49 protein-coding genes (2 of these 49 only partly in view) are annotated in these 57,452 nt (G+C 71.6%); 22 read left to right on the top strand and 27 right to left on the bottom strand.

Translation table 11 applies throughout. The annotated features are described in order from the left end of the window. Positions 1-68, bottom strand: partial view of a YlbL family protein gene (locus E6A26_RS02400; RefSeq protein WP_234864920.1) — the start only. 1,096 nt of this gene lie to the left of the window's left edge; the window shows 68 of its 1,164 coding nt (coding positions 1-68); its start codon is at positions 66-68; its stop codon lies off the left edge, out of view. A gap of 193 nt (positions 69-261) precedes the next feature. Between E6A26_RS02400 and E6A26_RS02395 the strand changes: the two genes are divergently transcribed. Then, the gene (locus E6A26_RS02395; protein ID WP_211128906.1) at positions 262-1,773 is read left to right on the top strand and encodes a zinc-dependent metalloprotease; all 1,512 of its coding nucleotides are present in this window, start codon (positions 262-264) and stop codon (positions 1,771-1,773) included. Positions 1,774-1,854: 81 nt separating this feature from the next. Here E6A26_RS02395 and E6A26_RS02390 read toward each other — a convergent pair whose 3' ends face one another. From E6A26_RS02390 to nudC, 4 genes are all read right to left on the bottom strand, one after another. Next, a complete protein-coding gene (locus E6A26_RS02390; RefSeq protein ID WP_136609598.1) occupies positions 1,855-2,052 on the bottom strand; it encodes a hypothetical protein in 198 nt (65 codons plus the stop codon). 10 nt (positions 2,053-2,062) lie between these two features. Beyond that, positions 2,063-2,626, bottom strand: coding sequence for a M48 family metallopeptidase (locus tag E6A26_RS02385; protein WP_136609597.1), 564 nt, complete (start codon positions 2,624-2,626; stop codon positions 2,063-2,065). Between the two features lie 97 nt (positions 2,627-2,723). Further along, positions 2,724-4,835 (bottom strand): ATP-dependent DNA helicase UvrD2, encoded by a 2,112-nt coding sequence (locus E6A26_RS02380; RefSeq protein WP_136609596.1) that lies wholly within the window; start codon positions 4,833-4,835, stop codon positions 2,724-2,726. Continuing rightward, positions 4,832-5,953, bottom strand: a complete 1,122-nt coding sequence (gene nudC / locus E6A26_RS02375) for an NAD(+) diphosphatase (protein ID WP_136609595.1) — start codon at positions 5,951-5,953, stop codon at positions 4,832-4,834. Before nudC ends, E6A26_RS02380 begins: the two co-directional genes overlap by 4 nt. Before the next feature lie 125 nt (positions 5,954-6,078). Between nudC and E6A26_RS02370 the strand changes: the two genes are divergently transcribed. Then, positions 6,079-7,389, top strand: a complete 1,311-nt coding sequence (locus tag E6A26_RS02370) for a macrolide 2'-phosphotransferase (RefSeq protein ID WP_136609594.1) — start codon at positions 6,079-6,081, stop codon at positions 7,387-7,389. Between the two features lie 131 nt (positions 7,390-7,520). On the opposite strand, the gene E6A26_RS02365 is transcribed toward E6A26_RS02370, so the two are convergent. The 3 genes from E6A26_RS02365 to E6A26_RS02355 are packed head-to-tail and all read right to left on the bottom strand — an operon-like array spanning position 7,521 to position 14,793. Then, a complete protein-coding gene (locus E6A26_RS02365) occupies positions 7,521-11,132 on the bottom strand; it encodes an ATP-dependent helicase (RefSeq protein ID WP_136609593.1) in 3,612 nt (1,203 codons plus the stop codon). Then, entirely contained in the window at positions 11,129-14,386 is a 3,258-nt protein-coding gene (locus E6A26_RS02360) for an ATP-dependent helicase (protein WP_136609592.1), read from the bottom strand. The genes E6A26_RS02365 and E6A26_RS02360 overlap by 4 nt, the downstream gene beginning before the upstream one ends. Continuing rightward, a complete protein-coding gene (locus E6A26_RS02355) occupies positions 14,383-14,793 on the bottom strand; it encodes an MGMT family protein (protein ID WP_136609591.1) in 411 nt (136 codons plus the stop codon). Before E6A26_RS02355 ends, E6A26_RS02360 begins: the two co-directional genes overlap by 4 nt. A gap of 203 nt (positions 14,794-14,996) precedes the next feature. Here E6A26_RS02355 and E6A26_RS02350 point away from each other — a divergent pair, with 203 nt between their 5' ends. The 4 genes from E6A26_RS02350 (at position 14,997) to E6A26_RS02335 (ending at position 18,515) form a co-directional block, all read left to right on the top strand. Further along, positions 14,997-15,704, top strand: a complete 708-nt coding sequence (locus tag E6A26_RS02350) for a 3'-5' exonuclease (RefSeq protein ID WP_136609590.1) — start codon at positions 14,997-14,999, stop codon at positions 15,702-15,704. Between the two features lie 314 nt (positions 15,705-16,018). After that, the gene (locus tag E6A26_RS02345; protein WP_136609589.1) at positions 16,019-16,972 is read left to right on the top strand and encodes an ABC transporter substrate-binding protein; all 954 of its coding nucleotides are present in this window, start codon (positions 16,019-16,021) and stop codon (positions 16,970-16,972) included. Positions 16,973-17,004: 32 nt separating this feature from the next. Then, positions 17,005-17,781 carry an amino acid ABC transporter permease gene (locus E6A26_RS02340; RefSeq protein ID WP_136609588.1) on the top strand — a complete coding sequence of 259 codons (777 nt, stop codon included), beginning with the start codon at positions 17,005-17,007 and terminating at the stop codon, positions 17,779-17,781. Continuing rightward, positions 17,778-18,515 carry an amino acid ABC transporter ATP-binding protein gene (locus tag E6A26_RS02335; RefSeq protein WP_136609587.1) on the top strand — a complete coding sequence of 246 codons (738 nt, stop codon included), beginning with the start codon at positions 17,778-17,780 and terminating at the stop codon, positions 18,513-18,515. The genes E6A26_RS02340 and E6A26_RS02335 overlap by 4 nt, the downstream gene beginning before the upstream one ends. Before the next feature lie 148 nt (positions 18,516-18,663). Here E6A26_RS02335 and E6A26_RS02330 read toward each other — a convergent pair whose 3' ends face one another. Beyond that, positions 18,664-19,119: an Lrp/AsnC family transcriptional regulator gene (locus E6A26_RS02330; protein ID WP_136609586.1), complete on the bottom strand. Its 456-nt coding sequence runs from the start codon at positions 19,117-19,119 to the stop codon at positions 18,664-18,666. An 80-nt stretch (positions 19,120-19,199) separates the two neighbouring features. On the opposite strand from E6A26_RS02330, the gene E6A26_RS02325 reads away from it, so the two are divergent. Beyond that, positions 19,200-19,895 carry a LysE family translocator gene (locus E6A26_RS02325; RefSeq protein WP_136609585.1) on the top strand — a complete coding sequence of 232 codons (696 nt, stop codon included), beginning with the start codon at positions 19,200-19,202 and terminating at the stop codon, positions 19,893-19,895. A gap of 292 nt (positions 19,896-20,187) precedes the next feature. Here E6A26_RS02325 and hemL read toward each other — a convergent pair whose 3' ends face one another. Next, the gene (hemL, locus tag E6A26_RS02320) at positions 20,188-21,501 is read right to left on the bottom strand and encodes a glutamate-1-semialdehyde 2,1-aminomutase (RefSeq protein ID WP_136609584.1); all 1,314 of its coding nucleotides are present in this window, start codon (positions 21,499-21,501) and stop codon (positions 20,188-20,190) included. A 13-nt stretch (positions 21,502-21,514) separates the two neighbouring features. Beyond that, on the bottom strand, positions 21,515-22,948 hold the full coding sequence (gene pdxR / locus E6A26_RS02315; protein ID WP_136609583.1) for a MocR-like pyridoxine biosynthesis transcription factor PdxR: 1,434 nt from the start codon (positions 22,946-22,948) through the stop codon (positions 21,515-21,517). A gap of 71 nt (positions 22,949-23,019) precedes the next feature. Between pdxR and E6A26_RS02310 the strand changes: the two genes are divergently transcribed. Then, entirely contained in the window at positions 23,020-23,706 is a 687-nt protein-coding gene (locus E6A26_RS02310) for a pyridoxamine 5'-phosphate oxidase family protein (protein ID WP_136609582.1), read from the top strand. A gap of 3 nt (positions 23,707-23,709) precedes the next feature. Here the strand turns inward: E6A26_RS02310 and E6A26_RS02305 are convergent, their stop codons facing one another. From E6A26_RS02305 to hemE, 8 genes are all read right to left on the bottom strand, one after another. Continuing rightward, entirely contained in the window at positions 23,710-24,768 is a 1,059-nt protein-coding gene (locus E6A26_RS02305; RefSeq protein WP_136609581.1) for an LLM class flavin-dependent oxidoreductase, read from the bottom strand. Positions 24,769-24,827: 59 nt separating this feature from the next. Then, positions 24,828-25,808 (bottom strand): porphobilinogen synthase, encoded by a 981-nt coding sequence (gene hemB / locus E6A26_RS02300; RefSeq protein WP_136609580.1) that lies wholly within the window; start codon positions 25,806-25,808, stop codon positions 24,828-24,830. Next, positions 25,805-26,788, bottom strand: coding sequence for a uroporphyrinogen-III synthase (locus E6A26_RS02295; protein WP_234864918.1), 984 nt, complete (start codon positions 26,786-26,788; stop codon positions 25,805-25,807). Before E6A26_RS02295 ends, hemB begins: the two co-directional genes overlap by 4 nt. Further along, complete coding sequence (hemC, locus tag E6A26_RS02290) at positions 26,785-27,792, bottom strand: hydroxymethylbilane synthase (protein ID WP_136609579.1); 1,008 nt, start codon at positions 27,790-27,792, stop codon at positions 26,785-26,787. The genes E6A26_RS02295 and hemC overlap by 4 nt, the downstream gene beginning before the upstream one ends. Position 27,793: 1 nt before the next feature. Continuing rightward, on the bottom strand, positions 27,794-28,993 hold the full coding sequence (locus E6A26_RS02285; protein ID WP_136609783.1) for a ferrochelatase: 1,200 nt from the start codon (positions 28,991-28,993) through the stop codon (positions 27,794-27,796). 83 nt (positions 28,994-29,076) lie between these two features. Further along, positions 29,077-29,805 (bottom strand): hydrogen peroxide-dependent heme synthase, encoded by a 729-nt coding sequence (gene hemQ / locus E6A26_RS02280; RefSeq protein ID WP_136609578.1) that lies wholly within the window; start codon positions 29,803-29,805, stop codon positions 29,077-29,079. A gap of 72 nt (positions 29,806-29,877) precedes the next feature. Beyond that, entirely contained in the window at positions 29,878-31,350 is a 1,473-nt protein-coding gene (gene hemG / locus E6A26_RS02275) for a protoporphyrinogen oxidase (protein WP_136609577.1), read from the bottom strand. An 8-nt stretch (positions 31,351-31,358) separates the two neighbouring features. Continuing rightward, on the bottom strand, positions 31,359-32,414 hold the full coding sequence (hemE, locus tag E6A26_RS02270) for a uroporphyrinogen decarboxylase (protein ID WP_136609576.1): 1,056 nt from the start codon (positions 32,412-32,414) through the stop codon (positions 31,359-31,361). 120 nt (positions 32,415-32,534) lie between these two features. On the opposite strand from hemE, the gene E6A26_RS02265 reads away from it, so the two are divergent. Beyond that, positions 32,535-33,893 (top strand): glutamyl-tRNA reductase, encoded by a 1,359-nt coding sequence (locus tag E6A26_RS02265; protein WP_136609575.1) that lies wholly within the window; start codon positions 32,535-32,537, stop codon positions 33,891-33,893. Positions 33,894-34,007: 114 nt separating this feature from the next. On the opposite strand, the gene moeB is transcribed toward E6A26_RS02265, so the two are convergent. Continuing rightward, entirely contained in the window at positions 34,008-35,195 is a 1,188-nt protein-coding gene (gene moeB, locus E6A26_RS02260; protein WP_136609574.1) for a molybdopterin-synthase adenylyltransferase MoeB, read from the bottom strand. Positions 35,196-35,304: 109 nt separating this feature from the next. Between moeB and E6A26_RS02255 the strand changes: the two genes are divergently transcribed. The 3 genes from E6A26_RS02255 to E6A26_RS02245 all read left to right on the top strand — a co-directional run bounded on the left by E6A26_RS02255 (position 35,305) and on the right by E6A26_RS02245 (position 36,646). Then, positions 35,305-35,928 (top strand): TetR/AcrR family transcriptional regulator, encoded by a 624-nt coding sequence (locus E6A26_RS02255; RefSeq protein ID WP_234864917.1) that lies wholly within the window; start codon positions 35,305-35,307, stop codon positions 35,926-35,928. Positions 35,929-36,099: 171 nt separating this feature from the next. Further along, on the top strand, positions 36,100-36,324 hold the full coding sequence (locus E6A26_RS02250) for a DUF3107 domain-containing protein (protein ID WP_136609572.1): 225 nt from the start codon (positions 36,100-36,102) through the stop codon (positions 36,322-36,324). Positions 36,325-36,334: 10 nt separating this feature from the next. Further along, positions 36,335-36,646 (top strand): hypothetical protein, encoded by a 312-nt coding sequence (locus tag E6A26_RS02245; protein ID WP_136609571.1) that lies wholly within the window; start codon positions 36,335-36,337, stop codon positions 36,644-36,646. Between the two features lie 101 nt (positions 36,647-36,747). Here E6A26_RS02245 and E6A26_RS02240 read toward each other — a convergent pair whose 3' ends face one another. The 3 genes from E6A26_RS02240 to thiO are packed head-to-tail and all read right to left on the bottom strand — an operon-like array spanning position 36,748 to position 39,120. Further along, a complete protein-coding gene (locus tag E6A26_RS02240) occupies positions 36,748-37,575 on the bottom strand; it encodes a thiazole synthase (RefSeq protein ID WP_136609570.1) in 828 nt (275 codons plus the stop codon). 1 nt (position 37,576) lies between these two features. After that, a complete protein-coding gene (gene thiS, locus E6A26_RS02235) occupies positions 37,577-37,831 on the bottom strand; it encodes a sulfur carrier protein ThiS (RefSeq protein ID WP_136609569.1) in 255 nt (84 codons plus the stop codon). After that, positions 37,828-39,120, bottom strand: coding sequence for a glycine oxidase ThiO (gene thiO, locus E6A26_RS02230; RefSeq protein ID WP_136609568.1), 1,293 nt, complete (start codon positions 39,118-39,120; stop codon positions 37,828-37,830). The genes thiS and thiO overlap by 4 nt, the downstream gene beginning before the upstream one ends. 144 nt (positions 39,121-39,264) lie before the next feature. On the opposite strand from thiO, the gene thiE reads away from it, so the two are divergent. From thiE to E6A26_RS02200, 6 genes are all read left to right on the top strand, one after another. Then, a complete protein-coding gene (thiE, locus tag E6A26_RS02225; protein ID WP_136609567.1) occupies positions 39,265-39,981 on the top strand; it encodes a thiamine phosphate synthase in 717 nt (238 codons plus the stop codon). Next, on the top strand, positions 39,978-40,820 hold the full coding sequence (locus E6A26_RS02220) for a prephenate dehydratase (RefSeq protein ID WP_136609566.1): 843 nt from the start codon (positions 39,978-39,980) through the stop codon (positions 40,818-40,820). Before thiE ends, E6A26_RS02220 begins: the two co-directional genes overlap by 4 nt. Before the next feature lie 74 nt (positions 40,821-40,894). Beyond that, positions 40,895-42,448, top strand: coding sequence for an RNB domain-containing ribonuclease (locus tag E6A26_RS02215; RefSeq protein ID WP_407695351.1), 1,554 nt, complete (start codon positions 40,895-40,897; stop codon positions 42,446-42,448). Positions 42,449-42,752: 304 nt separating this feature from the next. After that, positions 42,753-46,607, top strand: a complete 3,855-nt coding sequence (locus E6A26_RS02210) for a beta-propeller fold lactonase family protein (RefSeq protein WP_168928651.1) — start codon at positions 42,753-42,755, stop codon at positions 46,605-46,607. Positions 46,608-46,988: 381 nt separating this feature from the next. Next, positions 46,989-48,806 carry a DEAD/DEAH box helicase gene (locus tag E6A26_RS02205; protein ID WP_136609563.1) on the top strand — a complete coding sequence of 606 codons (1,818 nt, stop codon included), beginning with the start codon at positions 46,989-46,991 and terminating at the stop codon, positions 48,804-48,806. 14 nt (positions 48,807-48,820) lie between these two features. Further along, positions 48,821-49,714, top strand: a complete 894-nt coding sequence (locus E6A26_RS02200; protein WP_136609562.1) for a DNA-methyltransferase — start codon at positions 48,821-48,823, stop codon at positions 49,712-49,714. A 52-nt stretch (positions 49,715-49,766) separates the two neighbouring features. Here E6A26_RS02200 and E6A26_RS02195 read toward each other — a convergent pair whose 3' ends face one another. After that, entirely contained in the window at positions 49,767-50,615 is an 849-nt protein-coding gene (locus tag E6A26_RS02195; RefSeq protein ID WP_136609561.1) for a PHP domain-containing protein, read from the bottom strand. A gap of 66 nt (positions 50,616-50,681) precedes the next feature. Here E6A26_RS02195 and E6A26_RS02190 point away from each other — a divergent pair, with 66 nt between their 5' ends. Continuing rightward, positions 50,682-52,277 carry an aminopeptidase P family protein gene (locus E6A26_RS02190; RefSeq protein WP_136609560.1) on the top strand — a complete coding sequence of 532 codons (1,596 nt, stop codon included), beginning with the start codon at positions 50,682-50,684 and terminating at the stop codon, positions 52,275-52,277. Positions 52,278-52,295: 18 nt separating this feature from the next. Here the strand turns inward: E6A26_RS02190 and E6A26_RS02185 are convergent, their stop codons facing one another. Next, entirely contained in the window at positions 52,296-53,261 is a 966-nt protein-coding gene (locus E6A26_RS02185; RefSeq protein WP_234864915.1) for a general stress protein, read from the bottom strand. Positions 53,262-53,348: 87 nt separating this feature from the next. On the opposite strand from E6A26_RS02185, the gene E6A26_RS02180 reads away from it, so the two are divergent. Genes E6A26_RS02180 through E6A26_RS02170 form a run of 3 tightly spaced genes read left to right on the top strand, consistent with a single transcriptional unit; the run spans position 53,349 to position 56,372 of the window. Next, positions 53,349-54,629 (top strand): magnesium transporter MgtE N-terminal domain-containing protein, encoded by a 1,281-nt coding sequence (locus tag E6A26_RS02180; RefSeq protein WP_136609559.1) that lies wholly within the window; start codon positions 53,349-53,351, stop codon positions 54,627-54,629. Continuing rightward, the gene (locus E6A26_RS02175) at positions 54,622-55,254 is read left to right on the top strand and encodes a DUF1003 domain-containing protein (protein WP_234864913.1); all 633 of its coding nucleotides are present in this window, start codon (positions 54,622-54,624) and stop codon (positions 55,252-55,254) included. Before E6A26_RS02180 ends, E6A26_RS02175 begins: the two co-directional genes overlap by 8 nt. Further along, positions 55,251-56,372 carry an Mrp/NBP35 family ATP-binding protein gene (locus E6A26_RS02170; protein WP_136609557.1) on the top strand — a complete coding sequence of 374 codons (1,122 nt, stop codon included), beginning with the start codon at positions 55,251-55,253 and terminating at the stop codon, positions 56,370-56,372. Before E6A26_RS02175 ends, E6A26_RS02170 begins: the two co-directional genes overlap by 4 nt. Positions 56,373-56,483: 111 nt before the next feature. On the opposite strand, the gene E6A26_RS02165 is transcribed toward E6A26_RS02170, so the two are convergent. Then, complete coding sequence (locus tag E6A26_RS02165; RefSeq protein ID WP_136609556.1) at positions 56,484-56,894, bottom strand: twin-arginine translocase TatA/TatE family subunit; 411 nt, start codon at positions 56,892-56,894, stop codon at positions 56,484-56,486. 58 nt (positions 56,895-56,952) lie between these two features. Beyond that, on the bottom strand, positions 56,953-57,452 hold the 3' portion of the coding sequence (locus E6A26_RS02160; RefSeq protein ID WP_136609555.1) for an anti-sigma factor. Its footprint extends 250 nt past the window's final position; 500 of the gene's 750 nt are visible here — the last part of the coding sequence; its start codon lies off the right edge, out of view; its stop codon occupies positions 56,953-56,955.

Here is a 57,452-nt window from a genome sequence, read left to right as displayed (position 1 = left end):
GCGCCAGCCGACGGCGGCGCGCCTCCGCTCGCGGAGTCGCCGTCCGTCGGGGTGACGCTGCTGCTCACGCCGCGCCTTTCCGCGGCGCGAAAGCCGCTGTGCTCGGGTATCTCTGCTCTCCAGCGTAGTATTCGCACAGCCCCCGCGCGGCCTCGCCGCGCCCTGCTGTGCCCACAGCGAAAGGCCCCAACCGCGCGAAGACAGCCGCGCCCCCGCGCGGTACCGTGAGGTTGACTGTTCCCACCAGTGATCGGCGGCATCATGACCACTCCGGACAAGCCTCACGGAAACGGCGAGGATCCCCAGGATCCCCTCGCCGAGCTCTTCGCCAAGCTCATGGGCGGCGAAGGCCTTGATGGGGTCGACCCGGCCGAGATCGCCAAGGCGGCGGGGCTCCCGAATGACCCCGCGATGCTCCAGCAGATGTTCGAGCAGGTCCAGTCGATGATGGCCTCTTCGGCTGGCGAGGGGCCCGTCAACTGGGAGCTCGCCCACGAGCATGCGCGCCGCTCGGCCGCCATGACGTCCGACCCCTCGGTCTCAGCCGTTCAGAACCGCAGCGTGGACGAGGCCCTGCGCCTCGCCGAACTGTGGCTCGACAACGTGACCGATCTCCCCTCGACCGGGCTCATTGGCCGCGGCTGGTCGCGTGCCGAGTGGATCGAGGCCACCATGGGCACGTGGCGTCGCCTCACCGAGCCGGTCGCGAACAGCGTCGCGACGGCCCTCTCCACGGCGATCAGCGAGCAGCTGCCCGAGGAGATGAAGGGCATGCTCGGCGGCGCGACGTCGATGCTCCAGAACATGGGCGGGGCGATCTTCGGCATGCAGCTCGGCGCGGCCATCGGCGCGCTCTCGGGCGAGGTCGTGAGCGCGTCCGACATCGGCGTCCCGCTCGTCGACCTCGAGATGGCGCTCCTGCCCGCGAATATCGTGAAGTTCGGCGAGGGCCTCGGGCTCCCGGAGAGCGACGTGCGCCTCTACCTCGCCGTGCGCGAGGCCGCTCACGCGCGCCTCTTCATGCACGTTCCGTGGCTCCGCGGCCACCTGCTCGGCGCGATCGAGGACTACGCCCGTGGCATCCACATCGACGTCTCGCGCATCGAGGAACTCGCGCGCGAGGTCGATCCGCGGAACCCCGAGTCGATCCAAGAGGCGCTCCAGGGCGGCGTCTTCATGCCGGAGCGGACCCCGCAGCAGGATGCGGCGCTCGCGAAGCTCGAGACGGCGCTCGCCCTGGTCGAAGGCTGGGTCGACGAGCTCACGGCGGCCGCGACCGACGGCGTCCTGCCGTCCGCGCCCGCCCTCCGTGAGGCCGTCCGGCGGCGGCGGGCGACCGGCGGTCCCGCCGAGCACGCGTTCGCGTCCCTCGTGGGACTCGAGCTGCGACCGCGCCGGCTCCGGGACGCCGCCAAGCTATGGTCCTCCCTCAGGGACGAACGCGGTGTGTCGGGCCGCGACGCCATCTGGCGGCATCCGGACCTGCTGCCCACGGCCGAGGACCTCGACGATCCGACGGGCTTCAGCGCCCGGCGCTCGGCTGCCGAGGCGCAGGAGACCGAGGTGGACGCCGCGCTGGAGAAGCTGCTCTCGGGCGGCTTCGACGCCAAGCCCGAAGGCGAGGGCCATGACGGCGGCAACGAAGGCGGGTCCCCCGGCAAGGACAGCGCCCCCGGCGAAGCCCCGAAGGGCGACACGAAGGACAACCCGAAGGACAACACGAAGGGCGGCGCAGAGGACGACGGCGGCGAGGAGCCTTCCGCGGGTCGGTGACCGGCGGGTTGGGCGTGCCAGCCGTTGGGCGTGCCGGCCGGAGTGCCGGCCGGCTCTAGTGCCGGCCGGCTCTGACGACCTCTAGTCGATGTCCTCAACGACGTGGCCGAACGGCACCCTGTCGTCGAGGTGCGCCTGGAGGACGTGCGGATCGATCACGACGCGCACGCCCATTTCGGCGTCTGCCGCCGACTGGAGGAGGATGGGCCGGACCGTCTCGATGAACTCCGCGTCCCGGCCCTCGAGGTACTTCTTGTAGCTCGCAGGAAGCTCAGCCATGGCCCAGATTCTAGGACTCGGGCGTCCCACCGTTAAGGCCTCGCGCCGCCGCAAATGAGACGCCTTCCAGGAACGCCTTCGCCTCCGCAACCCGCGGGTATGCTGCGACGGCCGCCCAGAATTCGGGGGTGTGGCCCGCGACAAGCAGATGCGCGAGCTCGTGGACGAGGACGTAGTCGACGACCCACTCCGGCATCCCCTCGAGCTGGTGCGAAAGCCGAATGCTGCGGTCCGACGGCGTGCACGAGCCCCAGCGCGAGTTCTGGTTCGTGACCCACCGGACTGACGCAGGCTTGGCACGTCCGCCGAGGTAGCGGCCAGAGAGTTCGAGCGCGCGGGCCATGAGCTCCGTGTCGCTTCGCCGGCCACCACGGCGGGCCGAGCTCTTCTCGAGCCGCTCGACCATGCGTCGCACCCAGTGTTCCTCCTCGGCCTTCGAGAAGCGCGCGGGGATCGCGACGACCGCCGTCCCGCCCTCCCAGAAGGCGCTCACCGTCTTGCGGCGCCTTGCGGAGCGGCGAACGTCGACGGGCGGCTGACCCGGCAGCACAGCAGACGGGTGACCCGGTGGCACAGCAGACGGGCCAGCCGGTAGCACAGCAGGCCTCCGGGCAGGCGGTGGGTTCAGACCGCGCCGCGCGCGGCCCCGCCCCGGCGCTGAAGCTGCGCCGTCACGCGCCACGGAGCAGCTCCAGGACGGCGTCGCCGTAGCGGTCGAGTTTGGCCTTGCCTACGCCCGCAACCTTGGAAAGGTCCTCGAGGCTCGCTGGCTTCGCCTCGGCGATCGCCGTGAGCGTCGCGTCGGTGAAGACGACGAAGGCCGGGACGTCCGATTCGCGGGCGCGCTCGAGCCGCCACGCGCGCAACGATTCGAAAGTCGCCTCGTCGTATGACGGCGGGCAGTCGCTGCACCGGCCGACCTTCCGCTCCGCCCCGGTTTCAAGCACGGCCCCGCAGACCCGGCATACGGCGGGCCCCTTGTATTCGCGCCGACGGCGGGACGACGCGCCGCCCGCGGGTCCCGCCGTCGTCCGCATCGAACCGGGCCGCAGCCCGTCGAGGAAGCGCGACGGGCGGCGGTGGGCGCGGCCGCCCGGCGTGCGCGCCAGCGACCACGAGAGGTGAAGGAAATGCCGGGCCCTCGTGATGCCGACGTAGAGGAGGCGGCGCTCCTCGTCGACGGTCACGGGCGTGTCCGCGAACGAGATGGGGACGAGCCCCTCGCTCAGTCCCACGAGGAACACGGCGTCCCACTCAAGTCCCTTGGCCGCGTGGAGCGACGCGAGCGTGACGCCTTGAACCGCGGGGGCGTGCTGGGCGGTCGAGCGCTCCTGGAGCTCGAGGACGAATTCGGGGAGGCCAAAGGCTTCGCCTCGGCTCGTCGAGAGCTCGTCCGCGAGCGCCACGAGCGCGGACAGCGACTCCCAGCGCTCTCTCGTCGCTCCGCTTCCGCTCGGGGCCACGTCGGAATAGCCGAGAGACGAGAGCACGTCCCGGACCGACTGACCGAGCCCCACGCCGTCCGGCTGGGCGCGGGCGGCCGTGCGGAGCTGGAGGATCGCGTCCCGCACCTCACGCCGATTGAAGAAGCGCTCCCCGCCACGCAGCTGGTATCCGATGCCCGCGGCGCTCAGCGCCTGCTCGAAAGCCTCGGACTGGCCATTGGTGCGGAACAGCACGGCGATGTCCTTGGGCTGGATGCCCTCCGCCACGAGCTCGCCGATGCGCTTGACGACGGCGGCGGCCTCGGCTTCGTCGTCCGCGCACTCGGCGAACTCCGGCTCAGGGCCCGGAGGGCGCTGGGCCAGGAGCTGGAGCGGCTCCGCCCAGAGGCGGTCCGCGGCAGGCCCGCCGCTGCGGCGCGAGCCCAGAAGGCGGTTGGCGAGCTGGACGACCTGTGGCGTGGACCGGTAGTCGCGCACGAGCTTGACGAGGGTCGCCTCGGGGTAGCGCTTCCCGAACTCGAGCAGGTGGGCCGAGGTGGCACCCGTGAACGAGTAAATGGTCTGGCTTGCGTCCCCCACGACGCACAGCTCGTCGCGGCCGCCGAGCCACAGCTCGAGGAGCCGCTGCTGCAGGGGCGAGACGTCCTGGTACTCATCGACCACGAAGTGCCGGTACTGCTCGCGGACCTGGGCCGCGACCTTGGCGTCTTCCTGCAGGATGCCGACGGTGATGAGCAGGACATCCTCGAAGTCGATGAGGTTCCGGTCCACCTTGACGTCCTCGTAGGCCTGGAACAGGCGCGCGACCGTGGCCGGTTGGAGGCCGCCGGGCTCGCCCCGGCCCGGGGCGCCCTCGAGGTACGTGGCGGGCGTGAGCATCGAGACCTTGGCCCATTCGAGTTCGGACGCGAGGTCGCGGATCGCCGCGCGGTCCACCGTGAGGCGGAGCCGCCGGGCCGCCTCGGCGATGGCCTGGGCCTTGTGCTCGAGGAGCCCAGGGAGTTGCCCGCCCACGGCCTGTGGCCAGAAGTACTGGAGCTGACGCAGGGCGGCGGCGTGGAACGTCCGGGCCTGTACTCCCCCGGCGCCGAGGTCGCGGAGCCGGCTCCGCATCTCTGCCGCTGCGCGGGCGGTGAACGTCACGGCGAGGAGCCGCTGCGGCTGGAAGACGCCGGTCTGGACTCCGTACGCGATGCGATGGGTGATCGCGCGGGTCTTGCCCGTGCCCGCGCCTGCGAGGACGCAGAGGGGGCCCTGGAGGGTCGTTGCGACGGCGCGCTGTTCGTCGTCGAGCCCGCCGAGGAGGCGTTCCTCGAGGGAGGCTGCGTCGCCGGTCATCGGCGCACCGTGGTGGCGGTCGGCTCGGCGATCGGGCCGCCGTTCCAGTGCTCGATGAGGGCGCGAGAGATCGAGGTCCTGCTGGGCAGCGTCACCTCTCCGGAGGACACCGCGGCCTGGAGCTCGTCGCGGTCGAACCAGCGTGCGCGCACCACCTCTTGTCCGTCGGGCCGCGCGACCGTGTCCTCGGTGCGCGCCGTGAACCCGAGCATGAGGGACGCCGGGAACGGCCACGGCTGCGAGCCCAGATACTGGCACTCGGTGACCCTCACGCCCACCTCCTCTGCGATCTCCCGCACGACCGCCTGCTCGAGCGACTCCCCCGGCTCGACGAAGCCCGCGAGAGTCGAGAACATCGTGGAGCGCATGCGCGCGCCGCGACCCAGGAGCAGGCGGCCGTCCGGCCCGACGACGGTGACGATGATCGCGGGATCAGTGCGGGGGAAGTGCTCGGAGCTGTCCATGGGGCATACACGCACCCAGCCGCTCATGACCACGTTGGTCGCCTCGCCGCAGCGAGGACACCGGGGATGCGTCTCGTGCCAGTTCGCGATCGCGTTGGCCTCGAGCAGGACGCTGGCCTCGAAGGGGTCCATGGAAGGGCCCACCTCGCGGAATCCGGACCAGTGGGTGGCGGTTGGCAGGAGCGCGGACCCCGGGCCGGCCGGCTCGGACATGACACCGGCGATCGGCTCGACTGGCTCGGGAAGCACCACAAGGACGACGTCGGAGCCCGCCGCGTGCGCGAGACCGCCGCGCGCGCCCGCGGTAGCCTCCGGGACGCGGCCCAGATAGACGACGAGGCCTGAGAGCCACTCGCGCGGGAGTTCCGCGGCCGGGAGCGCGACGAGCGCCTCGCCGTCCATGGCGGCCCGCCGCTGCGAGAGCAGGATCGCGAGAGTGCCCTGGTTGCGCAGCACGCCCGCCAGGAACGAGGCGTCCGCGCGCTCCTCGCTGCGCCGGTCGAGCGCGGCCCGTACGACGGGCAGAAGATGGGGCGAGAGCACTCCCGCCGCGGGGCCGGACCCATCGCCAAGAGTGCCTGTGGCCCAGCCGCCACCCCGGGCTTCGGGGATCGGCTGGGCGTGCGATGCGGCGCGGTCGGGCACTGAGGTCATAGTCCTACCGTACTGAGCCGGACCGACAGTCGCATGCGCGGGCCTCGCCCTGTGGAAACTGCGGGTCTGGGGACACGCCGCGTGGGGCCGTGATCCGCCCGGCGTCGCGGGCTACCGTGGACAAGGTGAGACGTACCCCCATGGAGCTGGCCGCTTTGGCGACCGCCGCGGTGCCCGGGCTCGAGCCCGTCGCGGTAGGCCCGTCGCCCGACGACGCGACGGACTTTGATTCGGCCCTCATCCGGGGCGCCGACGGGCGCAGCTGGCGTGTGCGGTCCCCGCGAGGCACGGAGGCCAGCGCCCGCCTCGAGACCGAACTGCTCGTGCTGCGGGCCTTCAGCCCGGCCGTGCGCGCCGAGCTCCCGTTCCAGCTCCCCGCCGTCGCCGGCACCGTGCGCATGGACGGCCTCACGACGTGCGTCTACACCCACCTTGCGGGTTCCATCCGCGAGCTCGGAGACCTGGCCAGCGGCGGACAGCGCCTTGTCAGGGACATCGGCGGCGCGCTCTCCGCGATCCATGCCCTCCCCCACGCGCTCGTGGACCGGGCCGACCTCCCGGCCTACTCCGCGAACGAGTTCCGGCAGCGCCGGCTCAACGAGCTGGACCAGGCCGCGACGACGGGGAAGATCCCTCCCGTCCTCCTGCGCAGGTGGGAGAACGCCCTCGAAGACGTGAGCATGTGGCGATTCAACCCGACGGTCGTCCACGGCGACCTGCACGAGGACAATCTCCTCGTCGACGACGGACGCATCACGGCTGTCACGGGTTGGACCGACTTGCGCGTCGGCGATCCCGCGGACGACATCGCGTGGCTCGTGGCCTCCAACGAACCCGAGTTCGTCGACGCTGTGATCGCGGCCTATCACGAAGCCCGCGAGGAGCCGGTGGACCCGCACCTCCTGAGGCGGGCCGCCCTCGCGGCCGAATTCGCGCTCGCCCAATACCTCGTCAAGGCCCTGGCGCTCGGCGACCGCGAGGCCGCGGCCGACGGCGAGGACATGCTTTCGCAGCTCGCCTCGGACATCGAGGCCCAGGACGCCGCCGAGGCGGCCGACCGCGAAGCCGAGGCCCGCGAGGCCGAGGCCCGGCAGGCCACAGCTCGTGAGGCCGCAGCCAGGCAGACCGCGGCCCGAGAGGCCGCAGCCCGAGAGGCCGCGCAGCAGCAGGACACCCCGACTGCTGCGACGCCGATCGTCGCGCCGCCGCATCGTGCACCAGCCCAGGCGGAGGACACCCCGACCGCAGCGACACCGATCGTTCCGGCGCGGCCGATCGTCCCAGCGCCTTCGCGCGGGCCCGCTCAGCCCGACCGAAAGCCTTCCTCGAGTGGTCCCGCGCCGGGTGCACCGACGCTCGGAAACCACGACGTCGAACCTCCCACGGATGCGATTCCGGTCGTCGGCGGCTGGCATGGGGGCCTCGGCGCGGAGTAGCGCGGGACGCGGGGGCAAGTGCGGGGTCACGCGGGCGCGGGGTCACGCGGGCGTGAGTCGTACGAGAGCAAGTGACGCAGCTGTGGCTCGCGCAGGCCTGAGCCACGCAGGCCTGAGCATGCCAGCGCGAATCAGGCGAGCGCGTCGGCGATGAGTCGCTCGAGCTCCGCTTCCCCGGCGAGCCTTTCCGGCCGCACGACGCGCCCATCCGCGAGGTACAGGAAGGCCGCCCTGACCTCGCTGAGCGGCACTCCGTGAAGGCGCGACCACGCGAGCCGATAGACCGCCAGCTGCACGGCCCGCGCCTGCGCCTGCGCCTCGCGCCCGCTCGGGGCGCGGCCGGTCTTCCAGTCGACGAGATCCCAAGTTCCGTCCGCATCGCGGAAAACGGCGTCGATGCGCCCGCGGACGACGACGGGCCCCACCCGCGTCTCGATCGGTACCTCGATGAAAGCGGGACTCCGGTTGGCCCACGCCGAGGCCCTGAAGACGTCCACGAACGACTGCAGCTCGTACGCCTCGTCGACGAACTCGTCGGCGTGATCCAGCCCCTCGAGATCGAGCATCGCGCTCTGGGCGTAATACTCCTCGACCCAGGCATGGAAGGCCGTCCCGCGGCGTGCCGAGACACCGGGCCGGCGCGGGACCGGGCGCCGGAGCTGCCGAACGACGGCCCCGGGATCCTCCCCCAAGGCCACGAGCGTCGAGGCCGAAACGTGTTCGGGCAGCCTGACCCCGGAGCCGTCCACGGCGCGGGAGCGCTCCGCGAGCAGCAGATCCGCTTCCCGCGCCCACGCTGCGGCACGCGGGGAGCGAACGCTCGGCGGGAACGGCGCTCCCGGCGCATCGGCATGTGCAGCTGCCGGGAGCGGCGCTTCCGACGCGGCGGCACGCGGGGAGCGAACGCTCGGCGGAAGGCTCCCCTCCGGCGAGGCGCCGTCGTCCGGTGAGGCGCCGTCGTCGTCGGCCGCGACGGTGCCCGCGGTGCCCTCGCTGCCATGAAGCGCGGCGAGCACACCGGCCGCGGCCCGCTCGAGCGCGGCCCTCCGGCCCCGAGCAAGGCTCCTGCGGCGGCCGGTCGCGGAGTCGAGCGGCCCCTCGAGGGGGTCGTAGGGCCACACGGCCGCCTCGGGCTCCGCGTGGAGCGGATTCTCGTCCGGCAGCTCGGAGTCCTCGACCCACGCGGCCACGTCGAAGCCGTGCTCTGCCGCGGCCTCCTTGAGTTCCACGAGGAACGGTGACGGCGCCATCGGCTTCGCCCGGCTCGCCGACCAGGCCGAACCGCTCACGACGAGCAGGTCCTTCGCACGAGTGAAGGCGACGTAGGCAAGCCGCCGCTCCTCGCGTTCGGCGTGGGCATCGGCGTCCTCGGAGAAAGCCCGCTCCGCGTCGACCCACCCCTTCTGGTCCGGCTGGTCGGTGTCCCACTGAGGGAGCTCGTGGCGGTCCCCCCGCAAGGGCCACGGCAGAGCCGACGAGCCGCTCGTCCAGCGGTCGTTGCCCCCGCTCGGGAAGGCGCCCTGGTTGAGGCCTGCGACCACGACGGCGTCCCACTCGAGCCCCTTCGAGGCGTGCACGGTCAGGAGCTGGACGGCACCGGGAATCGGTTCGCTCGGTGCCATGTCGAGGCCTGACTCCTCCTGGGCGGCGGCGTCGAGCCACGAGAGGAAGGCCAGGAGCTCCGAGGACGTGGACTGCGCGAGGAACGACGCGGCCCCCTCCTGGAACGCGTCGAGGTTTCGCCTCGCCTGATGGACGGAGGCGCCCGGGCGGGCGGCGAGCTCGATGTCGAGGAGGAGCGACCGCTCGACATGGGCGATGAGGGTGCCGAGCTCGTCAGAGCTGAGTGTCCTGAGCATGCGGAGCTCGTTCCGCAGCCGGCCCAGCCGGGCGAGCCCCTCGGCGCTGATCGAGCGGCCGACGCCGGACACCCAGTCGGCGCGAGGAAGGCGGTCGATCGCTTCGACGAGGCTTGACGCGTCGGCGAGATCCCCCTCGACGACCGCCTCGTCGGCCGTGCCGGGCGCGTCGAGGTCCTGCTCGCTGGGACGGGCGGCTTGGGCCCGGCGCGCGGCAAGGTGTCTGGACCAGTCGGCGAGCGCCATGAGGTCCGCGGGTCCCACCCGCCAGCGCGCGCCCGTCATGAGCCGAACGAGTGAGTCCGACCGGCCAGGGTCGGCGATGACCCGCAGCGTGCTCACGACGTCGATGACCTCGGGCGTGTCGAGGAGCCCGCCGAGACCCACGACCTCGTAGGGCACGCCGCGCAGCTCAAGCTCGCGCCGGACGGAGCCGAACTGGGCGCGCTTGCGGCACAGGACGGCCATGGTGGGCAGTGCCGGCTCGGCGGTGTGCCGTCCAGCCGGGGCCGAACCGGCGTCGCGGCCCAGCGCGACCCCGCGCGATCGTGCAAAGGCCTCGAGCTCGCCGACGGCGGCTCGCGCCTCCTCGAGCTCGTCGGCGAACCGGCCGAGCACCACGCGCCCGGCGGTCGCCACTGGACTCGGCTCGAGCGTCCGGACATCCGCGGGCGTAGCCCGCTGGGCATACGGGGCGGGTCGGCGCAGGGGCTCCGAGGCGATGTTCGCGGTCGCGAGCACCGACACGCTGTTGCGCCACGCCGTCGTCAGATGGCTCACGGCCGCGCGCGCCCTGCCCCCGCCCTCGAGAACGCGCGGGAACGTCGAGGGGAACGTCGCGAGCTGACCCGCCGAAGCGCCGCGGAAGCCATAGATCGACTGGTTCGGATCGCCGACGGCCATGACCGAGTGCCCGCCCCCGAAAAGCTGCGAGAACAGGAGGGTCTGGGCGTGCGACGTGTCCTGGAATTCGTCGAGGAGGACGGCCGCGTACTGCGAGCGGAGGAGGCGGCCAGCCTCGGGGACGTCCCTCGCGATGCGGGCAGCCAGCGCCACGAGGTCCCCGTAGTCGAGGGCTCCGCGCCGGCGCTTGGCCTCGGCGAACCGTGCCACGAGGCCCGCGACGGCCCTCCGCGAGCGCAGCCCCGCGAGCAGCTTCGACGCGGCCGCGGCCGGACCGCGCCCGCCGCCTGCGACGAGCGGGAGCGCGCGCAGCCGGGTCTCCTCGGCGTCGAGCCAGCCTTCGACGTCGGCCGGGTCCTGGAGGTGCTCGGCGCATTCCGAGGCGAGCATCATGACGGCGCCCACGAGCGTGCTCTTCGCGGGGAAGCCCTCCCAGATGTCGCCGTCGTACGCCTCGACGACGCTCGCGGCAAGCTGCCAGGACTGTGCCGCGCCGAGCAGCACCGCGTCGCGCTCGACGCCGATGCGCAGCCCGTGATCCTGCACGATCGTGTTCGCGAACGAGTGGTACGTGGATACCGTCGGGTCCATCGCCTCCGGATCCAGCACACCGTCGGCGAGGTCGATCCCGTGCTGGCGTGCCGCGCGGCTGAGCTTCGCGAGCTGCGCCCGGATGCGCGCGGACAGCTCCCCGGCAGCCTTGCGGGTGAACGTGACACCGAGGATCTCATCCGGCCGGACCCAGCCATTCGCGACAAGCCAGACGACGCGTTCGGCCATGGTCGCTGTCTTGCCCGACCCGGCGCCCGCCACGACGAGACGGGGCTCGAGGGGGGACGCGATGATCTCCGACTGCTGCGCCGTCGGAACGTGCTGGCCAAGCAGCTCGGCGAGCGCTTCGGGCGTGAATCGGGGTGCTGGCAGCCCAGCCCCGGCCGGGTCGGTTGGCGCGGCGAGCGCGTTGTCGAGATCGATCGTCATTCAGTCACCTGCCGTCCCCGCGAGCACAGCGGGCAGATCTCTGGAAGCCTGCAGCCCCCGGCGAAGCCTGCGCCCGGCTCGTGCCGCGCCTCGAATTCGTGTCCTGACATGGCCTCCGCGGCGCGTTCGACGAGCTCGACAGCCCACGCCGGGTCCTCCAGCGCGGGCTGCTGCTGGATCGCCACGTTCTTGGCCGAGTCTCCGAGCTGAACGAGCTCGGCTCCCCCGGGCAGATATGGCCCAGCGGCTTGTTCGGCTCGCGCGAGCTCCTCGCCCGCAGGGCCGAGACCCGCGTCCGAGGTCTCCGCGAAGGCCCCTGCCGCAATCGCCACCTGATAGGCGGCAAGCTGCCCATGGCGCGGAACGTCCGCGGACCTCGGCTTGCTCTTGCCCGTCTTGAGGTCCACGACCACGAGGCGTCCCTCCGCGTCACGCTCGAGGCGGTCGACCTGGCCGCGGATAACCGTGCGCTGCGCGATCGGACCTTCCCCGATGCGGTCCAGACTCGCCTCGAAATCGGCTTCGACGCCGACGAGCTCGCGGCGGGTCCCGCGGACGTACTGGGCGAGCTTGCCGAGCATCGTCTTGGCGCGCTCGTGTTCGCGCCGGCCCTCCCACGTGTCCGGGTGCCCGAGGCTCGGCCACCGCCGCTCGAGCTCCGCGAGGAGCTCCTCGGCCGTGCCGTGGGGCTTCTCCTGGGCGATGGCGTGGACGAGCGTGCCGAGGCTCCGCGCGAAATCGGTCGCGGCTTCGCCGCCGGCGGCCGAGACGAACCAGTCGAGAGGGTTCTTGACGGCCGTCTCGACCCGCGACGGCGAGACGTACACGGTCTGCTCGGGCGGCACGACGGGTCCCGTGCTCGTGAGAGGTGCAAGACCGTACCAGTCCTCGGGATGCGCTCCCGGCACGTCAGCCCGCACAAGCCGGGCGAGAAGCTCGGCGGCCGCCGCGGCGTCGCGCCCGCCCTCCTCTGCGGACTGGCGGAGCTCTGCGACGAGCGGCCTGAGTCCGAGGCTCCGCGGCACATTGGTGTAGGGCCGCAGGGCCGTGCCCAGTGGCAGCGGATCGACGAGGTCCAAGAACGCGGACGGCACGTCGTCCTCCGAGCGGACGCCCGTGCACACGAGCCTCCCACGCGTCCGCGACACGGCGGCGGAGAACATGCGCAGCTCGTCGTAGCGGATGTCCCTGAGGCGGGCTCGGGGGCTCACAAGCATTGCGTCGACCGGCCCGATCTCGAGGCAGTCCGTGAACATCGTGCTTCCCAGCAGCTCGCCCCGCAGCCGATTGTTGGGCCACACCCCGTCCTGGACCCCCGCGACGAACACGAGGCCCCACTCGCGCCCGGCGGCGCTTGCAGGCGTGAGGAGCTCGACGGCGTCGTCCGCTTGGGCGCGCGGCGCCAAGGTGTCCATCGGGATCTCCTGCTCGAGCAGGTAGTCGAGAAACTGCCCCGGTGAGGCCCCGGGAAGCCGGTCGACGTACCGCTCGGCCGTGTGGAAGAGCGCCATGAGCGCGTCGAGGTCCCGGTCTGCCCGCAGGCCGATCGGGCCGCCTCCCAGCGCAAGGCCATACCAGCGCTTCGCGAGCCCGGCAGCGTCCCAGAGCGCCCACAGGACCGTCTCCGCCGTAGCCCCGGGCTCCGCCGCTGCGGCGCGGCCGCGCTCCAGCATGCGAGCCACGCGCCGCGCCGCCTGCGCCTCCGTCCCGAGCTCTGCGAGGGCGGCGGGGTCGCCAAGCGATTCCACGAGGAGGGCGTCGCTCGCCCGGCCGCCGCCGGCGGAGAGCTCGAGCTGGCGCAGGGACTGCCGCAGTCGCCTGAGCTCGAGCGCGGACGCGCCCCCGATGCGGGAGCCAAGGAGCTCGACGACAGTCTCCGGCGTGAGCTCGGCGGGATCCAGGGCAATGCGGTACGCGGTCAGGAGCGGGCGCACGGCGGCTTCGTCCCGCACCGCCGTCTCCGCGACCGGGACCTTGACGGGGATCCCCTGCGAGGCGAGGAAACGCTGGACTTGGGCGAGCTTCGCGCCCGACCGCACCATGACGGCCATGTCCCCGTAGCCCGCGCCGCCCAGGAGATGGGCGTCCTGGATCCGGTGGGCGATATAGCGCAGCTCATGCATCGGCGAGTGCAGGACGTGGGCCTCGACGGAGCTCGACGGGTCGACGAGCGTCTCGTGCTCGAGCTGTCTCGCCGCCTGCCCTCCGGGCACCGCTGAGATCCGCGCCGCCACGCTTCGCCACGCCTCGGCGACGGCGGGCGGCATGCGGTGCGATGTTGCCAGCGAGCGCTCGGTGAGCCCGCCGAGCAGGTCGCCGAGCCGCGCGACCAGCTCGGGGCGGGCGCCGCGGAAGCCTTGGACCACGACGTCGGGGGCGGCCGAGGCGATCACGTCACGGCCACGGCCCAGCACCGAGAGGAGCTCTAACACGGCCGGGTTGGCCTCCTGGACGTCGTCGACGACGAGGAGCTCGAGCCGCGCACGCTCGGCCTCGAGGAGGGCAGGATCGTCGAGCAGGATCTGCCGGGCCGCGGTGATGATGCCGGCGGGGTCGAAGGCCTCGGGCATGCGGAGCTCGAGCACGTCGCGGTATTCGCGATAGAGCTCCGCCGCCGCCTCCCATTCGGGCCTGCCGGTGCGCCGACCCAGCTCCGCGAGCTCGCGCGCCGTCGTGCCGTACTCGGTGACACGATCGAAGAGCTCACGGACCTCATGCCGGAAGCCCCGCGTGGACAGCGCCGCGCCGAGGCTGGGAGGCCACGCCGGCCCGCGACCCATGGCCCGATGGCCCTCGAGGAGTTCCTTGACGATGAGATCCTGCTCGGCTCCCGAGAGGAGCCGCGGCGCCCGGGGAAGCCAGTCGAGCCGCCCCTCGGCGCGGGCCCGGCGGATGAGGTCGAACGCGTACGACTGCCACGTGCGGGCCGGCGGCGCGCTCAGGCTGCGGTCGAGCCGCGCCGTGAAACCGTCCCGCAGCCGGGCGGACGCCACGCGGGCCGGGGCGAGGATCAGGACGCGCGCCGGGTCGACGCCGTCGCGCTCCACCCGCAACGCCGCCGCCTCGACGAGGACGCGGCTCTTCCCGGTGCCGGGGGCGCCCCACACGAGGACGGGGCCGACGCCAAGGCGGAGGTCCAGGACGGAGCGCTGGTCCGGAGAGGGGCTCCACCCTTCTGACGAAGATCGCGGAAGCGGGGGCAGGAGCCGGAGCGCTGCGGCGTCCTCCGGAGTCCTCGCGACGGAAGCGGTCATGGCTGGATCCCATCATCCGGGTCCGACATTCTTGCGCGCGGCCCGTGGCGACGTTCCCACAGCTCGTCGGCGACAACGTCCACGGAGTCGAGTTCGGCGTCGTCGGGCGCCCAGCGCGCACGCTGCATGTCGACCCGCCACGACCCCTCGCCGGGCTTGCCGCGCAGCGGCGTGCCCTCGTCGAGATAGTGCGCGAGGGCCTCGCTCTCGAGTCCGTCCGGCGCGCCGCCGCTCGCCTTGATGACCCGCCACCACGGCACGTGGCTCCCGTGGTGGGACATGACCGACCCGACCTGCCGTGGCCCCCCGGCGCCGAGGAGCTCGGCCACGTCGCCGTAGGCGAGGACGCAACCGGGAGGGACGAGTTCGACGACCGACAGCACAGCCTCCACGAACTCGTCCCGCATCGTCCCAGCCTAGGCTGCGGTGGTCCGGCTTCCGGTGCGCCATGCGGGTGCGGCGCGGACATGGTGTGCAACGCCGTCGCGGCGCGTGGTCGCCTCGTCGAATGCTCTGGCCAAGGCCCAGGCAAGGCCCGACGGCGCGCACTCGCCGGCGGCCCGGCGAGCCTCACCCAGGATTGTCGGAGCCCACCGTTAGCGTGTGGGACATGACGTGGAGCAGCAACTCGAGAGCAGCGTTCGACCTCGAGACGACGGGCCGCAACTCCCGCGCCGCACGGATCGTGACGGCCAGCATCGTGGTCCTCGCGGCCGACGGCTCCGTCGAGGAAGAGCACGAGTGGCTCGCGGACCCCGGCGTCGAGATTCCGGACGAGGCGGCGCAGGTCCACGGCGTCACGACAGAGCGCGCCCGGGCCGAGGGGCGGCCGGCGTCCGAGGTCGTCGGCGAGGTCGCCGCCGTCCTGCAGAGGCTGTTCGACGCGAGCGTTCCGGTCGTGGCCTTCAATGCCGCCTATGACTTCACGGTCATGGCCGCCGAATGCGCGCGCCACGGTCTCCCCCAGCTCACGCGCTTCCCGGTCCTTGACCCCTACGTGATCAACAAGCAGGTCGAGCGCTACCGCAAGGGCAAGCGGACGCTGGGCGCGCTGTGCGAGCAGTACGGCGTGGTGCTCGACGACGCGCACACCTCCGCCGCGGACGCGCTCGCAGCGGCGCAGCTCCTGGATGCCATGGCGCTCAAGTTCCCCGAGATCAACAAGCCGGCACCGGCGCTCCACCGCAGCCAGGTCGATTGGTCCCTCGAGCAGGCTGCGGACTTCCAGGCCTATCTGCGCCGCACAAAGCCTGCCGCGGTCGTCGAGGGCGAATGGCCCGTGCTCGCGCCCGTGGACGCGAGCCGCGGGGGCTTCTGAAACCGCCGCATACACTGGCGAACTCGCACGAATCCGCGGCCTGAGACATATCTCACAGGCAGATTTCGCGGCCACGAGGCGACTGCGCTCGCGCACGAATTCACGACGGCGGGAGGTCACCTCCCGCCGTCGTCGACACTTCTCGCGGAATCCGAACAATCTTCGGCAAACTACCCAGTATTGCGGAATGTGTTCCGGGAAAAAATGCTTCACAGCGCCTGCACATAATGGTGTGCAGCCCCGACATCTCGAGACGTGCCGATCCGCACGTCCTTGCGTCGCGTCCTGCGTTCACATCACGAAAGCGAAGGCTTATGAACTTCAAGGCATCCAAGTGGCTCGCCGCTGCGCCCGTCGCGGCCGTCCTCGCGTTGACCCTGGCCGCGTGCGGCGGGGGCGCGACGCCGTCCGGCTCTCCGACCGACGCCCTCAAGGGCTCGGACCAGCAGTCCACTGACAAGTACACGACCGCCTCGGTGACGGCGCTCGACAAGATCGACAAGACGAAGCTGGGCCTCATCACCCCCGGCACGATCAAGGTCGGGACGCTCTCCGACGCGCCGCCGAACATCTACCTGGACAACAACACCGGCCAGTTCACCGGGTACGACAACGAACTCCTCAAGGCCATGGCGGCCAAGCTGGGCCTCAAGGTCGAGTTCGTCTCCACGAAGTTCCAGAGCCTCCTCGCGCAGGTCAAGACGAAGCAGTTCGACATGGGGTCGTCCTCGATCTCCACGACCGACGCGCGCCGCGAGACCGTGGGCTTCACGAACGGCTACGACTTCGGCTACATGGCGATCGTGACGAAGGACGGCGCGAAGGTGAAGACCTTCGACGACCTCAAGCAGGGCGTCCGCATCGGCGTGGTCCAGGGCACGGTCCAGGACGACTTCGTCACGAACACGCTCAAGCTCGAGCCCGTCCGATTCCCGGACTACAACACGGTCTACCAGAACGTGAAGAGCGGCCAGGTCGACACGTGGGTCGCCCCGTCCCAGCAGGCTGAGGGCCAGGTCAAGCAGGGCGACGGCACCGTCATCGCCCAGAAGAAGGTCAACACGCAGAACTTCACGGCCTACGCGGTGGCGAAGGACAACCAGCCGCTCACGGACGCGCTCAACTCAGCGCTCGACGCCGTGATCGCGGACGGCACCTGGGCCAAGCTCACCGCCCAGTGGTACCCGGACCGTCCGACGCTCAAGGAGCAGACGCCCGAGGGCTGGAAGCCGGGCAGCAAGGCCGTCCAGGTCGCCACCGCCAAGTAATCGCCGCCAAGTAGTCGACAGATAGGCGCCACATGGATTACCTGAACAACCTCGGGTCGACGTTCTTCGACTGGAAGGTCATCGGCGAGATCCTGCCGTCCATGTTCACGGTCGGACTGCCGAACACGCTCGTGCTCGCGATCTCCTCGGGGATCATCGGCACCGTGCTCGGGATGGTCCTCGCCCTCATGGGCATCTCCCGGAATCCTGTGGCGCGGTGGATCGCCCGGGGGTACACGGACGTGTTCCGTGGACTCCCGGCGATCCTCACCATCCTCGCGGTCGGCCTCGGATTCGGTCCCGCGTTCCGCGAGCTGACCGGCGTCACGAGCCCTTATCCGATGGGGGTCGCGGCCCTCTCGCTCATCTCGTCCGCGTACATCGGCGAGATCTTCCGCTCCGGCATCCAGAGCGTCGAGAAGGGGCAGCTCGAGGCATCGCGCGCCCTTGGTTTCGGCTACGGGCCGTCGATGCGGCTCATCGTGGTCCCGCAGGGCGTGCGGCGCGTGCTGCCGGCGCTCGTGAACCAGTTCATCGCGCTCATCAAGGACTCATCGCTCGTCTTCACTCTCGGACTCCTGGCCTCCGAGCGCGAGCTGTTCCAGATCGGCCAGGACAAGGCCTCCCAGAGCGGCAACCTGTCCGGGCTCGTCGCCGCGGCGATCTTCTACCTCGCGATGACCATTCCGCTCACCCACCTCGTCAACTACATCGACGCCCGGCTGCGCACCGGCCGGGCCAAGGGCCGCGCCGAAAAGCCGGAACCGGACTCGGCCGCGGCTCTCGTCGGGAAGGGAGCCCAGCCGTGAGCCAGTTTGCCTCCGGATCGCTCGAAGCCCGCGGAATCCACCTCGCCTTCGGGGCCAACAAGGTGCTCCGCGGCATCGACCTCAAGGTGCCCGCCGGCAGCACGGCATCGGTCATCGGACCGTCCGGCTCCGGCAAGTCGACGCTGCTCCGCGTCATGAACCGGCTCATCGAGCCGGATCAGGGCGACATCCTCCTCGACGGCAAGTCGGTCCTCCAGGACAACCCGGACGAGCTGCGCCGCCGCATCGGCATGGTCTTCCAACAGTTCAACCTGTTCCCGCACAAGAGCGTGGGCGAGAACGTCGCGTTCGCGCTGCGGAAGCTGCGCAAGCTGCCGAAGGAGAAGGCGCGCGAGGAGGCCCTCGCCCAGCTCGACCTCGTGGGCCTCAGGCACAAGGCGGACGTGCGCCCCGGCACGCTCTCGGGCGGCCAGCAGCAGCGCGTCGCGATCGCCCGCGCGCTAGCCATGAAGCCCGAGGTCATGTTCTTCGACGAGGCCACCTCAGCCCTCGACCCCGAGCTCGTCAAGGGCGTCCTCGCGCTCATGACCGACCTCGCGAAGGGAGGCATGACGATGGTCGTCGTCACGCACGAGATGGGATTCTCGCGCAACGTCTCGGACTCCGTCACGTTCATGGACGGCGGTGTCGCCGTCGAGAGCGGCGCGCCCCAGCAGATCTTCGACGATCCCCGCACCGACCGCCTCCAGCGCTTCCTGAGCGACGTGCTCTAGGCCTGTGCTCGCGGCCTTGAGCCCGCGCTTGAGGCCCGTGCTCTAGGCCCGAGCTCGCGGCGGGCTCCCTGGGCTCGCCAAGCCAAAGGACGACGTCGGCACTCACCCGGGTGCCGGCGTCGTCCGTTCTTCGGCGCCGCGCCTCGCGCTACAACGGGAGCCCACCCGCGCCCTTGAGGTCCCGCATGACGATCGTGGACGTGAGCTTGGCCAGCCCCGGCAGCGCTGCGAGACGCTCGTCGTAGAGGCGCTGGTAGCCCGGAAGGTCCTCGGCGACGCACTTGAGGAGGTAGTCGGGATCGCCGAAGAGGCGGTAGGCCTCGACGACCTGGGGCTCCGCGACGACCGCCTCCTCGAAGGCGCGGATCGCCTCGCGGGACGTCTCGCGGAGGGTCGCGAAGACCATCGTCCCGAAGCCGAGGCCAACCTTCGCCGCATCGATCTCGGCGCGGTACCCGCGGATGACCCCGTCCGCCTCGAGATCCTTGAGCCGGCGATGGCACGGCGCGAGAGTGAGCCCTACGTCGTTGGCGAGCGCCGTCGCGGTGATGCGGCCATCCTGCTGGAGGATGCGCAAGATACTTCTGTCAAGCTTGTCGATCACGGCAAGAATCTATCTCAATCTACTGCTTGGCGACGAGAAATGGTGAGCACCTTTCGCGAGGAATTCCCTACTCTTGCGGCATGGACTTCGCACCGCTTCTGGGCTTCGCCGCCGTGGCCCTGACGCTCTCGCTCACGCCGGGCGCCGACTGGGCGTACACCATCGCCGCGGGCCTGCGGAACGGCTCGCCCGCACCCTCGGTCGCGGGACTGTGCACGGGCTACCTCGGGCACACGGCCATCGTCGCGGCCGGCCTCGGGATGCTCCTTGCGGCGCGGCCGGAAGTGGTCGCGTGGCTCTCGGTGGCCGGCGCCCTGTACCTCCTGTGGCTCGGGGCGACGACTGCGCGCGGCTGGCGCAGCGCCGGGTTCCGCGCCGAGGCGGGCGCCGCGGGCAGCACCAGCACCGTCGGCGCCGGTGCGGGCGGCGGCACGTTGGCCGTGCGCCCCCCGAGCGCCCTCGGCGACTTCCTCCGCGGCGCCGGGACGAGCGGCATCAACCCCAAGGGGTTCCTGCTGTACCTTGCCGTGATGCCGCAGTTCGTGCGCGCGGCCTCACCCGTTCCGGTCCCCCTGCAGACCGCGGCGATGGGCCTCACGCACGTGGCGATCTCGATCGTCGTCTACGGGCTCGTCGCTGTCGCGGCGCGGCGCCTGCTCCGGGCGGCGCCACGTCGAGCCCAGTTCGTGACACTCGCGAGCGGCCTCATCATGCTCGGCTTCGGCACGGCGCTCCTCGTCGAGCAGGCCGGGGCGCTCGTAGGCCACGCGGCGTAGCAGGCCCCGCCACTCACCGCCAGCGACCCCACAACCCGCGGGACGAGATCCCGCAACCGTCGGGACGAGACCCCGCAACCCGCGGGACGAGACCCCGCAACCGTCGGGACGAGACCCCACAAGTAATGTTGCGGGGTCTCTGGCGGCCCGTTGCGGGGTCTCTGGCGGCCCGTTGCGGGGTCTCTGGCGGCCCGTTGCGGGGTCTCGGGCGGCCCGTTGCGGGGTCTCGGGCGCCACAACGTGCTTCGGCTTACTCCCTCGGCATACTCCCCGCGGGCTTACTCCCCGCGGGCTACTCCCCCCGGGTCGCGGCCGCCGCGGCCTTCGCCGCCGCCGGCAGCGCGTCGACGACGCGCTGCATCGCGGCGTCGTCGTGCGCTGCGGAGAGGAACCACGCCTCGAAGACGCTCGGCGGCAGGTACACGCCCGAGTCGAGCATCGAGTGGAAGAACGGCCCGTACCGGAACGCCTCCTGCGCCTGCGCGTCCGCGTAGTTGTGGACGCCGCGGGCGGACGTGCCGAACGCGACTGAGAACAGGTTTCCGGCCCGCTGGATCGAGTGGTCAACGCCGCCGGCCGCGAGGGCGTCCGAAAGGGCCGCCGAGAGCTCGGCGGAGCGTGCGTCGAGGTGCGCATACACGTCGGCCGTCGCGAGCGAGAGCGTCGCGACGCCCGCCGCCATCGCGACGGGGTTCCCCGAGAGCGTGCCCGCCTGGTAGACGGGCCCGATCGGCGCGAGGTAGTCCATGACGTCGGCCCGGCCGCCGAGCGCGGCGACGGGCATGCCGCCGCCGATCACCTTGCCGAACGTGAAGAGGTCGGGGGCCCATCCCTCGGCCTGGCCGGTGAGGCCCCAATAGCCCGCGGGACCCACGCGGAAGCCCGTGAGCACCTCGTCGACGATGAGCAGCGCGCCGTGCTCGGCAGTGATCCGGCGAAGACCCGCGTTGAAGCCGTCCCCCGGCGTCACGACGCCCATGTTCGCCGGCGCGGACTCCGTGATGACGGCCGCGATCCGCGGTCCGTGCTCGGCGAACGCGGCCTCGACAGCGTCGAGGTCGTTGTACGGCAGCACGAGGGTCTCGGCCGCCGTCGCCGCCGTGACGCCTGCTGAGCCCGGCAGCGCGAGCGTCGCGACGCCGGATCCCGCCGACGCGAGCAGCCCGTCGACGTGCCCGTGGTAGCAGCCCGCGAACTTGACCACGACGTCGCGGCCCGTGAAGCCGCGCGCGAGCCGGATTGCCGTCATGGTCGCCTCGGTTCCCGTGGAGACCATGCGCAGGCGTTCGACGGCGGGCACTCGCGCGGTCACGAGCTCCGCGAGCGCCGCTTCGTCCGGCGTCGACGCGCCGAAGGAGAGGCCGCGGTCGACGGCGGCATGCACGGCGGCGAGCACCTCCGGGACGGCGTGGCCCAACAGGGCGGGTCCCCACGAGCACACGAGGTCCACGTACTCGCGGCCGTCCGCATCGGTCAGGTACGGCCCCTTGGCCGAGACGATGAAGCGCGGCGTCCCACCCACCGACCCAAAGGCGCGGACGGGCGAGTTCACCCCTCCGGGCATGAGCGTGCGGGCGCGGGCGTAGAGGTCCTCGGAGGTGGTCATGGCCCCTATTCTTTCATCCGGAGCACTGCGTTCCCGTTCCGGGGCTGTCGCCGACGACGGCTCGCGCGGTGCCCCCGCCGCCGTCGTTCACGCTGCCGTTCGCGCTGGCACTGCCGCGCAGCGCCCCGACGATCGCCCGAAGGGCTCGGTCGAGCTCCTCGTCGCTCAGACCGCCGTACCCCAGAACGATCCCGGTTAGCCCGCTGGTGCGCGCATACGAGCTCAGCAGGTTGAGTTCGAATCCGGCCGCGAGGGCCGCCTCGCGGACGCGGAGTGCCGTGGTCTGCGGCATGAGCCAGCACGAGTACATCCCAGCGAGCGGGCCCGCGAGCTGCGCATAGGGTGACAGGGCCTCCGCGACGCGTGGCGCCCTCTCGGCGTACACGCGCCGGGCCGCCCTCACGGTCTTGTCGATCCAGCCGTCCCGCAGGAGGGCCAGGAGGGCACGCTGCGAGGGCCACGCCGCGCCCGCGTGGGTGACCTCCCGCCGTCGTACGATCGCGTCGAGCAGGCTGGGGGGCGGGACGAGCCATCCGAGCCGGAGCGTCGGAAGCACCGATTTCGCGGCCGTGCCGATGTAGGCGACCGCATCCCTGTCCAGGCTCGCGAGCGCGGGGACGGGAGCGACGTCGTAGCGGAACTCGGAGTCGTAGTCGTCCTCCACGACGATCGCCCCCGCGCTCCTCGCGGCCGCGAGGAGCGCGAGCCGCCGCGGCGCGGGCATGACGAGCCCGAGCGGATGCTGGTGTGCCGGGGTCACATACGCCGCAACGACGCCTTCCAGGGAGGTGACCGGCTCCCCCGCCGCGAGGTCGACGACGGCGCGGCCGAACGAGCGCACGGTCTCGACCGCGGCGCGATACCCGGGGTCCTCGACCCCCACAGCGCCCGAGGGCAGCTCCGGGAGGAGCTGGCGGAGGGCGTCGGTCGTGCCCGCGGTCACGATGATGGCGTCCGGGTCCACGGAGAGGCCACGGGTCCGGGCGAGCCGTTCGGCGAGCGCGACGCGGAGCTCGGGGAGGCCCCGCGGATCGTCATAGCCGCGGGGCGGGCGCGCGGCCGAGACCTCGCGCCAGGCACGGCGCCAGCCAGCCAGTCCTCGTGGGTCGACCCACGGCGTGCCGGCGTCGAGGCGCACGAGGCCGGGAGCGGCCGCCGGGGCCGGCGGCCGGGCCTCCGCCCGTCCGTGGGAGGCACCCGGCGGGGACGCGACGAACGTCCCTGCGCCGCGTCGCGCCTCGACCCAGCCCTCGGCCACGAGCTGCTCGAACGCGAGCTCGGTCACCGTGCGGGAGACCCCCAGATCCGCCGCGAGAGCCCTGCTTGAGGGCAGTCGGCTGCCCCGAGCGAGCGTCCCCGCGAGGATGAGCTCGCGGACCTGAGCCGAGAGCTGGGCCGGAAGGGGCGCACGGCTCGAGCGATCGAGCCTCAGCGGGAGAGCCGGCATGAAAAGTGTCCCCTCATACTCGAACAAAATTGGCCCGTGCATAGGGGCCACTTGGAGTCGAGGATAGTCGCATGGACACGCTTTCGCCCACGCCCCGGACCACCGTCAACCGCGGAAGGAACCGGGCAGTCTCGGACCGCACCCAGCTGCATGCCCTGCTCGGCGACGCCCTGCTCGCCCACCTCGGCGTCATCGCCGGGACGCACCCTGCGGTGCTTCCGACGGCGTTCGGTGTGGACCTCGACGGCCCGGACGACGGCGGGAGCCTGTACCTCCACGGCTCGGTCGCCGCGGGATGGCTCGGGAAGGCCCTCGAGCAGGACGTATGCGTCACCATCACCGAGCTCGACGGCCTCGTGGCCGGGCGCAGCGCGTTCCACCACTCGATGAACTACCGGAGCGCCGTGGTGATCGGGCGCGCCCGCCGCGTCGAGGAGCCGGCCGAGCGGGAGCGGGCCCTCGCCGCGATCGTGGACCACATGGTCCCAGGGCGCTGGGCCACCCTCCGCGCGAGCACCCGCAAGGAGCTCGCGGCGACGGCTGTCCTGGCCGTGCCCCTCGCCGAGGCGTCGCTCAAGGTGCGCGACGGCGGTCCCGTCGACGAGCCCGAGGACATCGAGGCCGGCATCTGGGGTGGCCACATTCCGCTCCGCCGCGTGGCCGGAGAGCCTGTGCCCGACCAGGACTCCGCTGGGCAGGCCGTGCCCGACGACGTCGCCCGCCGCGCGGCGGGACTGGGCGCGGGCGCGCTCCTGTAGCTTCTACGCGAGCATGTCCGCGACGAGCGGGGCCACCTTCGTGCCGAGCAGCTCGATGCTGCGCATCATGGCGCTGTGAGGCAGGGTCCCGCTCGAGTACTTGAGGTCGAAGCGCTCCGTGCCGAGGACCCGGTTCGTGTCCGCGATCTTCCGCGCGACCGTCTCGGGCGAGCCGACGTACAGGGCGCCGGACCGTGACGCCTGGGCGTTGAACTCGGTCCGGCTCCCGGGCCCCCAGCCCCGCTCGGCACCGATGCGGTTGCGCATCGCGAGCCAGTGCGGAAAGAGCTCCTCGCGGGCCTGCTCGTCCGTCTCGGCGATATGCCCCGGCGAATGCGTCGCGAGCTGCGTGTACGGCTTGCCGAACTTCTCGAGCGATCGCTTGTAGAGGTCGATGAACGGCGCGAAGCGGGCCGGCTCGCCGCCGATGATCGCGAAGCTGACCGGGTACCCGTAGTGCGCCGCGCGGACGACGGACTGCGGGGTGCCGCCGACCCCGATCCATGTGTCGAGCAGGCCATCCTCGAGGTGCGGGTACGCCGTGAGGCCGCGAATGGGTCCGCGCGTGCGGCCCTCCCAGTTCACGGGCTTCTGCGAGCGGACCCGGTCGAACAGTTCGAGCTTCTCCTCGAACAGGATCTCGTAGTCCTCCAGGTCGAGGCCGAACAGCGGGAACGACTCGATGAACGAGCCTCGGCCCAGGATGACCTCGGCGCGACCGCTCGAGACGGCATCGAGCGTCGAGAAGCGCTGGAAGACCCGCACGGGGTCGTCGGAGGAGAGCACCGTGACCGCGGACGCGAGCCGGATCGCGGAGGTCTGCGCGGCGACGGCGGCCAGCAGGACCTCGGGTGCGGAGACCGAGAAGTCCTTGCGGTGGTGCTCGCCGACGCCGAAGGCGTGGAGCCCGACGTCGTCCGCGAGCTTGCCTTCCTCGACGACCTCGCGGATCACCTGGGCGTGGGGCTTGGGCTCGCCGTCGGGGCCGACGCCGACGTCGCCGAACGTGTTGACGCCGAGGAGGACTGGAGGCTCTGATTCGCTCGTTCCATGCATATGCATTGAAACCTCCTCCTCCGTCGGATCATTCCCTCCGGACCGGTCGCGCGACCGGCGCGGTCCTACGCCTCGCGCAGCCACCTCGCGATCTCGGGCGCCCAGTACGTCAGGACGAGGTTCGCCCCGGCGCGCCGGATGCCGAGCACCGATTCGAGGATCGCCGCCTTGCGGTCGATCCAGCCGTTCGCGGCAGCCGCCTCGATCATCGCGTACTCGCCCGAGATCTGGTAGGCCGCGACGGGCACCGGGCTCATTGCCGCGACGTCGGCCACGATGTCGAGGTAGCTCATGGCCGGCTTGACCATGATCATGTCCGCGCCTTCCTCGAGATCGAGCTCGACCTCGAGGAGCGCCTCGCGCCGGTTCGCCGCGTCCATCTGGTACGTGCGTCGATCGCCCTTGAGCTGGGAGTCGACCGCCTCGCGGAACGGCCCATAGAACGCGGACGCGTACTTCGCCGCGTACGCGAGGACCGAGACGTCCTGATGGCCCGCGGCGTCGAGCGCCTGCCGGATCACGGCGACCTGGCCGTCCATCATGCCGCTCGGTCCGAGGACGTGCGCACCGGCCGCGGCCTGGGCAACGGCCATCTCGGCGTAGACCTCGAGCGTCGCGTCATTGTCCACGCGGCCCTGCGCATCGAGCACCCCGCAGTGGCCATGGTCCGTGAACTCATCGAGGCACACGTCGCTCATGACCACGAGCGCGTCGCCAACCTCGGCGCGCACGTCACGGATCGCCGCGTTGAGCGCGCCCTCCGGATCCAGCGAGGCCGAGCCGACGGCGTCGCGCGTCTCCGGCACGCCGAACAGCATGATCCCGCCGAGCCCGAGCTCGGCGGCCTCGACGGCCGCCCGCTTGAGCGAATCCGTGCTGTGCTGCACGACGCCGGGCATCGACTGCAGCGGCGCGGGCTCGCTCAGGCCCTCGCGGATGAAGGCAGGCAGGATGAGCTCGGCCGGGTGGAGCCTGGTCTCCGCGACGAGGCGGCGCATCGCCGGGGTCTGGCGCAGGCGGCGCGGGCGGTGGTTGGGGAAGCTCATGGGGTGGGGTCCTTCCAGGGTCCGGGGACGGAAAGTGCTTGGGCCACCGCGTCCACGATCCCCGCGGGCGTTGGCGTCGCCGCGGTCGCGCCGACGGCGAGGCCGAGAGAACGCAGCTCCGCGGCGGTCGGCTGGCCGATCGCGACGAGCCGCGTCGATTCGAGCGCGCCCAGCGTCGCGTGGATGCGGCGTGCCGCGCTCGGCGAAGCGGCGACGACGGCGTCGATCCGGCCCGCGGCCAGCTCACCATTCGCCTCTCCGGGCAAAAGCACGACGGCGGCGCTCGAGTCGGTGCCTAGGCCAGGCTGGGTGCCAGGGCCGGGTTGGGCAGCAGACCCCGACTCCTGGCCGACTGCGAGCTCGGCCGTGAGACGCTCGCCGGGCTCAGCCGGATAGTCGACCGTCCGGTAGGCGGTCACGGCGTCGACATCCCAGCCAAGGGCGTCGAGGCCGCCTTCGAGCGTCGGCCCCGCGAGGTCGCTCTGCGGGATCAGGACGCGGACCATGCCGGCACCATCGGCGCCCGCCGCCCCGCCGTCGTCGGCCGCGGCCCAGAGCTCGACGAGACCCTCCGCGGACTGCCGCCCAGCGGGCGCGAGGTCGACGCGGAGTCCCTCCGCCTCGAGCACGGCCCGAGAACTCGGACCAATTGTGGCGATCCGGACGCCCGGCGGAATCACGGCCCCGAGAGAGACGCCCCGCTCGGCGGCGAACTGCTTGAGCGCGCGCACCGTCGTGATGCTGCTGACCACGAGCCACGCGTACTCGCCCGCGGCGAGCCGGTCGAGGGCCCCGGCGAGCGCCGCCTGGTCAGTGGCGCGCGCGAAGTCGATGAGCGGCAGGAGCAGCGGTTCGGCGCCCGCCGCGGCGAGCGCCGCGGCCATCGCGCCGGCCCGGTCGGGGCTGCGGGTGAGGAGCACGCGCCGCCCGGCGAGCGGCCCGCGCAGTTCCCCAGCCGAGTTCCCGGCCTCCCTGGTCACGCCTCGTAGCCCTCCCCCGAACCGAGGTCCGCGAAATCCGCGGCACCCTGGGCGAGCAGCTCCTCGGCGAGCTCGATGCCGAGCAGGTGTGCCCCGACCTCGGTGAGGCCGTCCGTCGCGCGCTCGACGCGCAGGCTCTTCGCCCCGTCCACCGAGCACACGACCGCCGTGAGGTAGAGCAGGCTGCCCTTGCGGCGCGCGAACGCACCGACGGGAGCGGCACACCCGGCCTCGAGCCGCGCGAGGAGCGCGCGCTCGGCGCCGACCGCGAGACGGGTATCGGCGTCGTCGATTGCGGCCAGCGCCTGGGCGAGGACGCCCTGGACAGCGCCCGCGACGGGGACGCCGTTCTCGCGAAGCGGCGCGTCCTCGACCCGGCATTCGACGGCGAGTGCGCCCTGGCCGGGCGCGGGAAGCATGACGTCGGGCTCGAAGTACTCGCTCACGACGCCCGTGCGCCCGAGCCGCTCGAGCCCCGCAGCGGCGAGGACGACGGCGTCGAGGTCGCCCGGCGCGTCGGCCGCGTTGCCCGGGAGGCCCGGCACGCGGCCGAGTCGCGTGTCCACATTGCCGCGGATGTCCACGACCTCGAGGTCGGGACGCGCGGCGCGGAGCTGTGCCGCCCGGCGGGGCGAGCCCGTGCCGACCTGCGCCCCCGCGGGCAGCTGCGCGAGCGTGAGGCCGTCCCGCGCGCACAGCACGTCGCGCGCGTCGGCACGCCGCGGGATGGCGCCGAGCGCGAGGCCGGGGGTGCCTGCGGTCGGGAGGTCCTTGAGCGAGTGGATGGCGACGTCGCAGCGGTGCGCGAGGAGCGCCTCGCGCAGGGCAGCCACGAACACGCCGGTCCCGCCGAGCTGCGCGAGGGAGCCGGTACGGACGTCGCCCTCGGTCTTGATCCGCACGAGCTCGGTCGCGAAGCCGCCCACGGCGGAGAGCAGCTCCGCGGTCTGCTGCGTCTGGGTCAGGGCCAGCGCGCTGCCGCGCGTGCCGATGCGCACCGACACGTCAGGACTCGCGCTCGGGTCGGGCGGCCGCGGCGGCACCCTCACCGGTGTCTGCGGGGTACGGGTCGTGGCCCGAACCCAGCTCGACGCCAGCCTCCGCGATGACAGGCTTGGCGCCGCGGAAGTTCTCGCAGCACCCGGGCCGGCACACGTCGTACCACGGCCCCAGCCCCGTCACGTGGGGGCGCTCGGTGAGGTTCCACTGGGAGGTCCGCTCGCGGATGAGGTCCACAAGGCCCCCGACGAACTCGCGGTGAACGCCCGGAGTCGGGACACGCACGGCTTCGATGCCGAGCTTGCGGCACGTCTCGAGCGCCTCGGTGTCGAGGTCCCATGCGACCTCCATGTGGTCGCTCACGAACCCGAGCGGCACGATGACCGCGCCCTTGACGCCCTCCCCCGCGATCGCCTCGAGGCGGTCGTTGATGTCCGGCTCGAGCCACGGAATGTGGGGGGCGCCGGAGCGGGACTGGTAGACGAGGTCCCAGGCGACGTCCGGGGCGACCGCCGCCATGATGGCGCGGGCGTTCGCGAGGTGCTGCGCGACGTAGGCCGAGCCGTCCTCGAACTCGCGCGGCTCGCCCTCGGAGCGTCCGGCGGCCTCGGCGTCGCGGGTCGGGATCGAGTGCGTCGCGAAGAGCACGCGGATCTCGCCGTCGCGCGCGCCGTCCGCCGCGCCCAGGGCTTCGCGCACCCGGGTGAGGCCCGCCGTCGTGCCCTCGACGAACGGCGAGACGAAGCCGGGGTGGTCGAAGTATTGGCGCACCTTGTCGACCTCGAGGCGACCTGCGAGGCCCGTCTCTGTGAGCGCGAGCCCGATGTCCTCGCGGTACTGGCGGCAGCTCGAATAGCACGAGTAGGCGCTGGTGGTGACCATGAGGACGCGGCGGTGGCCGTCGTCGTAGATGCGTTGGAGCGTCGCGGGGATGTACGGGTCCCAGTTGCGGTTGCCCCAGTACACCGGGAGGTCGATGCCCTGCGCGGCGAGCTCGGCCTCGAGGGCCGCCTTGAGCGCGCGGTTCTGCGCGTTGATGGGACTCACGCCGCCGAACGCCCGGTAGTGGTGGCTGACCTCTTCGAGGCGCTCGTCCGGGATGCCGCGCCCACGGGTGACGTTGCGGAGGAACGGGATCACGTCGTCCTGGCCTTCAGGGCCGCCGAAGGACGCGAGGAGGACGGCGTCGTAGGGCTTGGGCTGCATCCGGCCCGCCTCCGTGATCGGCTCGGCCGCCGTGCTCACGGCGAGCTCGCCCGGCGTGCCACCGAGCGTCCCCAGGGAAACGCTCACGCGAGCACCTCGGCGACCTCGGCCGCGGAGATGCGGCGGCCCGTGTGGAACGGGATCTCCTCGCGTACGTGGTTGCGCGCGTCCGTGTAGCGGAGGTGCCGCATCATGTCGACGAGGTCCACGAGCTCCGGGGCCTCGAGCGCGAGGATCCACTCCCAGTCGCCGAGCGCGAACGCGGACACGGTGTTGGAGATGACCTGCGGGAAGTCGCGGCCCAGCATGCCGTGCTCGCGGAGCATGCGCGAGCGCTCCTCGGCCGGGAGGATGTACCACTCGTAGGAGCGGACGAACGGGTAGACCGTGAGCCACGTGCTCGGCTCGACACCGCGCGAGAAGGCGGGGGTGTGGCTCTTCGCGAACTCGGCCTCGCGGTGCACGCCCATCGCACTCCACGTCTGCTCGGTTCCGGCGAAGAGCTCGCTGCGGCGGATGTCGCGCACAGCCTGCTGGAGCTCCTCCGCCTGCGGGCCATGGACCCACACCATGACGTCGGCGCCCGCGCGCAGGCCCGAGACGTCGTAGAGTCCACGGACCGTGACGCCCTTCTGGCCGAGCCGGGCCACGAGGGCCTCGAAGTCGGAGACGGCGCTCGCGGCCGGGGCGGCGCTGCCCGGGACGCGGCCGAAGACGCTCCACAGGGTGAAGAAAGACTCGGTATCGGCCTCGCTGGCCTGGGCGCCTTCCGTCACCGTTTTGGTGACAGATTCGTCAGAAGTGTGGCTCATGGCTCCAGTGTGCTCCTTCGTTCACGGCAAAATCGAATTCAAATCTTCTACAAGGCGTAGAAGTGGCGAACATCACAACACGCACGCCGCGAGCTCTCGGGCCTGGGCCCTCGCGTCGGGGACGACGGACGCGAGCCCGTTCCCCGCCGCCCATCCGCCCACGACGGCGAGGCCCGGCTGCTGCGCGACGAGGCCACGGATTTCGGCCACGCGGCCCCGATGGCCCACGGTCGCGAACGGGAGCGCGCCCTCCCAGCGGACCACGTCCCAGCCGAGCACGTCGTCGGGAACGATCGGGACCGTGAGCAGCGCCGACGCATCGGCGAGGGCGGCACGGAAGAGCTCGTCGTCCGTCTCCGGCTCGCGCACGAGGTGGGCCGCGTGGGGATCGTGGGCGCGACCGTACGAGAGCCGCACCACGTGGGTTCCGGGCCCGGCCTCGTCGGCGAGCCAGTCCCACTTCGCGGTCGCGTGCGTGAGCGCCTTGGCCTGAATCCCGGGCGCCTCGGGCGCCACGAGCACGCCCGTGCCGCGCGGGCGGGAGTCGAGCTCCGGCTTGTCGAGCACAAGCGTCACGAGCTTGACCTCCGGGCCCGGCACGGGCTCGCGTCCCGCGAGCTCGGGCACGGCGTCGGAGAGAAGCTCGACCGCGGCCGGCCCGCCGAGGGCGACGACGACGAGTTCGGCCTCGCGCGATCCGCTCGCACCCCCGTCGCTTGCCTCGGTTCCGACGCGCCACCCGCGCTCGAGGCGATCAAGGCGTTCGGCGCGCTCCCCGCTCACGAGGACCACGCCGTCGTTCGCCAGCCGCGCGACGAGCGCCGCGACGAGCCGATTCATCCCGCCGCGAAGACCGCCGACGGCGGAGCCGGCCTTGGCGTCGCGGGACGCCCCGGCGCGTGCGCGCTGGGCGGCGACGGCGCGGCCCAGCGAGCCCTCGCGGGCCATGAGCGCGCGCAGGCCGGGCGCGACCATGTCGACGTCGAGGAGCGCGGGATCGGCGGAGTGGACGCCGCCCACCACGGGAGTTACGAGGCGATTCAGGACCCGCCGGCCCATCCGGGCGCGGACGAGCGCGGCGACGCTCGCGTTGGCGCTCGGCGCGCGCACGGGCAGGTAGCGGTCGAACGACGCGCGGAGCGAGCCCCAGAGGCCCAGCGCCGAGCGCACCTCCGCGGCCCACGGATTCGACGGGATGCCGAGCACGCCCGCCTTCGGGAGCTCCTCCGCGCGGCCGGGAAGCTGGACCCATGCCCCGGACGGGTGCGGCGAGACAATGTCCCCGGCCAGCCCGAGCTCCTCGAGCAGGCCCCGGACGGCGTCGGTGCGCGTCGCGAACGATTCGGCCCCGCTGTCGAGGGCGAGTCCCGCGACCTCGTGGACGCCGATGCACCCACCCCAGCGGTCGCTCGCCTCGATGACGGTCACGTCGAGACCGCTGCGGCGCAGCTCGAGCGCGGCGCACAGCCCGGAGATCCCCCCGCCGACGACGACGGCGCGAGCCGGCGTGGGCTGCGGCGCCTCCGCGTGCGGTACTGCGGTCATACCCCGACCTAGATCGAGTGGACGAGCTCGACGAGCCGCGTGAGCACGCCCGGGTCCGTCTCGGGCGGGACGCCATGGCCCAGGTTGATGACGTGGCCCGGGGCGGACGCGCCGTGGCGCACGATCTCGCGGACGTGGGCCTCGAGGACGTTCCACGGGGCGGCGAGGAACGCGGGGTCGATGTTCCCCTGGAGCACCACGCGGCCGCCGAGGCGGCGGTTTGCCTCCTGGATGGGGAGCCGGTAGTCGACGCCGACCGCGTCGACCCCGACCTCGTACATCGCACCGAGCAGCTCGGACGTGCCGGTCCCGAAGTGGATCAGCGGGGTGCCGAGGTCGCGGACGTGGTCGAGGGCCCGCGACGAGTACGGCGCGGCGCTGCGGCGGTAGTCCTCGAGGCCGAGCGACCCTGCCCACGAGTCGAAGAGCTGGCCCGCCGAGGCGCCTGCCTCGAGCTGGGCGCGCAGGAACCGGCCGGACGCGTCCGCGGTCCACTCCATGAGGGCCTGCCACGTCGACGGGTCACCGTGGAGCATCGTGCGCGGGCCCAGGTGATCGCGCGACGGGCGGCCCTCGACCATGTAGGCGGCGACGGTGAACGGCGCGCCGGCGAAGCCGATGAGCGGCGTCGTGCCGAGCTCGTCGACTGTGAGGCGAACGGCCTCGCGGATCGGGGCGAACATCGAGTCGTCGATCCGGGGTAGCGCGGCGACGTCCTCGGCGGTGCGGATCGGCCGGTCGAGCACGGGCCCCACGCCGGACACGATCTCGACGCCGACCCCGGCGAGCTTGAGCGGGATCACGATGTCGGAGAAGAAGATTCCGGCGTCCACGCCGTGGCGGCGCACGGGCTGGACGGTGATCTCGGCCGCGAGCTCTGGCTTGAGGCAGGCCTCGAGCATGCCGACGCCCTCGCGCGCCTTGCGGTACTCCGGGAGCGAGCGGCCTGCCTGTCGCATGAACCAGATGGGATGCTGGCTCGGCCGCCCGCCGCGGTACGCCGTAATGAGCGGAGACTGAGCCGTCCGGCCGTCCTTGAGGGGGTGGTCAGGGCTGAGAGTCATACGGCGATTCTCTCAGAGGGGGCAAGGGCCGATGCTGACAGACTGTCACATAGCCAAGTTCCCGGGCCTGCGCAAGTCTGCGTGTTCTACAGCGGATCGAAAAGCTATGATGGTCGGGCTGTGGTTGTTTTCTCGATGGTGGCGACACACGCCGATCTGAATCTGGAAACCGTTGCGCTCTTGAGCAACGGCGCTGCCGCCGTGGCCTCGACCGCCACCACCTCTCCCGCGCTGAGGGGCGCCGTGGTGCTCTCGACCTGCAATCGGTACGAGATCTATGCCGAGGCTCCGGCCCCCGAGGACTTCGAGGCCGCCCGGTCGACGATGGTCGCCGAGATCAGCCACCGCAGTGGCCTCCCCGAGCACACTGTCTCGGAAGCGTTCCGCACCCACGAGGGCGCGGACGTCGCGCGGCACCTCTTCGCGGTGAGCTCTGGCCTTGACTCCGCGGTGGTCGGCGAGCGCGAGATCGCCGGGCAGGTGCGCCGCGCGCTCATCTCCGCGCAGGAGGACGGCACCGCGAGCCCCTCGCTCGTGCGCCTGTTCCAGGCGGCATCACGCACCGCAAAGGACGTCGGGACGCAGACCGCGCTCGGCGGTCGCGGCCTCTCGATCGTCTCCGTCGCCCTCGATCTCGCCACCGACCTCGCGGAGAACCCCGACTGGTCGGCCAAGCGCGCCGTCCTCTTCGGCACCGGGGCGTACGCAGGCGCCACGATGGCCCTGCTCCGCGAGCGCGGCTGCACGCACGTCGACGTCTACTCGTCGTCGGGGCGCGCCGAGGAGTTCGCGGCGGCACGCGGCGGCGCGGCGCTCACGCCCGAGCAGCTCCCCGGGGCGATCGCCCACGCCGACGTCCTCATCGGCTGCAGCGGCTCCACGAATGCGATGGAGGCGGTCGAGCTCGCGGCGATCCGTTCCGACTCGCCCCAGCAGCTCATCGTGATCGACCTCGCGCTCACCCACGACTTCGACCCCGCGGTCGGCTCGCTCGACGGCGTGGAGCTCGTGACGCTCGAGTCTGTGCGCCTCGCGGCCCCGCAGGAGCAGGCCGAGGCCCTCGCCGAGGCGAGCCGTATCGTCGACGCGGCCGCGATGGACTTCGAGTCGCAGCGCCAGGCCCGCCAGGCGGACGCCGCGATCGTCGCGCTGCGGCGCCACACGATGGCGGTGCTCGACACCGAGATCGAGAAGGTCCGCGCGCGGCACGGCTGCACGGCCGCGGCCGAAGAGGTCGAGTTCGCGATGCGGCGCATGGTCAAGCAGCTCCTCCACACGCCCACCGTCCGCGCTCGCGAGCTCGCAGCCCAGGGGCGCGAGGCCGAATACCTCGCCGCGCTCGACGCGCTGTACGGCATCAGCATCGAGCTCCCGTCCGTCGTGGCGGAGACGCTGGGCGACGGCGAATCCGCCGAACCGGCCCCCCAGGATCCCGCGGGCCCGGAGGACTGCCCCGTGGACCACTCGCGCGCCGGCTGACCCGGATCCCAGGCTGACCAGGCTCCAGCGAGCCAGCCCGCCGTCGTCCGCCAACCCTCCAGCGAGCCAGCCCGCCGTCGTCCGCCGGCGAGCCAGCCCATCTGGCGGGCCTCCTCAGTACGTCGGCTTGTCCGGCTCGACGTCCCGCACCCAGGCGAGGACGCCGCCCTCGAGGTGCCGTACGGCCGTGAAGCCCGCCGCCTCCGCCGCGGCCAGCACGTTCGCCGAGCGGCCGCCGACCTTGCAGTGGAACACGACGTCCTTGTCTCGGGGCACCTCGTCCCATGCCTCCCCCGAGAGCAGGCGTCCCTGAGGAATGAGGCGGGCGCCCGGGATGCTCACCATGGCATATTCGCCGGGCTCGCGGACATCGATGAGCTCGAAATCCGTGAGCCCCGCGTCGCGCTCGCGCAGCATCTGGGCGAGCTGGACAGCGGTGACGGTGCGGCCGCCGGTCGGTGCCGGGGCCGGCGCGACGCCGCAGAACGCCTCGTAGTCCATGAGCTCCGTGATGGGCTCGGCCTCGGGGTCCTTGGACACCTTGAGCTCGCGCCACGTCGCGCTGAGTGCGTCGTACAGCTGCACCCGTCCGAGGAGGGTGCGGCCGACGCCGGTGATGAGCTTCACTGCCTCCGTCACCATCGACGCGCCGATCGTCGCGCACAGCATGCCGTAGACCCCGCCCTCGCCACACGACGGCACCGAACCGGCGGGCGGTGCCTCGGGGTACAGGTCGCGGTACGTGGGCCCGTGCTTCTCCCAGAACACGCTCACCTGGCCGTCGAAGCGGAAGATCGAGCCCCACACGTACGGCTTGCCGAGGATCGCGGCGGCGTCGTTCACGAGGTATCGCGTCGCGAAGTTGTCGGTGCCGTCGAGGATGAGGTCGTAGTCCGCGAAGATCTCGAGCGCGTTTCCGGCGTCCAGATAGACCTCGTGGAGCCGCACGTCGACGAGCGGATTGAGCTCGCGGACAGCGTCCCGCGCGGAGTGCGCCTTCGGCCGGCCCACATCGGACACCCCATGGATGACCTGGCGCTGGAGGTTGCTCAGCTCGACGGCGTCGTCGTCGACGACGCCGAGGGTTCCGACGCCCGCCGCCGCGAGGTACAGGAGGGCCGGCGAGCCCAGCCCGCCCGCGCCGATCACGAGGACCTTCGCGTTCTTGAGCCGCCTCTGACCGAGGTCGCCGATCTCGGGAATGATGACATGCCGCGAGTAGCGCTGCACTTCCTCCGGCGTCAGCGGTTCGCCCGCCTCGACGAGGGGCGGAAGCGTGGTCTGCTGGATTGTCGGGGACATGAATCCAGCCTATGCCCGGCGCGTTGTGAATGCTCCCGCCATATGACTCGCGGGTAAAGTAAAAGGTACCGCTCGCCGAGTGGGGCGAACGCGGGAGAAAGGTGGAGCAGTGGGCACCGAACCTCGCGTGGGGGCAGTGAGGTCTCCGCGCCTTCCCCGGGACGAACGCAGGGCACAGCTGCTCAACGCCGCCCTCGAGGTCTTCGCGGCCAACGGCTACCACGGCGCGGCCATGGACGATATCGCCGAGACCGCGCAGGTCTCGAAGCCGGTCCTCTACCAGCACTTCCCGTCGAAGCGCGATCTCTACCTGGCCCTCCTCGACAGCCATCTCGCGACGCTCTCCGACCTCATGAAGACCGCGCTCGGCTCGACGACGGACAACCGCGAACGCGTGCGCGCCGTCATGCGGGCCTACTACGAGTTCATCGCGAAGGACGACAAGGCGCACCGCCTCGTCTTCGAGTCCGACCTCGTGAATGATCCCGATGTCGCGTCCAGGCTCGAGACGTTCAACAAGGGCTTCGCCGAGGCCATCGCGCGCGTCATCGCCACGGACACGAAACTTCCCATGGTCGAGGCCCAGCTGCTGGGCCGCGGGCTGGCCGGCATGGCCCAGGTGAGCGCCCGGTACTGGCTCGAGACCTCAGGCGACCTGCCCATCGACGCCGCGAGCGACCTCGTCTCGCGTCTGGCGTGGCGGGGAATCTCGCGATTCCCCAAAGAGGCCTGAGCCCGCGAAGGGCCCTGAGGGCAGCGAAAGGCCCTGAGGGCGACAGAGGGGTCTGGGCCCCGAAAGAGGCCTCAGCAGGCAAAGGGGCCTAAGGTACACATAGAGCGGACTCGCCGCCTGAGCGCGGCGGGCTGCGTCATTCTTCGTTCGAGGCAGCAAAGGGAGACCCACGTGGAAATCAAGATCGGCATCCAGAACGTTGGCCGCGAGATCGTGCTCGAGTCCTCGCAGGACGCCGACGAAATCGTCAAGCTCGTCGCCGAGGCCATCTCCGGCCAGAAGGAGCTCCGCCTCGAGGACGAGAAGGGCCGGCAGGTCATCGTGCCCGCCGGCGTGCTCGGCTACGTGGAGCTCGGCGCGCAGGAGCAGCGCCGCGTGGGCTTCGGCGCACTCTGACGAGGCGAGGATGGACACAGTCTGGTCGCTGGTCATCGACATCATCGTGACGGCCGGTCTCGGCTTCGCGCTCTGGGCGGCCGACCGTCGGCACGGGAAGTACGGCATCATGCTGCCCGTGGCGCTGGGCGTCGTGGTCGGGTGCTTCGCGTGGATCGTGCTCATCGCCGCGGGCACGGGCTATCTGACCGGGCTCACGTGGATGCCGTGGATCGTCCCCATGGTGCTTGGCGTCGCCGTCTCGTTCGTCGTCACGAAGCTCGTCGAACGACGCCGGGAGAAGCGCGACATCGCCGACCTCACCCGCGTGCTCAAGGGCTGAGCGGCACCCTCGGATTCCCATCCAGCGCGACGCTCAGGGCTGCGGCCCTGAGCGTCGCGCCGTCTGCAGCCATAGGCGAGCTGCCTGGGCGGCGAACCGCGTCAGAGGAACTGGGCGCGCCCCTCCATGGGGCTTGACGCGAGGGCGTGCTCGCGCCGCGGAATCCTTCCCGCCTGAGCAGCGAGACGACCCGCCGCGACGGCGTGCCGGAACGCGGCGGCCATGCGCACGGGGTCCTGGGCGCGGGTCACGGCGGTCGCGAGCAGCACGGCGTCGCAGCCGAGCTCCATCGCGAGGGCGGCGTCGGAAGCCGTGCCGATCCCGGCGTCAAGCACCACGGGCACCTCGGCCCGGGCCACGATGAGCTCGATGTTGTGCGGGTTGAGGATTCCGAGGCCCGTGCCGATGGGCGCGCCGAGCGGCATGACCGCGACCGCGCCGAGCTGCTCGAGCCGGCGCGCCAGCACGGGATCGTCGTTCGTGTAGGCGAAGACCTTGAAGCCGCGGTCCACGAGCTGCTCCGTCGCGTCCGCGAGCTCGATCGGATCGGGAAGGAGCGTCGTCTCGTCCGCGATGACTTCGAGCTTGACCCAGTCCGTCTCGAGCGCCTCGCGGGCGAGCTCGGCGGTCAGGACCGCGTCGCGGGCCGTGAAGCACCCGGCCGTGTTCGGCAGGACCCGGATCCCCTTCTCCACGAGCAACTCGAACAGTGAGCCCTGCTCGGCCGGGGAGAAGCGCCGCATCGCGACAGTCGTGAGCTCCGTGCCGGAGGCCTCGAGCGCCTCGCCGAGCCCGTCGAGGCTCGGCGCCCCGCCCGTGCCCATGATGAGGCGCGAGCCGAACGCGACGCCGTCCACGGTGAAGGGGTCCGCGGCGAGCAGCGGCTCGCTCAGGGCGCCTCCGGTGCGGGTTTCTGGCTGGATTCCCATGTCAGCCTCCTTGCATGGCTGTGACGAGCTCGACGGCGTCCCCCGCCGCGAGCGGGGTGGCGGCCCAGCGCACGCGGGGCACCACCTCCGAATTGAGGGCGACGGCGACGCCGAGGCGCCCGCCGTCCGCCGGCCGGCCGTCCGGCCCGATCTCACGGCCGGTGGCGGCCGCGACGAGGTCGAGAACGGTTGCGCCGGCATCGAGCTGCCGGCCCTCGCCGTTGATGGTCACGGCGATCGTGGTCGTGGTGTTCATGCAGTCCTCCTCGGAGCGGCAGCCTGGTCGAGGCGACCCCGCTCGTGGGCGAATCGGTCCGGACGGAACGCGTTCCAGCGCTCCTCGGTGCCGCCGTCGAGCAGTTCGACGCAGATCTTCGCGGCGGCCGGCGTCAGGAGGACGCCGTGGCGGAAGAAGCCCGTGGCCACGATGAGCCCCGGGATATGTCCCAGCCCCGCGGCGTCCGGCGGCCCCCCGCCGTCGTCCGCGCCGCGGACGGTGCCTTCGTCCCTGCCCCCGGCCGGGACCCCGGCCCGCGCCCCGGCGGCGAAGCGCGCGGCGACCCTCCCCAGCAGCGGCGCGTTGTCCGGGGTCCCGGGGCGGGCGCGCGCAGTGGTCTCGTACAGCTCGAGCTCCGCGACGGCGGGCACGAGGGCCTGGGCGTCCCGCAGGAGCTCGTAGACGCCGCCCGCGGACACGGCGTCAGAGCCGTCCTCGCGCTGAGTCGCGCCGATGACTACGGTCCCGTCCTCGCGTGGCACCACGTACACGGGCTTGCCCCGCACGAGGCCCCGGACGGTCGCCGTCACGAGCGGGCGGAGCGGTGGGGGCACGCGCAGCCGGAGGATGTCGCCGTAGACAGGCCGCAGGGGAAGCTGAACCGGCAGGCCCGCGAGCTCGCGAGCGCCGAGGCCATTCGCCACGATCGTTTCCCCCGCCGCGAGCTCGCGGCCGTCCGCGAGGCGGACCCCGGTCACCCGCGCGGGCTGGGCGTCGTCCGCCCACACGAGCCCCTCCGCCCGCTCCCGGATCACGGCGTCCGGCCCGAGCCGGTCGAGGACCGCGGCGACGAGCCGGCGGGGGTCCACCTGATGGTCGGCCGTGATCTCGAAGGCACCGGAGATCCCCGGGGCGAGCAGGGGCTCGAGTGACCGCGCCTTGCGCACGCCGAGCGCGCGCACGTCGAGGCCGTGGGCCTCCTGGACGGCGCGCAGGTCGGCGAGGGCTCGGCGGTCCGCGGCGTCCGCGGCGACGCACAGGGTGGGGGTGCGCTGGTAGCCGGCCTGAGCGCCCAGGGGTTCGGCGAACTCGGCCCACCGCCGTGCCGAGGCCAGCATGAGGCCGAGGAGGTCCTCCTCCTGGTAGTGGTACTCGCTCACGGCGGCGAGCATCCCGGCGGCCGCGAAGCTGGCCCCGCTGCCCGGAGCGGGATCGACGACGGCGACGCTGCGGCCCGAGCGCGCGACCTCCCACGCGATCCCGAGACCCACGACCCCCGCGCCGATCACGGCGACGTCGACGCGCCTCGCGGCCTCGTGTCCGTCCATGAAATCGTCGTCCTTCCCTACGCCGGCACAACCCGGATCAGGTGATTACGGTCGGCTCTGGCCCTCTCAGCCCGGCTCCTGCACACCGCCGCGGCGGCTGTCACACGCGGGCTCCCGCAGTTCGTGAGGTCTAGTCTAGTTCCCATGCAACTGCTCGACGCCCAGCTTTACGTGTGCACCGACGCCCGGCACGGCCGCGGCGACTTCGCGTCCTTCGTCGACGCGGCGTTCTCGGGCGGCGTCGACATCATCCAGCTTCGCGACAAGCAGATCGAGGCGGCGGAGGAGCTCGAGCTGCTCACGGTGCTGCGCGAGTCCGCCGAGCGGCACGGGAAGCAGTGGGCAGTGAACGACCGCGCCGACATCGCGCTCCTGTCCGGGGCGCCCGTGTTCCACGTGGGCCAGAAGGACCTCCCCCTCGCGGCCGTGCGCCGCGTCCTCGGGGCCTCCGTGGCCGTCGGGCTCTCGACCCACGCGCCCGAGCAGGTCGACGCCGCGCTCGCCGCGGCCGGGCGCGGCGCGATGACCGGGGCGCACGACGGCGGCGCAAGCCTTTCGTACTTCTGCACGGGCCCGCTGTGGGCCACCCCGACAAAGCCGGGGCGGACCGCCGTCGGCCTCGGCCTCGTCGAGTACGCGGCGCGGCGCACGGCCGAGTCGGTTGCCGCGGGCGAGGCTGCGCTCCCGTGGTTCGCGATCGGCGGAATCGACCACGGCAACGTGGGCCAAGTGGTCGACGCCGGGGCGAGCCGGGTCGTCGTCGTCCGCGCCATCACGGAAGCCGACGATCCCGCCGACGCCGCCGCGCGCCTCCGCGCCCAGCTCCCCGAGCTCGCCCCCGCGGGCGCGCCGCTCGCATGACCGTCGTCGCGTATCAGGGCGAGCCCGGCGCCAACTCGCACATGGCCGCGCTCGAGGCGTTCCCGGGCGCCGACGCGCTCCCGTGCGCGACGTTCGAGGACGCGTTCGCCGCCGTGGACGGGGGCGAGGCCGACTACGCGATGATCCCGATCGACAACACGGTCGCGGGCCGCGTGGCGGACATCCACCTCCTGCTGCCCACCACGTCGCTCCAGATCATCGGCGAGCACTTCCTGCGGATCCGGTTCAGCCTCATGGGGGTGCCCGGCGCCACAATCGACGGCGCCCGCGAGGTCCACAGCCACGTGCACGCGCTCGCGCAGTGCCGCGGGTTCATCCGCGCGCACGGCCTCACCCCGATCGTCGCCGGCGACACGGCGGGCTCGGCGCGCGAGGTCGCCGAGTGGGGCGACCCCGCCAAGCTCTCCATCGCGCCTCCGCTCGCCGCGGAGCGCTACGGCCTCGAGATCCTGGCCTCAGACATCGAGGACCACCAGCACAACACGACGCGCTTCGTGATCCTGGCTCCCCCGCGGCCGTTCCCCGAGGCGGGCGGCGAGCCGTTCGTGACGAGCTTCGTGTTCCGCGTGCGGAACATCCCCGCCGCGCTGTACAAGGCGCTGGGCGGCTTCGCGACGAACGGCGTCAACATGACGCGGCTCGAGAGCTACATGGTGGACGGCAAGTTCGCCGCGACGATGTTCATGGTCGACGTCGAGGGGCACCCCGACGAGCCGCCCCTCGCGAGGGCGCTCGAGGAGCTCACGTTCTTCTCGACCGAGCTGCGCATCCTCGGTGTCTTCCCCGCGCACCCGCGACGGCTAGGTCAGGAACAGTAGGGCCGGAGGCACCCCAAGGGCCCCGGGGCAGGGGCCGCTGTGCGATGTCGGCGGGCAGGTCTAGGCTGGCGCTCGTGGGCCACTCTCACTTCTCGGCGAAGGCTCCCCACGTCGCGACCGCACAGGCGGAGTCCGGCGACGCGGCGCTCGGCGCCGCGTTCGCGGCCCTGCGCGAGGAGTTCCAGCTCGCGTCCGAGTACCCCGCCGCCGCGCTCGCGGACGCCGAGGCGGCCATCGCGGCCCACCAGCTCCCCGAGGCTGACCAGACCCACATCGCGTTCGTCACGATCGACCCGCCGGCGTCGACCGACCTCGACCAGGCCCTGCATCTCGAACGCGCCGCGGACGGCTATCGGGTCCGGTACGCGATCGCGGACGTGCCCGCGTTCGTCCGCCCGGACGGCGAGCTCGACGCAGAGACTCGCCGACGCGGCCAGACCATCTACGCCGCTGACGAGAAGGTGCCGCTTCACCCCCGCGACATCACGGACGACGCCGGGAGCCTCCTCGCGGACTCCGTCAGGGGCGCCTTCGTGTGGGACTTCCGCCTCGACGCGGGGGGCGAGGTCACCGCCGTCGCCCTCGAACGCGCGCGAGTCCGCAGCCGCGCCAAGCTCAACTACGCCGAGGTACAGGCGCAGATCGACGCGGGCACCGCCGTCGAGCCCCTGATGCTGCTCCGGGAGGTGGGGCTCAAGCGGGTCGCGCTGGAGCGGGCGCGGGGCGGGGCGAGCCTCAACCTCCCCGAGCAGGAAATCGTGCCGACGGACGACGGCGGCTACCGCATCGAGGCGGCGGCGCAGCGGCCCGTCGAGGACTGGAACGCCCAGATCTCGCTCATGACGGGGATGGCGGCGGCGAAGCTCATGATGGACGGCGGCATCGGGATCCTCCGGACCATGCCGGCGCCGGACGAGAAGTCGCTCCGGCACTTCCGGCGCCAGACGCAGGCGCTCGGCCGTCCATGGGACGGCGCGGTGCCGTACGGCGAATACCTCCGCTCGCTCGACGCGTCCGAGCCGCGCCAGCTCGCGATCCTCCACGCAGCCGCGGCGCTGTTCCGCGGCGCCGCCTACACGCCGTTCGACGGCGAACTCCCCGACAATCCGCTCCAGGCCGCGATCGCGGCGCCCTATGCGCACACGACCGCGCCGCTGCGCCGGCTCGTGGACCGCTTCGTCCTCGTGCTATGCGAGGCGCTCGCGAACGACGGCGCCGTCCCGCCTTGGCTGCGCGCGGCCCTCCCCGCGCTGCCGGGCCTCATGGCGGCCTCGGACCGCATCGCGGCGCAGGTCGAACGGGCATCGCTCGACCTCGTCGAGGCGGCGCTGCTCGTGAACAGTGTCGGGCAGGAATTCGACGCGATCGTCGTCTCGGGGTCCAAGCCCGCTGCGGGCGAACCCCTGCCGAGCGCCAACGGCCGCCCGGCCCAGCCGCTGGATCGCATCGCGAGCTCGCAGAACGGCGGGCGCCCGCTCGGCGCCGGCCGGCCGTTCGGTACCGTGCAGCTCGCCGACCCTCCGGTGACCGCCCGGTGCGAGGGCGAGATGGAGTCCGGGACCGCCATCCGCGTGCGGCTCGTGAAGGCGGACATCCAGAAGCGCCTCGTCCTGTTCGAGAAGGCGTAGGCGGCCGCCGGACCGTTGACGTCGGCTGATCGGCTGAATATACAACTTTTCGCTCGGCGCCTCCACCCTGCCGAGCTGACGGACAAACCTCAGGTAAACGGCGGTTTTCTGTGGCAAAGATTGCGTGAACTGTATATACAACTGCCCTTTTGGCGTTGAGCGCACGGGTCCGCACGAGGCAGAGTCGAGGTGCGCTCGCCGACCCGGCCGGAGCCCGGCCGTTGGGGGGATCGTCGGCGCAGTCATCCACGCCGAGGAACAGGACGTTTCCGGCGCCGCCTTTCCCAATGTGAGGACCCCAGAAGTGGACAGCACCAATCAATCCAGATCCCCAAGGTGGAGACGGCCGGTCGCGGCCATCGCCACCGCCGCCTGCCTCGCCGTCGGCGCCGCCTCCGCCGTGGCCGGCGTCGCCTTCCTCCAGCACGCCGGCCCACAGGGCGACGGCACGGCCGTGACGCCCGCGGGGTGGGCCGTGACCCCCGCCGGAACCCAGGTGAGCGCTGGATACTTCCCGTCCAACGCCGTCCTCTCCCCCGACGGTTCGGCACTGCTCGTGCCGAACATCGTGCGCAACGCGAACGGCAAGCAGACGGTCCAAGTCCTCGAGGCCTCCGACGGCGACGTCGTGCAGGAGCTGGAACTCGACACGTCCAACACCAACGTTCCGCAGGGCGTTGCCCCGGGCCTCGTGTTCAGCCCCGACGGCAAGCACGTGTACCTCGCAACCGCGAACAAGAACTCGATCCTCGTTCTCGACTGGGACTCAGCCGCGAAGAAGGTCTCCGTCAACCGCGCGCTCAAGCTGCCCTCCGGAACCTATCCACAGATGGTGGCCGTCTCGCCGGACGGCAAGACGGTCTACACCGCGGGACAGCTCTCGCGCACGCTCATCGCGGTTGACGTCGCGTCAGGCCAGACCGCGAAGGCAGCGACCGGCGACTATCCGTACGGGGTCGCCCTCTCGGAAGACGGCCATACCGCCTACGTGAGCAACCAGGGCGGGAACACGGTCTCGACGTTCGCGGTGGACGGCCTCACCGTGACGCCGGGGCCGAGCATCACCGTCGGGTCCCACCCAAACGCACTCCTCGTGGACCGCACCAAGCACCGGATCTTCGTCTCGAACGGCGACAGCGACACGGTCTCCGTCCTCGATCCCACCACGAAGGCCGTGACCGCCACCGTCTCCCTCGCCCCGTACCAGGGGGCACCCGGCGGGACTCAGCCGAACAACCTCGCGCTCTCGCCGGACGCTGGCACGCTCTATGTGACCGCGGGCGGCAACAACGACGTCTCCGTCGTGGACGTGTCCGGCCGCGACGACTTCGGCCGGGTCAAGGGCCTCATCCCCACGGGTTGGTACCCGACGGGCGTCCAGCCGACGAAGGACGGCAAGTCACTCCTCATCACGAGCGCGAAGGGCCTCGGCACGGGACCGAACAAGGGGTCGACGCCCGGCAGCAGCCAGTACATCGAACGCCAGCTCAAGGGCTACGTCTCGGTGGTCAAGACGCCGTCTGAGGACGAGCTTGCCAAGTACACGAAGCAGGTCCGCACCAACAACGGCTTCGACAAGGCCGGCGAGGGCGGAAACCAGGGCGGCGACGGAGGAAACCAGCAGGGCGGCGAGGACGCAAAGACGATCGTCCCCCGCCAGCCGGGCGAGGATTCGCCCATCAAGCACGTCATCTACGTCGTGAAGGAGAACAGGACCTACGATCAGGTCTTCGGCGACCTGGGCAAGGGCAATGGCGATCCGTCGCTCACTGTCTTCGGCAAGGACATCACGCCGAACCACCACAAGCTTGCCGACCAGTTCGTCACGCTGGACAACCTGTACTCGGACGGCGAAGTGAGCCAGAACGGCTGGCAGTGGGCCACCCAGGCCAGCTCGAACCCGTACAACGAGACGGCCACGGCCCAGGGCTATGCGGGCAACGGCTCGCAGTACGACTCCGAGGGGTACCACCCGGACGTCGCGGCGGCCGGGCCCGATCCCGCGCACGCGTATCTCTGGGACAAGCTCGCTCAGAGCAAGATCCCGTTCCGCAACTACGGGCAGTTCGTGGTTCCGTCGTCGTGGGTCGGCGCCCAGGAGCCCGTGAAGTGCGCCTCGGGCTCGTTCTGCGCGCACGATCCGCTCCTGGACGCCAACACCGACCACGAATATCCGTGGTTCGACATGGGCGTGAGCGACCAGCACCGCTTCGACCTCTGGGACAAGGAGTTCCAGCAGTACAAGACCGCCGGCAGCCTGCCCAGCATGCAGTTCATCGACCTGCCCCGCGACCACACGGCTGGCGGCAGCACGGCCGCGCAGCTCGTCGCGGACAATGACCTGGCGCTGGGCAAGATCGTCGACGAGGTCTCGCATTCGCAGTTCTGGAAGGACACCGCGATCTTCGTGGTCGAGGACGATTCGCAGAGCGGCGTCGATCACGTCGACGCACACCGGACCACCGGCCTCGTCATCAGCCCGTACACGCAGACCGGCTCGGTCGATTCGCACCTCTACAGCCAGGTCTCGATGCTCCGCACCATGGAGCTGTTCCTCGGCGTGAACCCGATGTCCCAGTACGATGCGGCCGCCCTGCCGATGATCTACTCGTTCGGAAACAAGGCGAACACGAACCCCTACAACGCGGTGGCCGCCCCATCCGTGACTGCGTCCATGCCGAGCACGATCCTCAAGCCGGGCTCGCAGGCCACCGTCACGGGCAAGGTCACGAACACCGGAAAGAGCGCGGTCGACGGCGCCCAGGCCCAACTCTCGGCGCCCGACGGCTGGACCGTCTCGCCGTCCGCAACGCAGCGCCTCGGAACACTCGCGCCGGGCGCGAGCGCCGAGGTCTCCTGGACCGTCGGCGTCCCCGCCAACGCGGCTCCGGGTCAGCAGCTGTTCACCGTGAGCGCCGCCTACCCGATCGACGGCCGGCTGACCGGAACCCAGAAGGCCACGATCGCCGGGGTCATCCCGGACCCGCGCGTCGCAACGATCCCGCAGGCGTTCGTGGCGAACTTCACGAGCGGGACCGTGTCCGCCGTCGACCTCTCCACGGGCAAGCCGCTCGCGTCGATTCCCGTTGGCGCCTCGCCGGGCACCGTCGTGACGAGCCCCGACCACACCAAGGCGTTCGTGGCGAATCAGAACGCCGACACGGTGAGCGTGATCGACGTGGCGTCCGACGCCGTGACGGCCACGATCTCGACCGGAAGGGTGCCCGCAGGGCTCGCCGTGAGCCCGGACAGCAAGACGCTCTGGGTCGCTGACTACGGTGACGGCGCGGTCCAACCCGTCGACATCGCGAGCGGCGCCGTCGGCGCCGAGGTCCATGTGGGCGCAGGCCCTGAGAACCTCGGCCTCACCCCCGACGGCGCGACCCTCGTGGTGGCGAACAAGAACGCCAACAGCGTGGCGCTCGTGGACACGGCGTCGAAGGCCGTCAAGGCAACGGTCGCGGCGGGCCAGCAGCCATTCGGCGTAGCCATCACGGGCGACGGCAAGACCGCCTTCGTCTCGAACATGGGCTCGAACGACGTCACGCCGATCGACCTCGGCACCGCGACGGGCCGCAAGCCTGTCCCGGCGGGACAGACGCCGTTCAACCTCGTGCTCTCCCACAACGGTTCGACCCTGTACGTTGCGGACACCGGCGCGAACACGATCACGCCGATCGACGTCGCCACCGAGACGGCGAAGGCACCGTGGACCGCGGGGCAGAACCTCACGTCGGTGGCCCTCGGGGCCGATGACGCGACCGTCTACGCCACGTCCGCAGGAACCGGCCAGCTGATCCCGATCGCCACGGCGACCGGCGTGGCCGGCACGCCGATCGGTGTGGGCCAGTACCCGATCTCGTCCGCGTATGCGGCACCGGTCGGGACCGCGGTCGCGGCGGCAGCCCCGGGTTCGCCCGCGAGCTCACAGACCACGAGCACGAGCCCGACAAGCCCGGCCGTGGCCAGCCCGAGCCTCACCCCCGCCGTGAGCCGTTCCCTCGCGCTGAAGGACTCCGAGCTGACCGGCGCGCCGGACCAGGCGGACGCGGGCAGCCTCGACCGCGAGATCTGGAAGGCCATCAAGGGCCAGGACAGCGAGCCGCCCGCGAGCCAGCACGCGCTCTTCAGCGCTGGGGAGACGGACGCCGACGGCTAGACAGGCCAGCCCGGGACACGCGGACGACGGCGCGCTCCGTCGCCTCGCGTGCCCTCCCGCCAGGGGCCTCCCGACCGCTGCACTGCGGCCGGGAGGCCCTTGGCGTACCCCGCGACCGCCGCGTGTCGCACGTCTCGATTGCCGGTATTTCAGGCGTTCGCGATATTCTGGTCTCGTTATTGGATGCCCGGTCGTATCTCACGCGATCTTTTTTCATCTGCCGGCTCCGCGCTGGCGCCCTGATAGCCCGCGATCGGCTTCCACTGGACGGCTCCTGTGCGGCTGCTCCGGATGTACCGCGCGACGGCGAGGCACCGATCCTCCCAGCGGACGTCTGTAGAGCGGCATGCTCTGGCCCAGATGGAGAGGGACACAACCCTTTTGAACGAATTGCATACCCAGGAACTCCTCCTGGATGACTCGGGCGAAGAGACGCTCGAGACCCAGGAGACCATCACGAACGACGCGCCCGTGCGCCAGGAGGCCCAGAAGACCTTCAGCGACTACGGCGTGATCCCGGAGATCGCCCAGTCGCTCGCCGACGCGGGGATCCTCCACCCGTTCCCGATCCAGTCGATGACGCTCGGCGTGGCCCTCGGCGGCCACGACATCATCGGCCAGGCGAAGACCGGAACCGGCAAGACGCTCGGCTTCGGCATTCCGACGCTCCAGCGCGCGATCCCGCAGGATCACCCGGACTACGCGAAGCTGCCCGTCCCCGGGGCTCCGCAGGCGCTCATCGTCGTCCCGACCCGCGAGCTCGCGGTCCAGGTCTCGCGGGATCTCCAGACGGCGAGCAAGCGCACGAACCTGCGCACCGAGGTCATCTACGGCGGCCGCGCGTACGAGCCGCAGATCGAGGCGCTGCAGCGCGGCGTCGAGGTCGTTGTCGGAACCCCCGGACGCCTCATCGACCTGCACCGCCAGCGTCACCTGAACCTCAAGAATGTCCGGGTCGTCGTGCTCGACGAGGCAGACGAGATGCTCGATCTCGGCTTCCTGCCCGACGTGGAGACCCTCCTCGGCGCCGTCCCCTCGATCCGCCAGACGCTCCTCTTCTCCGCGACCATGCCTGGTCCCGTCGTCGCGATGGCCCGCCGGTACATGAGCCGGCCAACGCACATTCGGGCGTCGGAGCCGGACGACGACTCGATCACGAAGAAGGACATCCGCCAGGTCATCTACCGCGCGCACCAACTCGACAAGGACGAGGTCGTGGCCCGCATCCTCCAGTCCGAGGGGCGCGGACGGACCATCATCTTCACGAAGACGAAGCGCACGGCGGCGAAGCTCTCGGAGGAGCTCGTGGACCGCGGCTTCGCCGCGGCCGCCCTCCACGGCGACCTCGGCCAGGGCGCGCGCGAGCAGGCGCTCCGCGCCTTCCGCAACAACAAGGTGGACGTCCTCGTCGCGACCGACGTCGCGGCGCGCGGCATCGACGTCGAGGACGTCACGCACGTCATCAACTTCCAGTGCCCCGAGGATGAGAAGGCCTACCTCCACCGCGTGGGCCGCACGGGCCGCGCCGGCAACAAGGGCACGGCCGTGACGTTCGTGGACTGGGAGGACGTGCCCCGTTGGACGCTCATCAACAAGGCGCTCGGACTCGACGTTCCGGATCCGGTCGAGACGTACTCGTCGTCCCCGCACCTCTTCACCGACCTGGACATCCCTGAGGGCACGAAGGGCCGCCTGCCGCGCCACAAGCGTGTGCTCGAGGGCGTCGAGGCCGAAACCCTCGAGGATCTCGGCGGACCCGCAGCCTCGAAGCCGCGTCGGCGCGGCGGCAAGGGCCGCGAGCGCACCCGCGGCGGCGAGCAGCCGCGCGAGCGCACCCGTGGTGGAGAGCAGCCGCGCGAGCGCAGGGCTCCGAAGGCAGAGACGTCCGAGACCCGCGAGAGCGAGGCCGCGAAGCCGGATCGCGCCGAGGGCGAGGGCAAGCACGGGCACGGCCGCGGCCGGTCCGACCGCCAGGCCCGCTCTGAGACGGCCGGCGAGGGCCGCCGTCGTCGTGGGTCCTCGAAGAAGGCGGCCCCGGCCGCCGAGGCCGAGCAGGGGCCCGCGGCCCAGGCCGCGGCCGTGTTCCTCCAGGGGGACACGGAGGAAGGCGTGGACCGCGGCGTGCTGGCCGCCCGCCGTCGTCGTTCGCGGACCCGCCGCGTCGAGGGCGAGGTCGTCAGCCGCACGCAGGCCGAGTAGGCGCGGAGCGCACGTTGGGGGCCCCCGGGGTCTGGCGTCCGGACGGCCCGGACCTCGTCGTCGAAGCGGACAATGCCGACTTCCTGCCGTCGCTTCCGGACGGCGCGTTCACCATGGTCTACATCGACCCGCCGTTCAACACGGGGCGCGCGCAGCGGCGCCAGTCGATGACCATGGTCCGCAGCGACGGCGGGGACCGGGTGGGCTTCGGCGGCCAGCGGTACGAGACGATCAAGGGTGCGCTGCACCGCTACGACGACGCGTTCGGCGACTACTGGTCGTTCCTCGAGCCCCGGCTGCTCGAGGCGTGGCGCGTCCTCGCGGAGGACGGGACGCTCTACCTGCATCTCGACTACCGCGAGGTGCACTACGCGAAGGTCATGCTCGACATGATCTTCGGGCGGGAGTGCTTCCTCAACGAGATCGTGTGGGCCTACGACTTCGGCGCGCGCACGCGCAGGCGCTGGCCCACGAAGCACGACACGATCCTCGTCTACGTCAAGGATCCCGAGAAGTACCACTTCGACAGCGCCGAGGTGGACCGCGAGCCGTACATGGCGCCGGGCCTCGTGACGCCCGAGAAGCGCGAGCTCGGCAAGCTCCCCACGGACGTGTGGTGGCACACGATCGTCTCCCCCACCGGGCGGGAGAAGACGGGCTACCCGACGCAGAAGCCGCTCGGCCTCGTGCGCCGCATGGTCGCCGCGAGCTCGCGCCCCGGCGACTGGGTCCTGGACTTCTTCGCCGGCTCGGGGACGCTCGGGGCGGCCGCGCACGCGCTCGGCCGCCGCTTCGTGTGCGTGGACACGAATCCGCAGGCGGTCGAGGTCATGGCGCACCGGCTCCCGGGCGCTGCGGTCCTGCGTGTCCCGGAGGCCAGCGCCGGAGGCTTGAGGACGGACGCCTGAGCGCGGACGCCTAGGAACGGGCGCCTAAGAACGGACGCCTAGGAGCGGGCGCCTAGGAGCGGACGACGGCGGTGCCGCTCGCCTGCCGCTCGATCTCCGCGAGCACCTCGGGCGCGGTCGTGTTCTCCCCGAGGCGGTTGGGCTTGCCGGCCCCGTGGTAGTCGGATGCGCCGGTGAGCAAGAGGCCGTGCCGCTCCGCGAGCGCGAGGAGGAAGGGCCGCCGCGCCTCGGGGTTGTCCCGGTGGAAGACCTCGAGGCCGCCGAGCCCCGCATCGATCATGTCGTGATAGGTGGCCTCGCCGACCGTGCGACCCCGTGACTCCGCGACCGGATGCGCGAAGACGGGGACCCCGCCGGCCGCGCGGACCAGTTCGACGGCGAGTGCTGGCTCAGGCGCGTAGTGCTGGACGAAGTACCGCGACCGCGAGGACAGCATCGTCGCGAACGCCTCCGAACGGTCGCCGACGATTCCGGCGGCCACGAGCGCGTCGGCAATGTGCGGGCGGCCCACCGTGGCCCCGGGTGCGACGTGGTGCGTGACGTCATCCCACGAGAGCGGGTAATCCTCGGCGAGGAGCGAGACCATGTGCTCGGCGCGGCTCAGGCGCGCATCCTTCGACTTCGAGATCTCCTCGAAAAGCCCGCGGTGCAGCGGATCGTGCAGGTAGCTGAGCACGTGCACGCTGATCCCCTCGGGCGTCCGGCATGAGACCTCCATGCCCGGGACCAGCATGATTCCCAGCTCGCGTGCGGCCGCCGAGGCTTCTGCCCATCCGCCCGTCGAATCGTGGTCGGTGATGGCCACGGCGTCGAGGCCCGCCTCAAGCGCGGCCGCGACGAGGGCCGCCGGTGCGTCGGTGCCGTCGGAGACACTCGAGTGGGCGTGCAGATCAATCCTCACGCGACCACGATAACCGCCCCCGCGCCCGCGAGGGCTGGACTTCGCGCGGCCCGATGGAAGAATGGCATGGTGAATGCCACCGAATCCGCGCCCGGCCACGAGCCCGGCAATTCCCCCGCGCAGCAGTCCACCCAACCGCTCGAGGACCGCGTCGACAACCGATCGCAGCGGCCCAGCTCCGACGCATTCAAGCGCTTCATGGCCTCGCAGTGGTCGCCCGCCGACCAGGCACTTCCGCCGCTCGACGCCGTCGCCGAGCACGCGGCGCGCCGCCGCCGGGCCATCTCCGACCGTTTCCCGGGCGAGCGCCTCGTCATCCCGGCGGGACCGCCCAAGGTCCGCTCGAACGACACCAACTACCGCTTCCGGCCGCACTCGGCTTTCGCCCACCTCACGGGGCTCGGAGTCGACCACGAGCCCGACGCCGTCCTGGTCCTCGAGCCGGTCGAAGAGGGCAAGGGCGACGGCGGCGGGCACCACAGCGCGACGCTGTACTTCCGCCCGCTCGCGGGCCGCGACACCGAGCAGTTCTACGCGAACGCGCACACCGGAGAGTTCTGGGTGGGACGCCGCCCCACCCTCACCGAGCTGAACGCCCGCCTCGCCATCGCGACCGCCCACCTCGACCAGCTCGAGCTCGCGCTCACGAAGGGCGTCGGCGCCCCTGAGATCGGCGGCATCTCCGTCCGTCTGGTCCGCAAGGTCGACGAGAACCTCGACGCCCTCATCGACACCGCGCGCTTCAACACGGCGCAGGATCCGGAGAACCTGGACCTGAGCGAGCTCGACGCGCTCGACGACCAGCTCAAGGAGGCCCTCTCCGAGCTTCGCCTCGAGAAGGACGAGTGGGAGGTCGAGCAGCTCAAGGCCGCCGTCGCCGCGACGGTGGAGGGCTTCGAGGCGATCGTCCGCGCGATCCCGCGCGCTGTGGCGCATGAGCGGGGCGAGCGCGTCGTCGAGACCGCGTTCTACGCGAAGGCCCGCGAGGAGGGCAACGACCTCGGCTACGACACGATCGCGGCAGGCGGCAACAACGCGACGACGCTGCACTGGACCACGAACAACGGCCCGATCCTCGAGGGCGACCTCCTGCTGGTCGACGCCGGCGTCGAAGCCGAATCCCTCTACACGGCGGACGTGACGCGCACGGTCCCGGTGACGGGCCAGTTCAGCGAGGTCCAGCGCCGCGTGTACCAGGCCGTGCTCGACGCCGCGGACGCGGCCTTCGCGGTGGCCAAGCCCGGCGTGAAGTTCCGCGCGATCCACGCGGCCGCGATGGAGGTCCTCGCAGCCCGCCTCGAGGAATGGGGCCTGCTCCCGGTGAGCGCGGCCGAGGCGCTCGCACCCGAGGGCCAGCAGCACCGTCGCTGGATGCCGCATGGCACGAGTCACCACCTGGGCCTCGACGTCCACGACTGCGCGCAGGCCCGCGCCGAGCTCTACCTCGACGGAGAGCTGTCGCCCGGCATGGTCTTCACGATCGAGCCCGGCCTGTACTTCAAGGCCGAAGACCTCGCCGTGCCCGAGGAATACCGCGGCATCGGCGTCCGCATCGAGGACGACATCCTCATGACCGAGAACGGCCCGGTCAACCTCAGCGCGGCGCTTCCCCGCACGTCGGACGACGTCGAGGCGTGGATGGCGCGGCTGATCAAGGGCTGACGCGCGGGAGGATGCCTCTCAGCGCTCGGGGGTGGCGCCGTCGTCCTTGGGGGCGGCGCCGCCCTCGCGTTCCTGGCTGTGGCGCCCACGGCCTGGGGCGTCCTCGTCCTCACCGGACTGCGCCTCATCGTTCCGGGGCTGATCCTTTTCGATCCGGATGCCGTACTGCGGGCGGCCATCAGGCAGATCGCGGTAGCCGGAGCCCGTCCTCGGAGGCTGCGCCGGCTGCTCGGGCTGAGCCGGCCGCTCCTGCTGGCCCTGGCCTGCGTTGACGCCGTACGGGTCCGTCCAGCCCGTGGGCCGCTGCGGCTCCTGCGGCTGGTCCCACTGGCTGTGGCCCTGGCCCCAACCCTGCGGACCGGGCTGGTTCTGGCCCGGCTGGCCTTGCTCCGGCTGATGTGCGCCGGGCTGGTTCTGACCCGGGTGGCCCTGCTGACCCGGCTGGTTCTGCCCCTGCTGCCACGGCTGCTGCACGCCCCAACCCTGCTGGCTCTGCCCCATGGGCAGCTGGTGCAGGAGGCGGCGGGCCTCCGCCGAGGCCTCGAAGGCGACCACCACGTCATAGCTCGTGGGCACGACCTGGCTCGTGGACGTGAAGTCGCGCTTTCCGCGCTGCATCGCGTAGGTGACGATTCCGAAGAGCATGAAGAACGCCGCGCCCATGAGCACGGACGTGATGATCGAGAAATACCCGGCGCCCGAGGAGAAGAACGACAGCAGGACGCCGACGAAGAGGCCGAACCACATGCCGCTCAGAGCGCCGTTGAGCGCGACCCGCGGGTAGCTCAGCCGACCCGTGACCCGTTCGACGAGCTTGAGGTCATTGCCCACGATCGCGACGAGCTCGACGGGGAACTGCTGGTCGGCGAGATAGTCGACGGCCTTCTGGGCGTCGAGATAGGACGTGTACGATCCCACGACCTCCCCCTGCGGGAGGGAGCGCGCCTGATCGATGGGGCCGCGAGAACCGAACATGTTCGACATGACTTCATTCTTACCCGAGAAGTCGGCCCCGGACTGTGTTTCCGCTCAGAGTGAGCAGGAACTTGGCGCTGGAGTAGCCTAGGCAGAGTGAGTCCCAATCCCACGCGTGTGTTCGTTGCGAGACTGCTCGGCCTCGACGTCTTCGACCCGCTCGGCGATCGAGTCGGGCGGCTCCGTGACGTCGTCGTGATCGCGAGAGGGCAGAGAGCCCCGCAGGCGATCGGCATCGTCGTCGAGGTTCCCGGCAAACGCCGCGTCTTCGTCCCGATGACTCGCATCACCTCGATGGACCAGTTCCAGGTCATCACCACCGGGCTGGTCAATCTGCGCCGCTTCGAACAGCGCGGTGCCGAGATGACCGTCCTGGGAGACCTCTTCGACCTCGGCACCACGATCCTCGACGACGGCACGAAGGGCACCATCGAGGACGTCGCCATGGAACAGCAGCGCAACGGCGACTGGCTCGTGAGCAAGCTCTTCGTCCGGCGCGAGACGTCGGGCCGCGGCCTCCGCGGGCTGCGCCGGGGCGGAACCGTCCTCGTGGACTGGGACGAGGTGCGCCTCGACGCGCGCGGCGGCACGAGGGCCGCAACCCACTTCCTCGCGAGCCACGAGGACCTCAAGGCCGCCGATTTCGCGGACGCGATCCAGGAGATGAGCGGCCAGCGCCGCTTCGAGGTCGTCTCCGAACTCCAGGACGAGCGGCTCGCCGACGTCCTCCAGGAGCTCCCCGAGGACGATCAGGTGGAGATCCTCTCCTCGCTCGACAACGAGCGCGCCGCAGACATCCTCGAGGAGATGGACCCCGACGACGCCGCGGACCTCCTCGCGGACCTCCCAGCAGAACGCGCCGAGGAGCTCCTGCAGCTCATGGAGCCCGAGGAGGCCGACGACGTGCGGCGCCTCCTCCAATACGACGAGGGCACGGCCGGCTCGATCATGACTCCTGTGCCCGTCATCCTGCCGCCCGAGGCAACGGTCGCCGACGCGCTCGCGCACGTGCGGCGCGAGGAGCTCAGCCCCGCGCTGGCGTCAGCCGTGTTCATCTGCCGCCCTCCGCTCGAGACGCCGACCGGCCGCTTCCTCGGCATGGTCCACATTCAGCAGCTCCTGCGCAGCGCTCCCCCGGAGCAGCTCGGCTCGATCGTCGACAAGGGCCTTGAGCCGGTGAAGGACCTTGCCCAGCTCGGCGACGTCGCGCACTCGATGGCGCAGTACAACCTCAACTCGCTCGCCGTGGTCAACACGGACGGTCGGCTCGTCGGCGCCGTGACGGTGGACGACCTGCTCGACCATCTGCTGCCAGACGACTGGCGCGCGCATGACGACGGTGCCCCGCTCAAGAAGGTCGGAGGAAGCTTTGGCTGAACCCCGCAAGCTGCTGTCAGGTCTCGACACTCCGCTCGAGACCCGTCTGAAGCTGCTGCCCACGTTCAATCCGGACCGCGACGCATTCGGGCGCTTCGCGGAACGCTTCGCGCGCTACATGGGCACGCCGCAGTTCCTCGTCTACATGACGTTCTTCTGTGTCCTGTGGCTCGGCTGGAACACGCTCGCGCCGCAGGAGTTCCAGTTCGACCCGAAGTCCCTCAACTTCACCCTGCTGACGCTGCTGCTGTCCCTGCAGGCCTCGTACGCGGCGCCGCTCATCCTGCTCGCACAGAACCGCCAGGACGACCGCGACCGCGTGCAGATCGAGCAGGACCGCTCGCGCAACGAGCGCAACCTCGCCGACACGGAATACCTCACGCGCGAGCTCGCGTCCCTCCGGCTCGCGATGCGCGAGGTCGCGACGCGCGACTTCATCCGGGCCGAGGTGCGCGCCGAGCTCCGGTCGATCATCGACGAGCTCTCGGAGCAGAACGGTGCGGCCGGGAACTCCGGCAAGCGACGCAAGGACAAGAAGGACCGCGCCGCGCGGAGTCAGGAAGAGCCGACCCTCGAACCCGCCGAGCAGGGCGCCCATTCCGCAGGCGAGGCCAGCGAGCAGTGACCGCCCCCGACGAGGCGGCGGTCCGGGCCGCCCTTTCGACCGTCATCGACCCCGAGCTCCGCAGGCCCATCGACGAGTTGGGCATGCTCGCCGGAGTAGCGGTCGACGGCGGCCGCGTCACCGTGCGCGTGCTCCTCACCATCGCTGGGTGTCCTCTGCGCGGGACCATCGACGCCGACGTCCGGGCCGCGCTGTCCCGCGTTCCCGGGGTTGACGACGTTTCGGTCGAGCTCGAAGTCATGACCCCCGAGCAGCGCCAGGCCCTGCGCGATCAGCTGCGCCCCGAGCGCGGGATCCCGTTCAGCCGGCCCGACTCGCTCACCAAGGTCTACGCCGTGGCGAGCGGCAAGGGCGGCGTGGGAAAGTCCTCGGTCACGGTCAACCTCGCGTGTGAGCTCGCGGCGCGCGGGCTGCGGGTCGGGATCGTCGACGCGGACGTGCACGGCTTCTCGGTCCCAGGGCTTCTGGGCATCACGCAAGGCCCCACCCGCGTCGATGACATGATCCTGCCTCCCGTGGCCCACGGCGTGAAGGTCATCTCGGTCGGCATGTTCGTCTCGGGCAACCAGGCGGTCGCGTGGCGCGGCCCGATGCTGCACCGGGCGCTCGAGCAGTTCCTCACCGACGTGTACTTCGGCGACCTCGACGTCCTGTTCCTCGATCTGCCCCCGGGCACCGGCGACGTCGCGATCTCGGTGTCGCAGCTCCTCCCGACGGCGCAGCTCGTCGTCGTCACCACGCCCCAGGCCGCGGCCGCGGACGTGGCCGAGCGCGCGGGCTCCGTCTCGGCGCAGACCGGGCAGCGCGTGGCGGGAGTCATCGAGAACATGTCCGGCATGACCCTGCCCGACGGAACCGTCCTCGAGGTCTTCGGCAGCGGCGGGGGCGAGCGCGTCGCAGGGCGCCTCACCGAAGCCCTCGGCGCGCCCGTCCCGCTGTTGGGGCGGATCCCGCTCGACGTCGCGTTGCGCGAGGGCGGCGATGCGGGGCTGCCGATCGTCCTGCGCGAGCCGTCGTCGCCGTCGGCCGTTGCGCTCAAGGACGTGGCGAGCCAGCTGGCGTCTTCCCCGCGAGGTCTCGCGGGCCGGAGCCTGGGGCTCCACGTGCAGCCTAACTAGCGAGTTTGCCGAAGGGGCAGTTCACAGCCGCGAGGCGGGGCGATCCTACCTCGCTCGTGGTCCTCACCGCCGCTCGGGGCTCATCCGATCAAGCAGGCCTGTGAGCGCGCGTCAGGTCGCGTCAGCGTCGAACGGCGCGGGCTGGCCGGGCGCGAGGCGCTCGAGAACGCGCTCGGGCGTGGGATCCGGCGCCGTCGCCGGGTCAGGTGACGCCGCCGCAGCGGCGGCCGTCGCGCCTACCGCGGCCGAAGCGCCCGCGGCCCCCGGGGCTGGTGATTCGTCGAGGAGGGCGTCGCGGATGATCTTCCGAGGGTCGTACTGGCGCGGATCATACTTGCGCCAATCGACCTCGTTGAGGTCGACGCCGGTCTCTTCCCTGATCTGATCGCGCGCGCCGGAGGCCATCCGGCGGAGTTCCCGGACGATGTTCGTCAGCTTCTGCGTGTATTCGGGCAGCCGCTTGGGGCCGATCACCAGCAGCGCGATGACCAGCAGGATGAAGAGCTCGTTCATTCCGGGCACGTTCGAAGACTACCTTCTGCAGACTGGCGGGGACGATTTGTTCCCGTGGACTCAGCGGTCAGGGGCGGCCCGCCGCGCTCAGCACCAGGTGCAGCCCGCGGGTCATCCTGTCGACGGGGCTCTCGGAGGCGCCCGCCGAGCCGGCCTGCGGCGCTCCGCGCACCAGGTCCGCGGTCTCCGCATTCGGGAAGTCCGAGGCGAGGACGGTGGTCTGGGGCCCCGAGCCATCCGCACCCTGGCGCAGCTGCTCGAGGAGCGAGATCGAATGCGAGCCGTCGCCGATCCGGATCACGAGCGTCGGGATGCCGTTGACCACGTAGCCGCGTGCTGACTCGACCTGAAGACCGTTTCGACGCAGCTCGGGGCAGTTCCATCCCGCCGCCGCGAGGGCCTGCAGGTCCGCGGCGCTCAGCGTCTGCCCACCTGCGTCGATGCCGACGGCGCTGGGCCACGCCGCCGTGGGAGCCGCGGGGATCGGATCACCGGCCACGGCGTACGCCGTGACCGCGAGCGCGGCGAGGGCGGCTGCCGCCCCGGCCACCGCGACGCCGGCTGCCT

It is taken from the genome of Sinomonas albida, assembly GCF_004919045.1.
GTDB lineage: Bacteria > Actinomycetota > Actinomycetes > Actinomycetales > Micrococcaceae > Sinomonas > Sinomonas albida.
This window is presented reverse-complemented; position numbering and strand designations above follow the sequence as displayed.

What these genes read in the sequence shown, in the direction of transcription:
- E6A26_RS02395 (WP_211128906.1), top strand. Translation starts at nt 262, where the DNA reads ATGACCACTCCGGACAAGCCTCACGGAAACGGCGAGGATCCCCAGGAT.
- E6A26_RS02390 (WP_136609598.1), bottom strand. Translation starts at nt 2,052, where the DNA reads ATGGCTGAGCTTCCTGCGAGCTACAAGAAGTACCTCGAGGGCCGGGAC.
- E6A26_RS02380 (WP_136609596.1), bottom strand. Translation starts at nt 4,835, where the DNA reads ATGACCGGCGACGCAGCCTCCCTCGAGGAACGCCTCCTCGGCGGGCTC.
- nudC (WP_136609595.1), bottom strand. Translation starts at nt 5,953, where the DNA reads ATGACCTCAGTGCCCGACCGCGCCGCATCGCACGCCCAGCCGATCCCC.
- E6A26_RS02365 (WP_136609593.1), bottom strand. Translation starts at nt 11,132, where the DNA reads ATGACGATCGATCTCGACAACGCGCTCGCCGCGCCAACCGACCCGGCC.
- E6A26_RS02360 (WP_136609592.1), bottom strand. Translation starts at nt 14,386, where the DNA reads ATGACCGCTTCCGTCGCGAGGACTCCGGAGGACGCCGCAGCGCTCCGG.
- E6A26_RS02355 (WP_136609591.1), bottom strand. Translation starts at nt 14,793, where the DNA reads ATGCGGGACGAGTTCGTGGAGGCTGTGCTGTCGGTCGTCGAACTCGTC.
- E6A26_RS02350 (WP_136609590.1), top strand. Translation starts at nt 14,997, where the DNA reads ATGACGTGGAGCAGCAACTCGAGAGCAGCGTTCGACCTCGAGACGACG.
- E6A26_RS02345 (WP_136609589.1), top strand. Translation starts at nt 16,019, where the DNA reads ATGAACTTCAAGGCATCCAAGTGGCTCGCCGCTGCGCCCGTCGCGGCC.
- E6A26_RS02340 (WP_136609588.1), top strand. Translation starts at nt 17,005, where the DNA reads ATGGATTACCTGAACAACCTCGGGTCGACGTTCTTCGACTGGAAGGTC.
- E6A26_RS02325 (WP_136609585.1), top strand. Translation starts at nt 19,200, where the DNA reads ATGGACTTCGCACCGCTTCTGGGCTTCGCCGCCGTGGCCCTGACGCTC.
- hemL (WP_136609584.1), bottom strand. Translation starts at nt 21,501, where the DNA reads ATGACCACCTCCGAGGACCTCTACGCCCGCGCCCGCACGCTCATGCCC.
- pdxR (WP_136609583.1), bottom strand. Translation starts at nt 22,948, where the DNA reads ATGCCGGCTCTCCCGCTGAGGCTCGATCGCTCGAGCCGTGCGCCCCTT.
- E6A26_RS02310 (WP_136609582.1), top strand. Translation starts at nt 23,020, where the DNA reads ATGGACACGCTTTCGCCCACGCCCCGGACCACCGTCAACCGCGGAAGG.
- E6A26_RS02305 (WP_136609581.1), bottom strand. Translation starts at nt 24,768, where the DNA reads ATGCATATGCATGGAACGAGCGAATCAGAGCCTCCAGTCCTCCTCGGC.
- hemB (WP_136609580.1), bottom strand. Translation starts at nt 25,808, where the DNA reads ATGAGCTTCCCCAACCACCGCCCGCGCCGCCTGCGCCAGACCCCGGCG.
- E6A26_RS02285 (WP_136609783.1), bottom strand. Translation starts at nt 28,993, where the DNA reads ATGCAGCCCAAGCCCTACGACGCCGTCCTCCTCGCGTCCTTCGGCGGC.
- hemQ (WP_136609578.1), bottom strand. Translation starts at nt 29,805, where the DNA reads ATGAGCCACACTTCTGACGAATCTGTCACCAAAACGGTGACGGAAGGC.
- hemG (WP_136609577.1), bottom strand. Translation starts at nt 31,350, where the DNA reads ATGACCGCAGTACCGCACGCGGAGGCGCCGCAGCCCACGCCGGCTCGC.
- hemE (WP_136609576.1), bottom strand. Translation starts at nt 32,414, where the DNA reads ATGACTCTCAGCCCTGACCACCCCCTCAAGGACGGCCGGACGGCTCAG.
- moeB (WP_136609574.1), bottom strand. Translation starts at nt 35,195, where the DNA reads ATGTCCCCGACAATCCAGCAGACCACGCTTCCGCCCCTCGTCGAGGCG.
- E6A26_RS02245 (WP_136609571.1), top strand. Translation starts at nt 36,335, where the DNA reads ATGGACACAGTCTGGTCGCTGGTCATCGACATCATCGTGACGGCCGGT.
- E6A26_RS02240 (WP_136609570.1), bottom strand. Translation starts at nt 37,575, where the DNA reads ATGGGAATCCAGCCAGAAACCCGCACCGGAGGCGCCCTGAGCGAGCCG.
- thiS (WP_136609569.1), bottom strand. Translation starts at nt 37,831, where the DNA reads ATGAACACCACGACCACGATCGCCGTGACCATCAACGGCGAGGGCCGG.
- thiO (WP_136609568.1), bottom strand. Translation starts at nt 39,120, where the DNA reads ATGGACGGACACGAGGCCGCGAGGCGCGTCGACGTCGCCGTGATCGGC.
- thiE (WP_136609567.1), top strand. Translation starts at nt 39,265, where the DNA reads ATGCAACTGCTCGACGCCCAGCTTTACGTGTGCACCGACGCCCGGCAC.
- E6A26_RS02220 (WP_136609566.1), top strand. Translation starts at nt 39,978, where the DNA reads ATGACCGTCGTCGCGTATCAGGGCGAGCCCGGCGCCAACTCGCACATG.
- E6A26_RS02190 (WP_136609560.1), top strand. Translation starts at nt 50,682, where the DNA reads ATGGTGAATGCCACCGAATCCGCGCCCGGCCACGAGCCCGGCAATTCC.
- E6A26_RS02185 (WP_234864915.1), bottom strand. Translation starts at nt 53,261, where the DNA reads ATGTCGAACATGTTCGGTTCTCGCGGCCCCATCGATCAGGCGCGCTCC.